At 62.8% G+C, this 44,489-nt stretch carries 38 protein-coding genes and 1 pseudogene; 29 read left to right on the top strand and 10 right to left on the bottom strand.

All coding sequences use genetic code 11. From position 1 onward, the window contains the following. Positions 1 to 412: 412 nt before the first annotated feature. From BM70_RS0125975 to BM70_RS33405, 5 genes are all read right to left on the bottom strand, one after another. A complete protein-coding gene (locus BM70_RS0125975) occupies positions 413 to 1,249 on the bottom strand; it encodes a 23S rRNA (adenine(2030)-N(6))-methyltransferase RlmJ (RefSeq protein ID WP_025858738.1) in 837 nt (278 codons plus the stop codon). Positions 1,250 to 1,346: 97 nt separating this feature from the next. Next, entirely contained in the window at positions 1,347 to 2,030 is a 684-nt protein-coding gene (locus BM70_RS0125970; protein ID WP_025858737.1) for a DUF4123 domain-containing protein, read from the bottom strand. Positions 2,031 to 2,051: 21 nt separating this feature from the next. Next, complete coding sequence (locus BM70_RS0125965; RefSeq protein ID WP_025858736.1) at positions 2,052 to 4,025, bottom strand: type VI secretion system tip protein VgrG; 1,974 nt, start codon at positions 4,023 to 4,025, stop codon at positions 2,052 to 2,054. Between the two features lie 204 nt (positions 4,026 to 4,229). Next, positions 4,230 to 5,714 carry a sodium/proline symporter PutP gene (gene putP / locus BM70_RS0125960; RefSeq protein ID WP_025858735.1) on the bottom strand — a complete coding sequence of 495 codons (1,485 nt, stop codon included), beginning with the start codon at positions 5,712 to 5,714 and terminating at the stop codon, positions 4,230 to 4,232. After that, positions 5,704 to 6,093, bottom strand: a complete 390-nt coding sequence (locus BM70_RS33405) for a hypothetical protein (protein ID WP_177326586.1) — start codon at positions 6,091 to 6,093, stop codon at positions 5,704 to 5,706. Before BM70_RS33405 ends, putP begins: the two co-directional genes overlap by 11 nt. 81 nt (positions 6,094 to 6,174) lie before the next feature. On the opposite strand from BM70_RS33405, the gene putA reads away from it, so the two are divergent. Continuing rightward, on the top strand, positions 6,175 to 10,128 hold the full coding sequence (gene putA, locus BM70_RS0125955) for a trifunctional transcriptional regulator/proline dehydrogenase/L-glutamate gamma-semialdehyde dehydrogenase (protein ID WP_025858734.1): 3,954 nt from the start codon (positions 6,175 to 6,177) through the stop codon (positions 10,126 to 10,128). Positions 10,129 to 10,355: 227 nt separating this feature from the next. Continuing rightward, the gene (locus BM70_RS0125950) at positions 10,356 to 12,158 is read left to right on the top strand and encodes an acyl-CoA dehydrogenase (RefSeq protein WP_025858733.1); all 1,803 of its coding nucleotides are present in this window, start codon (positions 10,356 to 10,358) and stop codon (positions 12,156 to 12,158) included. Between the two features lie 7 nt (positions 12,159 to 12,165). Here BM70_RS0125950 and BM70_RS0125945 read toward each other — a convergent pair whose 3' ends face one another. Beyond that, the gene (locus BM70_RS0125945) at positions 12,166 to 12,459 is read right to left on the bottom strand and encodes a cell division protein ZapA (RefSeq protein WP_016977202.1); all 294 of its coding nucleotides are present in this window, start codon (positions 12,457 to 12,459) and stop codon (positions 12,166 to 12,168) included. After that, positions 12,456 to 12,686, bottom strand: coding sequence for a hypothetical protein (locus BM70_RS0125940; RefSeq protein WP_003187970.1), 231 nt, complete (start codon positions 12,684 to 12,686; stop codon positions 12,456 to 12,458). Before BM70_RS0125940 ends, BM70_RS0125945 begins: the two co-directional genes overlap by 4 nt. Positions 12,687 to 12,964: 278 nt before the next feature. Here BM70_RS0125940 and BM70_RS34035 point away from each other — a divergent pair. The 6 genes and pseudogenes from BM70_RS34035 to trxC form a co-directional block, all read left to right on the top strand. After that, positions 12,965 to 13,687 (top strand): annotated as a pseudogene (locus BM70_RS34035) (MCP four helix bundle domain-containing protein); the annotation flags it as partial. Between the two features lie 30 nt (positions 13,688 to 13,717). Further along, positions 13,718 to 14,590, top strand: a complete 873-nt coding sequence (locus BM70_RS34030) for a methyl-accepting chemotaxis protein (protein ID WP_370694346.1) — start codon at positions 13,718 to 13,720, stop codon at positions 14,588 to 14,590. A gap of 227 nt (positions 14,591 to 14,817) precedes the next feature. Continuing rightward, on the top strand, positions 14,818 to 16,560 hold the full coding sequence (locus BM70_RS0125930; protein WP_025858731.1) for a potassium/proton antiporter: 1,743 nt from the start codon (positions 14,818 to 14,820) through the stop codon (positions 16,558 to 16,560). Positions 16,561 to 16,610: 50 nt separating this feature from the next. Next, complete coding sequence (gene mscK / locus BM70_RS0125925; protein ID WP_025858730.1) at positions 16,611 to 19,949, top strand: mechanosensitive channel MscK; 3,339 nt, start codon at positions 16,611 to 16,613, stop codon at positions 19,947 to 19,949. Positions 19,950 to 19,997: 48 nt separating this feature from the next. Beyond that, the gene (gene selO / locus BM70_RS0125920; protein WP_025858729.1) at positions 19,998 to 21,461 is read left to right on the top strand and encodes a protein adenylyltransferase SelO; all 1,464 of its coding nucleotides are present in this window, start codon (positions 19,998 to 20,000) and stop codon (positions 21,459 to 21,461) included. 205 nt (positions 21,462 to 21,666) lie between these two features. Further along, complete coding sequence (trxC, locus tag BM70_RS0125915; protein WP_025858728.1) at positions 21,667 to 22,101, top strand: thioredoxin TrxC; 435 nt, start codon at positions 21,667 to 21,669, stop codon at positions 22,099 to 22,101. Between the two features lie 94 nt (positions 22,102 to 22,195). Here trxC and BM70_RS0125910 read toward each other — a convergent pair whose 3' ends face one another. Then, positions 22,196 to 22,966, bottom strand: a complete 771-nt coding sequence (locus BM70_RS0125910; protein WP_025858727.1) for a ParA family protein — start codon at positions 22,964 to 22,966, stop codon at positions 22,196 to 22,198. A gap of 348 nt (positions 22,967 to 23,314) precedes the next feature. On the opposite strand from BM70_RS0125910, the gene BM70_RS0125905 reads away from it, so the two are divergent. Genes BM70_RS0125905 through BM70_RS0125810 form a run of 20 tightly spaced genes read left to right on the top strand, consistent with a single transcriptional unit; the run spans position 23,315 to position 40,686 of the window. Then, the gene (locus BM70_RS0125905) at positions 23,315 to 24,034 is read left to right on the top strand and encodes a beta-ketoacyl synthase chain length factor (RefSeq protein ID WP_025858726.1); all 720 of its coding nucleotides are present in this window, start codon (positions 23,315 to 23,317) and stop codon (positions 24,032 to 24,034) included. Continuing rightward, positions 24,010 to 24,822, top strand: a complete 813-nt coding sequence (locus BM70_RS0125900; RefSeq protein WP_025858725.1) for a 1-acyl-sn-glycerol-3-phosphate acyltransferase — start codon at positions 24,010 to 24,012, stop codon at positions 24,820 to 24,822. The genes BM70_RS0125905 and BM70_RS0125900 overlap by 25 nt, the downstream gene beginning before the upstream one ends. Then, positions 24,800 to 25,069, top strand: a complete 270-nt coding sequence (locus BM70_RS0125895; RefSeq protein WP_014716603.1) for a phosphopantetheine-binding protein — start codon at positions 24,800 to 24,802, stop codon at positions 25,067 to 25,069. The genes BM70_RS0125900 and BM70_RS0125895 overlap by 23 nt, the downstream gene beginning before the upstream one ends. A gap of 9 nt (positions 25,070 to 25,078) precedes the next feature. After that, positions 25,079 to 25,333 (top strand): acyl carrier protein, encoded by a 255-nt coding sequence (locus BM70_RS0125890; RefSeq protein WP_003187949.1) that lies wholly within the window; start codon positions 25,079 to 25,081, stop codon positions 25,331 to 25,333. After that, positions 25,330 to 25,875 carry a membrane protein gene (locus BM70_RS0125885; RefSeq protein ID WP_025858724.1) on the top strand — a complete coding sequence of 182 codons (546 nt, stop codon included), beginning with the start codon at positions 25,330 to 25,332 and terminating at the stop codon, positions 25,873 to 25,875. The genes BM70_RS0125890 and BM70_RS0125885 overlap by 4 nt, the downstream gene beginning before the upstream one ends. Further along, positions 25,872 to 27,542, top strand: a complete 1,671-nt coding sequence (locus BM70_RS0125880; RefSeq protein WP_025858723.1) for an acyl-CoA synthetase family protein — start codon at positions 25,872 to 25,874, stop codon at positions 27,540 to 27,542. The genes BM70_RS0125885 and BM70_RS0125880 overlap by 4 nt, the downstream gene beginning before the upstream one ends. Continuing rightward, positions 27,535 to 28,269 carry a glycosyltransferase family 2 protein gene (locus BM70_RS0125875; RefSeq protein WP_025858722.1) on the top strand — a complete coding sequence of 245 codons (735 nt, stop codon included), beginning with the start codon at positions 27,535 to 27,537 and terminating at the stop codon, positions 28,267 to 28,269. Before BM70_RS0125880 ends, BM70_RS0125875 begins: the two co-directional genes overlap by 8 nt. Further along, positions 28,266 to 29,201, top strand: coding sequence for a glycosyl transferase (locus BM70_RS0125870; RefSeq protein ID WP_025858721.1), 936 nt, complete (start codon positions 28,266 to 28,268; stop codon positions 29,199 to 29,201). Before BM70_RS0125875 ends, BM70_RS0125870 begins: the two co-directional genes overlap by 4 nt. Then, the gene (gene hutH / locus BM70_RS0125865) at positions 29,185 to 30,726 is read left to right on the top strand and encodes a histidine ammonia-lyase (protein ID WP_025858720.1); all 1,542 of its coding nucleotides are present in this window, start codon (positions 29,185 to 29,187) and stop codon (positions 30,724 to 30,726) included. The genes BM70_RS0125870 and hutH overlap by 17 nt, the downstream gene beginning before the upstream one ends. Beyond that, positions 30,719 to 31,144, top strand: coding sequence for a thioesterase family protein (locus BM70_RS0125860; RefSeq protein ID WP_025858719.1), 426 nt, complete (start codon positions 30,719 to 30,721; stop codon positions 31,142 to 31,144). The genes hutH and BM70_RS0125860 overlap by 8 nt, the downstream gene beginning before the upstream one ends. Then, positions 31,141 to 31,851, top strand: a complete 711-nt coding sequence (locus BM70_RS0125855; RefSeq protein ID WP_081782122.1) for an outer membrane lipoprotein carrier protein LolA — start codon at positions 31,141 to 31,143, stop codon at positions 31,849 to 31,851. Before BM70_RS0125860 ends, BM70_RS0125855 begins: the two co-directional genes overlap by 4 nt. Next, positions 31,841 to 34,153, top strand: coding sequence for an MMPL family transporter (locus BM70_RS0125850; RefSeq protein WP_025858717.1), 2,313 nt, complete (start codon positions 31,841 to 31,843; stop codon positions 34,151 to 34,153). The genes BM70_RS0125855 and BM70_RS0125850 overlap by 11 nt, the downstream gene beginning before the upstream one ends. A gap of 33 nt (positions 34,154 to 34,186) precedes the next feature. Further along, the gene (locus BM70_RS0125845) at positions 34,187 to 35,434 is read left to right on the top strand and encodes an NAD(P)/FAD-dependent oxidoreductase (RefSeq protein ID WP_025858716.1); all 1,248 of its coding nucleotides are present in this window, start codon (positions 34,187 to 34,189) and stop codon (positions 35,432 to 35,434) included. Next, on the top strand, positions 35,431 to 36,165 hold the full coding sequence (locus BM70_RS0125840) for a class I SAM-dependent methyltransferase (RefSeq protein ID WP_025858715.1): 735 nt from the start codon (positions 35,431 to 35,433) through the stop codon (positions 36,163 to 36,165). The genes BM70_RS0125845 and BM70_RS0125840 overlap by 4 nt, the downstream gene beginning before the upstream one ends. Beyond that, positions 36,162 to 36,644: a hypothetical protein gene (locus BM70_RS0125835; protein ID WP_025858714.1), complete on the top strand. Its 483-nt coding sequence runs from the start codon at positions 36,162 to 36,164 to the stop codon at positions 36,642 to 36,644. The genes BM70_RS0125840 and BM70_RS0125835 overlap by 4 nt, the downstream gene beginning before the upstream one ends. Further along, a complete protein-coding gene (locus BM70_RS0125830) occupies positions 36,641 to 37,807 on the top strand; it encodes a beta-ketoacyl-[acyl-carrier-protein] synthase family protein (RefSeq protein ID WP_025858713.1) in 1,167 nt (388 codons plus the stop codon). Before BM70_RS0125835 ends, BM70_RS0125830 begins: the two co-directional genes overlap by 4 nt. Continuing rightward, the gene (locus BM70_RS0125825; protein ID WP_025858712.1) at positions 37,804 to 38,265 is read left to right on the top strand and encodes a hotdog family protein; all 462 of its coding nucleotides are present in this window, start codon (positions 37,804 to 37,806) and stop codon (positions 38,263 to 38,265) included. The genes BM70_RS0125830 and BM70_RS0125825 overlap by 4 nt, the downstream gene beginning before the upstream one ends. Next, positions 38,262 to 38,990 carry a 3-oxoacyl-ACP reductase FabG gene (fabG, locus tag BM70_RS0125820; RefSeq protein WP_025858711.1) on the top strand — a complete coding sequence of 243 codons (729 nt, stop codon included), beginning with the start codon at positions 38,262 to 38,264 and terminating at the stop codon, positions 38,988 to 38,990. Before BM70_RS0125825 ends, fabG begins: the two co-directional genes overlap by 4 nt. Next, positions 38,990 to 40,216 (top strand): beta-ketoacyl-ACP synthase, encoded by a 1,227-nt coding sequence (locus tag BM70_RS0125815; RefSeq protein WP_025858710.1) that lies wholly within the window; start codon positions 38,990 to 38,992, stop codon positions 40,214 to 40,216. The genes fabG and BM70_RS0125815 overlap by 1 nt, the downstream gene beginning before the upstream one ends. Positions 40,217 to 40,242: 26 nt before the next feature. Next, entirely contained in the window at positions 40,243 to 40,686 is a 444-nt protein-coding gene (locus BM70_RS0125810) for a hypothetical protein (protein WP_025858709.1), read from the top strand. A gap of 160 nt (positions 40,687 to 40,846) precedes the next feature. Here the strand turns inward: BM70_RS0125810 and BM70_RS0125805 are convergent, their stop codons facing one another. Next, entirely contained in the window at positions 40,847 to 41,740 is an 894-nt protein-coding gene (locus BM70_RS0125805) for a LysR family transcriptional regulator (RefSeq protein ID WP_025858708.1), read from the bottom strand. Between the two features lie 124 nt (positions 41,741 to 41,864). Here BM70_RS0125805 and BM70_RS0125800 point away from each other — a divergent pair, with 124 nt between their 5' ends. After that, entirely contained in the window at positions 41,865 to 43,139 is a 1,275-nt protein-coding gene (locus BM70_RS0125800) for an MFS transporter (RefSeq protein WP_025858707.1), read from the top strand. A 141-nt stretch (positions 43,140 to 43,280) separates the two neighbouring features. On the opposite strand, the gene hemE is transcribed toward BM70_RS0125800, so the two are convergent. Then, positions 43,281 to 44,348: a uroporphyrinogen decarboxylase gene (hemE, locus tag BM70_RS0125795; RefSeq protein WP_025858706.1), complete on the bottom strand. Its 1,068-nt coding sequence runs from the start codon at positions 44,346 to 44,348 to the stop codon at positions 43,281 to 43,283. Between the last annotated feature and the right edge of the window lie 141 nt (positions 44,349 to 44,489).

Genomic DNA, 44,489 nt, shown 5'->3' with positions numbered 1-44,489 from the left:
CAGATAGACCGTGGTGACGGGTTTTGGGGCTGCCGTGCAGCCCAGCGCGAGCAAGCTCGCTCACCACAACAGCCCGGTCGGCACTGTTTATTCAGCGATCAGCCAATGCATCTGCCACCCACCCGGGGTCTGCCCAAGCTTCCTGGACAGCCACGGCAGCAGCTCACGCAGCTGCTTTGCTGAAAATGTTCTGGGAACTGGATTGGCGGCACGGGCGTGACCTGCCCGATCTGAAGCCATCTTGTGGTGACACAAATCCCCTGTGGTGAGCGAGCTTGCTCGGGCTGGGGCGCGCAGCGGCCCCTACAAGGCCGCTGCGGTTTTTCAAGTAGACCGTGGCGACGGGTTTTGGGGCTGCCGTGCAGCCCAGCGCGAGCAAGCTCGCTCACCACAACAGCCCGCTCGTCGCTGTTTATTCAGCGATCAGCCAATCCATCTGCCATCCACCCTGGGTCTGCCCAAGCTTCCTGGACAGCCACGGCAGCAGCTCACGCAGTTCCTCTTCCAAACCCCATGGCGGGTTGGCGATCGCCAGGCCCGAGCCAGTCAGGGTGTTGGGGGTGTCCAGCGGGTGCACCAGCAATTCCACACGCAGCAACTTCGGCGCACCGGTGCCGGCCAGGTCCTGATAGAAACGGCGCAACATGCGTTGATCCTTCACCGGATACCAGATCGCCGCGACGGTCTGGCGCATGCGTCCCACCGCCTCTTTGAGGGATGCCGCGCAGCGTTGCATCTCGTCGAGCTTCTCGAATGGCGGGTCGATGAGCATCAAGGCACGTTTTTCCGGCACCGGCAGCAGGGCTCGCGGCACATGCCAGCCTTCGCCCAGGTGCACCTTCACACGACGATCACCTTTCATGTTGTCCTTGAGCAACACGCCGTCTTCCGGGTGCTTTTCATTGAGCAGCACACGGTCCTGCGCGCGGGTGAGGCGTCGCGCCAGCTCCGGCGAACCGGGGTAGTAGCGCAACTCACCATCCGGGTTCATCTCATGCAGCACGCGCATGTAGTCGGCGGTCAGCGGCGGCAGGTCGCTTTCGCCCCACAGGCGGGCGATGCCTTCCAGGTACTCACCGGTGCGGTTGGCCTGGTCGCCCTGCAGGTCGTACAGACCGATCCCGGCGTGAGTATCGAGGTACGCGAACGGCTGCTCCTTGCGCGACATCAGGGCGATGAGGCGGGTCAAGGTCAGGTGTTTGAAGACATCGGCATGGTTGCCGGCGTGAAAGGCGTGACGATAATTCATGGTTGCTCCTGCGCAGGGGGCGAAGTTTACCTTTTACGCGGGCGTTGGTGCAGTGCGGCGTGCCGGGCGGTGCTTATGCCGAAACGGCGCGCTGGCTTCAACTCAGCTCTGAAGCCAGGTAGTCGGCCAAACCCTGATGGCTGAGAGCCTGGCGGCGCGCGAAGTAAGCGACCTTGTGCTGCAAGGTCGTCGGCATGAACGCGGTGTAGAGGTCGGGGCGTTGTTCTTCGAGCCATTGCAGGAGGTTATCGATCAGGGTTTGCGGCGATTGCTCGGCCAGGTGTTGCAGTAACGGCGCAGGTACTCGCCACCACGGACTCGCTTTGGCGGCAGGGACCGGGCCAGTGGCGACCGCCAGCGACTGCCCATTGATCAAGTAGCGCTGGAACACCGGCAGTATCTCATCGCCCGACTGCTGAAGGATCGGCAGCAATTGAGCGCCATCCCAGAACCGCAAAAACACCTCAATGTCATCCGGCAGGTACACCTTGGTCAGGCCTTGCAGGTGTGCAGTCACCGTTTCCAGCGAGTGGGACGATATGGCCAGCCAACCCCAATCCGTGGAATCAGTGGACGCGGCCCAATCGATAAAAGGGCTGCCCGGCGCGACGATGCCCACATAGGGCATGACCTCATCCCATGTCGCATAGGCCGTTCCGGCCCAGATGGGCTGCAGCGGGGCTCCGGTGGCGAGCGCCCGCCAAGCGTCAAGGGGCTGGGCGTCACTGGCAGTGCTCATGACTGCAAAGATCTGTTCACCAGGAAGCAAAGATTCAAACATTGTCGTAAATCCTTTTAAACATCAGATGAGGCCACACTGGCCGTTCTTGCAGCGCTCGCACTCTTCGCAAAACGGCGCGCTGCGCTTCAGGCTGGCGACTTGCGCCCGACTCAGGGGGGCCGGAATGACGGCCAGCAACGTGTCCTTCAGACCCGGCATCAACGGCGCCACCGCCGGCACAGGCGAGCCACCAAGCTGGATCGGGACGCTGCTGAAAATCCCGCCGGCTGACAGCGTGATCGATTGCCCACCCGCCTGGATCGTGACCGTCGCGCCCGCATCAATGACGATGCTTTGCCCGGCCCCCATCTGGATGGTCTGCCCGGCGCGCACTTGCTGCGAGCCACTCACCACCAGGTGGTCGTCCTGCTTGAGGTCGGTCAAGCGGTTGCCATGGGTGATGCGCTGTTCTTCGCCTTGCAGTTCGTGGTGCGATTCGCCACCCACTTTCACCCTGTGGTCATGCAGCACATGCTGGGTCCAATCCCGTTGGGCGCGCAGGTAGATTTCCTCGGCCCCCTTGCGATCCTCGATGCGCAGCTCGTTGTAGCCACCGCCGCCAGGGGTGCTCTGGCTGCGCAAGATACTGCGGGTCTTGTCCGCTGGCAGGTCGAGAGGTACTTGGGTTGCTGCGTTGGGCAGGCAACCCATCACCAGCGGCATGTCCATGTCGCCATCGACGAAGCCCACCAGCACTTCCATGCCGACGCGCGGGATCAGCACCGAACCATAGCGATCATGTGCCCAACCACTGGCAACCCTCAGCCAGCAGCTGGAATGGTCGTTATGCTCACCGACGCGGTCCCAAGCCAGCTGCACCTTGACCCGACCGTATTCGTCGCAATGGATTTCACTGTCGGCGGGCCCGGTCACCACTGCGTTCTGATAGCCCGATATTTGCGGCCGCGACATGATCAAGGGTGTTCGAAACGGCACGTCCCAAGGCGTTACGACAAATTCATTGCTGTAACCTTGAGGCGACTCATCGCCATACCCTTCAGGAGCGGACTCCTCGAGCACCTGAGACTGATGCCCTGCATGGTGCAACTGGGTGACCAGCCATAAATCATTCCACGCCTGACGAGGATGCCCGGTCATCTTCAGGAACTGCCCGGTGACCAACGCCGGCTGGTCGCTATAGCCACTGGCCTGACGGTAATCGCTGCGGTGACGCTCCAACAGGCGTTGCGCCAGGTACTTGCCGTGCGCACGATCCGTAAAGCGCCCTGGGTAGTATTGTTCGTCCAGAGCGGGGCGCTGCCCACTGGCTGCTGCGCTTTCCAGGGTCAGGTTCGGTTTATTGAAATCGTAGTTCCGAAGGTTCACACCAGTGGTACGGGTCTTTAGCCGCAGGATAAAGCGCTTGATCGCCGGCGCGTCGGCAACCATTCCTGAACCGGGGGAATACGGTGTGCTTTGATCAGGCCGTGCAAACACGCTTTGATCGTCGCCAAACACCAGCAGGTGGCGTTCGGGGCTGTGCTGGAAGTGATAGTGAATGCCCGACTCGACACACAGGCGCTGAATAAACGCCAGATCGGTTTCGCCGAACTGAACACAGTACTCACGCTCGGGATACTTGCCGCTCAGTTGGAACGCAAAAGCATCACTCTGGATAGCCTGGGCCTCCAATACCTGCGCAATGATCTCGGGCACGGCTTTTTTCTGGAAGATCCGCTGATGCGTGCTGTGCTCCAGATAGGCCAACTGCGGTACGAGGGTGATCTGATAACGGGTAAGGCGCCTGCCCGAATCACCTTGCGCCACTCGATATACCTGGCCATGAATACCATGACCATGAGCGTCGAACCCCAGGTACGCCTGGCGGTGTAGCAGGCTCTCAAGGTCCAGATCGCATTGCTCGCTGACCAACTCAAGATCAAAGCGAAAAGGCAGGCTGATAAACTCGTCCCCCCTGAACCCATGGACCTTGAAATCACTGGGCTCCCCATCGAGGGTCAGGGTGAAGGCACTTTGATTGGCAGGAGCGAACATCCGGTGTTTCTCTGCGAGGGGTGGGGGGCCGATTTTGCATCACTGTTCCACCCTGCTGAGCACGGCCAGGATAAATCAGTAAAACCCTACACAGACACGTCAGAATCCTCTTCGGAGCGGCGTAAAACACACGCAAAAAAAGGCCCGCTATCCGTAGGACGCGGGCCTTTCTTTTAACTCATCAGACGCTTAACGTCCGGCGAATTACTTGTTGAGGTTGTAGTCTTTTTCCGCGGCATCAAAACGCTCGACCATACCGGCAGTCGGTGCGCCCATCTTGCTCACGAAGTAGATCGCCAGGCTGGCGAAGATGAAGCCTGGGATGATTTCGTACAGGCCCAGCAATTCGAAGTGCTTCCACACGATCACGGTGATCGCGCCGACCAGGATACCGGCCAGTGCGCCATTGCGCGTCATGTTCTTCCAGATCACCGAGATCAGCACCACAGGACCGAACGCGGCGCCGAAACCTGCCCAGGCGTAGCTCACCAGGCCCAGTACACGGTTGTTCGGGTTGGCGGCCAGGGCGATGGCGACCAGGGCCACCAGCAGCACCATGGCACGGCCGACCCATACCAGTTCCACCTGGGAGGCGGTCTTGCGCAGGAAGGTCTTGTAGAAGTCTTCGGTCAGGGCACTGGAGCACACCAGCAATTGGCAGCTCAGGGTGCTCATCACCGCAGCCAGAATGGCCGACAGCAGCACGCCAGCAATCCATGGGTTGAACAGCAGCTTGGCCAGTTCGATGAACACACGCTCGTGGTTCTCGGTCACCGGACCGGCTACTTCAGGGTGTGCCGAGAAGTAAGCGATACCGAAGAAGCCCACCGCCACGGTGCCGCCCAGGCACAGGATCATCCAGGTCATGGAAATGCGACGCGCCTTGGCAATCGATTTCACCGAGTCCGCCGCCATGAAGCGCGCGAGGATATGCGGTTGGCCGAAGTAACCCAGGCCCCAGCCCATCAGCGAGATGATGCCGATGAAGGTGGTGTTTTTCAGCATGTTGAAGTTGTCAGGGTTCTTGGCTTCGATCGCCAGGAAGGTGGTGTCGACACCACCGGTGGCCAGCAGCACGATGATCGGCGTGAGGATCAGCGCGAAGATCATCAGCGTGGCTTGTACGGTGTCGGTCCAGCTCACCGCCAGGAAACCACCCACGAAGGTGTAGGCAATAGTCGCTGCAGCGCCGGCCCACAGGGCGGTCTCGTAGGACATGCCGAAGGTGCTTTCGAACAGACGTGCGCCAGCGACGATGCCGGACGCGCAGTAGATGGTGAAGAACACCAGGATCACGACGGCGGAGATGATCCGCAGCAGGCCGCTTTTATCTTCGAAACGGCTGGAGAAGTAATCCGGCAGGGTCAGGGCGTCACCGTTGTGCTCGGTCTGTACCCGCAGGCGACCGGCGACGAACAGCCAGTTGAGGTAGGCACCGACGATCAGGCCAATGGCGATCCAGCTTTCCGACAGACCAGACATGTAGATCGCGCCCGGCAGGCCCATCAACAACCAGCCGCTCATATCGGAAGCGCCGGCCGACAAGGCAGTCACCACGCTACCGAGGCTTCGACCGCCCAGGATGTAATCGGAAAGGTTGTTGGTGGAGCGATAGGCCATGAAGCCGATCAGCACCATTGCTGCGATGTAGATCACGAATGTGATCAGGGTTGGATTACTAACGCTCATATGAGTGACGCCCTGGCTTTGTTTTTATGTAGCGGCGGTCTGTCAGACGGCCACCCACTGGAAGTAGGTAGACGTAGCTGCGTGCCGCGCATTTATGACTGACGTTTCCCCAGGAAAGCCGCCAGCCGATGAACCGACCCGTCGAGACGGTTGCACCTTGGGCGCGAATGCTATTCAACAAAGCAAATAAGGTGCAACCAGTTTCTTGAGAATAAGTTGCACCTGGGTGATTTTTGCGGAAAACGCCTCGTTTTTGCTCCTTTTCGGAGCAAGAACAGCCGATCTCAGAAGCAAACGCACCAAGGCAGCGCGGATTCGGTCGAGGGCCGGATTTTTTCCCGATCACGATCGAAAAATTCATGAAGAAAATGGGTTGCACCCGGTTGCACCCCAGCAAGCGCAAAGCTAATCTTGCCGCCAGCTGATGCCACTCGGTAGTGGCACCCATGAGGATAAGAAAATGGCTACGACCACCCTTGGGGTCAAACTTGACGACCCGACCCGCGAGCGCCTCAAGGCTGCCGCGACCTCCATTGATCGCACGCCGCACTGGCTGATCAAGCAGGCGATTTTCAATTACCTGGAGAAACTGGAGGGTGGTGCAACCCTGACCGAACTCAATGGTTTGAGCACTAAGGACGCTGACGACGCTGGCGAAGTCCAGACCGATCACGCCCACCAATGCTTCCTCGAATTCGCCGAGAGCATCCTGCCGCAATCCGTATTGCGCGCCTCGATCACCGCCGCTTACCGCCGCCCGGAGCCGGAAGTGGTACCGATGCTGATCGAGCAGGCCCGCCTGCCGGCGCCGATGGCCGAAGCCACCAACAAGCTGGCGGCCTCGATTGCCGAAAAACTGCGCAATCAGAAAAGCGCTGGCGGCCGTGCCGGGATTGTTCAGGGCCTGCTGCAAGAGTTTTCCCTGTCGTCCCAGGAAGGCGTGGCCCTGATGTGCCTGGCCGAAGCGTTGCTGCGCATCCCGGACAAAGGCACCCGCGACGCGCTGATCCGCGACAAGATCAGCACCGGCAACTGGCAGCCGCACCTGGGCAACAGCCCGTCGCTGTTCGTCAACGCCGCGACCTGGGGCCTGCTGCTGACCGGCAAACTGGTCGCCACCCACAACGAAGCCGGCCTGACCTCGTCCTTGAGCCGCATCATCGGCAAGAGCGGCGAGCCGATGATCCGCAAGGGCGTCGACATGGCCATGCGCCTGATGGGCGAGCAGTTCGTCACCGGCGAAACCATCGCCGAAGCCCTGGCCAACGCGAGCAAGTTCGAAGCCAAGGGGTTCCGCTACTCGTACGACATGCTGGGTGAAGCCGCGCTGACTGAACACGATGCGCAGAAGTACCTGGCCTCGTACGAACAAGCCATTCACTCCATCGGCAAAGCCTCCCACGGTCGTGGGATTTATGAAGGCCCCGGCATTTCCATCAAGCTGTCGGCGCTGCACCCGCGCTACAGCCGCGCGCAGTACGAGCGTGTGATGGACGAGTTGTACCCGCGCCTGTTGTCCCTGACCCTGCTGGCCAAGCAATACGACATCGGCCTGAACATCGACGCCGAAGAAGCCGATCGCCTGGAACTGTCCCTGGACCTGCTCGAACGCCTGTGCTTCGAGCCACAACTGACTGGCTGGAACGGCATCGGTTTCGTGATCCAGGCCTACCAGAAGCGTTGCCCGTATGTGATCGACTACGTCATCGACCTGGCGCGCCGCAGCCGCCACCGCCTGATGATCCGCCTGGTCAAAGGCGCGTACTGGGACAGCGAGATCAAGCGCGCCCAGGTCGAAGGCCTGGAAGGCTACCCGGTGTACACCCGCAAGGTTTACACCGACGTTTCCTACATTGCCTGCGCACGCAAACTGCTGTCGGTGCCGGAAGTCATCTACCCGCAGTTCGCCACGCACAACGCCCACACCCTGTCGGCCATCTACCATATCGCCGGTCAGAACTATTACCCCGGCCAGTACGAGTTCCAATGCCTGCACGGCATGGGTGAACCGCTGTACGAGCAGGTTGTGGGCAAGGTTGCCGATGGCAAGCTGAACCGTCCGTGCCGCGTGTACGCACCGGTCGGTACCCACGAAACACTGCTGGCCTACCTGGTTCGTCGCCTGTTGGAAAACGGCGCCAACACCTCGTTCGTCAACCGCATCGCCGACCAGTCCATCTCGATCCAGGAGCTGGTGGCCGATCCAGTGGCCAGCATCGAGCAAATGGCCACGCTGGAAGGCGGCTTCGGCCTGCCGCACCCGCGCATCCCATTGCCACGCGACCTGTATGGCAGCGACCGCGCCAACTCGGCCGGTATCGACCTGGCCAACGAACACCGCCTGGCCTCGCTGTCCTGCGCCCTGCTGGCCACCGCTCACAACAACTGGAAAGCTGCGCCGATGCTCGGTTGCGCCACCAGCGAGCAACCCGCAACACCGGTACTGAACCCGTCCGACCTGCGTGATGTGGTCGGTCACGTGCAGGAAGCCACCGTCGAAGACGTCGACAACGCCATCCAGTGCGCCATCAGCGCCGGCCCGATCTGGCAGGCCACTCCGCCCGCCGAGCGTGCTGCGATCCTGGAACGTGCCGCCGACCTGATGGAAGGCGAGATCCAGCCGCTGATGGGCCTGCTGGCTCGCGAAGCCGGCAAGACCTTCGCCAACGCCATCGCCGAAGTGCGCGAAGCCGTGGATTTCTTGCGCTACTACGCGGTGCAGGCACGCAACGATTTCACCAATGACGCCCACCGCCCACTGGGCCCGGTCGTCTGCATCAGCCCATGGAACTTCCCGCTGGCGATTTTCAGCGGTCAAGTGGCTGCCGCACTGGCCGCCGGCAACCCAGTATTGGCCAAGCCGGCCGAACAGACTCCACTGGTCGCCGCCCAAGCCGTGCGCATCCTGCTCGAAGCTGGCATTCCCGAAGGCGTGCTGCAACTGCTGCCGGGCCGGGGCGAAACCGTCGGTGCCCGCCTGGTGGGTGATGATCGCGTCAAGGGCGTGATGTTCACCGGCTCCACCGAAGTGGCGCGCCTGCTGCAACGCAATGTCGCCGGCCGCCTGGATGCCCAGGGCCGTCCGATCCCGCTGATCGCCGAAACCGGTGGCCAGAACGCGATGATCGTCGACTCCTCGGCACTCACCGAACAAGTGGTCATCGACGTAGTGTCCTCGGCCTTCGACAGTGCCGGCCAACGCTGCTCGGCCCTGCGTGTACTGTGCCTGCAGGAAGATTCGGCAGACCGTGTCATCGAAATGCTCAAGGGCGCCATGGCGGAATGCCGTCTGGGCAACCCTGAGCGCCTGTCCGTCGACATCGGCCCGGTGATCGACGCCGAAGCCAAGGCCGGCATCGAGAAACACATCCAGGCCATGCGCGACAAAGGCCGCAACGTGTATCAGGTGGCGATTGCCGACGGTGAAGAGATCAAGCGCGGCACCTTCGTGATGCCAACCCTGATCGAGCTGGAAAGCTTCGACGAACTGCAACGCGAAATCTTCGGCCCGGTACTGCACGTGGTGCGCTACAAGCGCAAAGAGATCGACCAGCTCATCGGCCAGATCAACGCCTCCGGCTACGGCCTGACCCTGGGCGTGCACACCCGCATCGACGAGACGATCGCCAAGGTGATCGACAACGTCAACGCCGGTAACGTCTATGTGAACCGCAACATCGTCGGTGCCGTGGTTGGCGTACAACCGTTCGGCGGCGAAGGCCTGTCGGGCACTGGCCCGAAAGCCGGTGGCCCGCTGTACCTGTACCGCCTGCTGTCGACTCGTCCTACGGATGCCATCGAGCAATCCTTCGTACGTGGCGACGCGTTGGCGGCACCGGACGTGCGCCTGCGCGATGCCATGAGCCAACCGCTGACAGCCCTGAAAGCCTGGGCCGACAGCAATCAGTTCAGTGACCTGAGTGCCCTGTGCAGCCAGTTCGCCGCGCAATCGCAAAGCGGTATCACCCGCCAACTGGCCGGCCCGACCGGCGAGCGCAACAGCTACGCCATCTTGCCCCGCGAGCACGTGCTGTGCCTGGCGGACGTAGAAGGCGATCTGCTGACTCAACTGGCGGCAGTACTGGCCGTCGGCGGCTCGGCGGTATGGCCGGAAACTGACCTGACCAAGGCCTTGTTCCCACGCCTGCCGAAGGACATTCAGGCGAAGATCAAGCGCGTGGCCGACTGGACCAAGGACGAGGTGGTATTCGACGCCGTCCTGCACCACGGTGATTCCGATCAATTGCGTGCGGTGTGCCAGCAAGTGGCGCAGCGTGGTGGTGCGATTGTCGGGGTGCACGGCTTGTCCCAAGGCGAGACGGCTATTGCACTGGAGCGTTTGGTGATCGAGCGTGCGTTGAGCGTCAACACCGCGGCGGCAGGTGGTAACGCCAGCCTGATGACCATCGGCTAATTGTAGAAACGCGGTAAACCCTGTGGGAGCTGGCTTGCCTGCGATAGCGGTGGGCCAGCGACAGAGATGTCGACTGGCACTGCCTCATCGCAGGCAAGCCAACTCCCACATTTACTGCTCCCTGCCTCCCATCCGCGTTTTGCCCCTCCATCACCCAGATCAATCTTGCTATCCAGCCTCTATTCGCGCACTTAGACTCAGGCCAATTCCTCCAAAGGTAAGCCGCCATGTCCGAGACGCTGCTCAGTTCCCGCAATCTGGCTTTCGAGCTGTACGAAGTCCTCGATGCCGAGGGCCTGACCCAGCGCGAGCGGTTTGCCGAGCACAATCGCGAAACCTTCGACGCGGCCATCAGCACCGCCCGCAGCATTGCAGAAAAATACTTCGCACCCCACAACCGCAAGAACGACGAAAACGAACCGCGCTATGAAGACGGCAAGGCCATCCTGATTCCGGAAGTGAAACCGGCGGTGGATGCGTTCCTCGAAGCCGGCTTCCTCAACGCGGCACGCAGTTTCGAGGCTGGCGGCATGCAATTGCCCACCCTGCTGTCGCAGGCCTGTTTCGCGCACTTCCAGTCGGCCAACGCCGCGTCCACGTCCTACCCGTTCCTGACCATGGGCGCCGCCAACCTGATCGAAAGCTTCGGTACCGACGATCAGAAACAACGCTTCCTGCAGCCGATGATCGATGGCCGTTTCTTCGGCACCATGGCCCTCACCGAACCCCACGCCGGCTCATCGCTGTCGGATATTCGTACCCGCGCCGAGCCTGCGGCTGACGGCACATATCGGCTCAAGGGCAACAAGATCTTCATTTCCGGCGGCGATCACCCACTGTCGGAAAACATCGTGCACATGGTGTTGGCCAAGCTGCCGGATGCGCCGCCCGGAGTGAAGGGCATTTCGCTGTTTATCGTGCCCAAGTTCCTGGTCAACGACGACGGCAGCCTGGGCGAGCGCAACGACGTGCTGCTGGCGGGGCTGTTCCACAAGATGGGCTGGCGCGGCACCACGTCCACGGCACTGAATTTCGGCGATAACGGCAACTGTGTCGGCTATCTGGTGGGCAAGCCGCACCAAGGCTTGAGCTGCATGTTCCAGATGATGAACGAAGCACGCATCGGCGTCGGCATGGGCGCGGTGATGCTCGGCTACGCCGGCTACCTCTACTCCCTGGAGTACGCCCGCGAACGTCCGCAAGGCCGCCTGCCCGATGGCAAGGACCCTACGACCGCGCCGGTCTCGATCATCCAGCACGCCGACATCAAGCGCATGCTGCTGACGCAAAAAGCCTACGTGGAGGGCGCCTTCGACCTCGGTCTCTACGCCGCACGCCTGTTCGACGACACCACCACCCTGGAAACCGAAGCCGAGCGCAAGCACGCCCACGAACTGCTGGACTTGCTGACGCCCATCGTCAAGTCCTGGCCGTCGGAGTTCTGCCTCAAGGCCAACGAACTGGCGATCCAGATCCTCGGCGGCCACGGTTACACCCGTGAATACCCGGTGGAACAGTACTACCGCGATAACCGCCTGAACCCGATCCATGAAGGCACCCACGGCATTCAGTCCCTGGATCTGCTCGGGCGCAAGCTCGCACAGAATGGCGGCGCGGGCTTGAAGCAACTCATAAGACTGATCGCCGAAACCGGTGCCCGTGCGCAGCAATACCCCAGCCTCACTGCGTTAAGGGAACCGTTGGAACAGTTGGTCAACCGCCTGCAAAGCGTGACGATCGGCCTGCTGACGGATCTCGCCCAAGGCAAGGTCAACAGCAGCCTGGCGAACTCGGCGCTGTACTTGAAGGTGTTCGGGCATACGGTGATTGGCTGGCGCTGGCTGGAACAGGCGATTCGCGCCGAAGAAGGGCTGGCCAAGGGCAATGCGGCCGATGTGGCCTTTTACAATGGCAAGCTCCAGGCGGCCCGGTACTTCCTGACCTGGGAAGTACCGAGCTGCCATCATGAACTGGCGATCCTGGAGGCACGCGATGATACGTGCCTCGGTATGCAGGATGAGTGGTTCTAAGCCCTGATCAAGGCGTTCCGATCGCCTTGGAAATCACATCGACCGTGGCGCTGACTTGCTCTTGGTAACGGTCGAGTTCCTGCTGGTGAGCCTGTTGCATTTCGATCTGCTCGGCGCACAGGTTCAGCGCCGCCAGCACCAGTAATTTGTCACCGATCAGGGTCGGGTACTTTTTCTTGGTGGTGGCAAGGGACGCCTTGAGCAGGGTCACGGCGTGCATCAGGGTTTTTTCTTCCCCGGCCGGTGCCTTGATCGAGTAATCCTCTCCGAGAATCGAAACGACCTTTATCCCTTCACTCATGCGCTGACAGGCCCTGCGCTCACACGCTCAACCAGCGCCTGGATACGGGCGGCGGTGGCGCCGTGCTTCTCTTCCTGCTCCATCAGGTTCAGTTGCAGGCTGTCGTTCTCATCCTTGGCACGCGCCAGTTCGGCCTTGAGGGATTCGTTGCTGCCCAGCAGTTCCTGATTCTGCTGTACCAAGTCGCTGACCAGTTGTTCCAGTTGGCTGAGGGATGCTTCTAACATTTTGATTTCTCGGGCTTTTTCAAAGGGCGGTGACGATAAAGAAAAATCACCTCGGATGCCAGGGTTATCCCTGGCGCGCAGCCCGATATTCAAGGGCCGGGCCGCACTGTCGAGCCTTAGTGACTGCATTTACCCGATCTGGTTCCTGAATCGGCCAACCCCCCTCGTCAGATGCGACAAAAACGCACAGCCCCCTTTAGACTTTAGTCGTACGTCCGATAGAGAGGGACACCCCGTCTCATGGCCGCACGGATCGCGCTCTCCCCCAGGATTCCCGCATGTCGCTTCGTAATATGAATATCGCTCCGAGGGCCTTCCTCGGCTTTGCGTTGATTGGCGCGTTGATGCTGTTTCTCGGCGTGTTCGCCCTGAACCAAATGAGCAAGATCCGTGGTGCCACCGAAGACATCACCTTGTCCAGTGTGCCGAGCATTCGCGCCCTCGATGAATTCACCCAACTGACCCTGCGTCTGCGGGTGCTGTCGTACCGCCTGCTGACCAACCGTGAACCGGAGGTCCAGCAAAAAACCCTGGAAGCCTTTGAACTGCGCAACCAGCAGATCCGCACCGCCCAGGGCATTTACGAAAAGCTGATCGACAGCAGCGAAGAGCGTGCGGCCTACGACGACTACGTGCGCCTGCTCGGCCAGTACCATCAGATCGAAGAGCGCATGAAGAGCCTCTCGCGCGACAACCAGATCGAAGCGCTGCGCACCCTGCTCAACACCGAGCTGCTGAGCAACTCCGATCAGGTCAACGCGGTACTCAACCGCCTGCTGGACATCAACAACAAGATGGCCCTGGCCACCAACCAGCAAGCCGAAGACCAGTACAACCTGGCCTTTGACCTGGTGGTGGGCCTGCTGGTGATCGCCACGGCGCTGACCATGCTGTTCGCCTGGCTGCTGACCCGCAGCATCACCCTGCCCATCGCCCAGGCGCTGGAAGCCGCCGAAGAAGTGGCCGAGGGCAACCTGACCCGCCCGATCAAGGTCGACGGCAACGACGAAGCCGGACGCCTGCTGGCGGCCATGGCCAAGATGCAGGACAAACTGCGCGACACCCTGCAACGTATCGCCGGCTCGGCGACCCAGTTGGCGTCGGCGGCGGAGGAACTGAACGCCGTGACTGACGAAAGCGCCCGCGGCCTGACCCAGCAAAACAACGAAATCGAACAAGCCGCCACCGCGGTGAACGAGATGACCAGCGCCGTCGAAGAAGTCGCGCGCAATGCGGTCAGCACCTCCGAAGCTTCGCGCAACGCCACCACTTCCGCCGGTGATGGCCGGGATCTGGTGCAGGAAACCGTCAGCGCCATCGAACGCATGAGCGGCGACGTGCAAGCCACCGCCACCCTGATCGGCGACCTGGCCAATGAATCGCGTGATATCGGCAAGGTGCTCGACGTGATCCGCGGCCTGGCCGACCAGACCAACCTGCTGGCCCTGAACGCCGCCATCGAAGCGGCGCGCGCCGGTGAGGCCGGCCGCGGCTTTGCGGTGGTGGCCGATGAAGTGCGGGCCCTGGCCCATCGTACCCAGCAGTCGACCAGCGAGATCGAGCGGATGATCGGCAGCATCCAGGCCGGCACCGAGCATGCAGTGGATTCGATGCGTAACAGTACGGAACGCGCCGAATCGACGCTGAACATCGCCAAAGGTGCCGGGATGTCGTTGGATACCATCAACACCGCGATCGTCGAGATCAACGAACGCAACCTGGTGATCGCCAGCGCGGCGGAAGAGCAGGCCCAAGTGGCACGGGAAGTTGACCGCAACCTGGTGAACATTCGCGACCTGTCGGTGCAATCGGCCACGGGCGCCAGCCAGACCAGTGCGGCGAGCAGCGAGCTGTCGCGCCTGGCGGTGGACTTGAATGGGATGGTGGGCCGCTTCCGCCTCTAACTGACACGCCCCACCCGGTAGGAGCCGGCTTGCCGGCGATGGCTGCATACCTGACACACCGCGCCGCCTGAATCGCCGGCAAGCCGGCTCCTACAGGATTTCCCCAACACAGGGCGTCCCCCACAAAAGCTTTTTGACAGCGCAGCAATTCAACAGGTTAGAATCGCTGGCACGCAGACTGCATGGTCAGTTTGCGCCCCGTCTTGTTTGCTCATGGAGTACTGCCTTTGAATGCGACGACCATCAACAGCCTGTTCTTGATCGGCGCGTTGCTGGTGAGTGCGAGCATTCTGGTGAGTTCTCTTTCGTCCCGCCTGGGCATCCCGATCCTGGTGATCATCCTGGCCGTGGGCATGGTCGCCGGCGTCGACGGCGGTGGCATCATCTTCGACAACTACCCGACCGCCTACCTGGTGGGCAACCTCGCCCTGGCCGTGATCCTGCTCGATGGTGGCTTGCGCACCCGGGTGGCGAGTTTCCGCGTGGCACTCTGGCCGGCGTTGTCGCTGGCCACGGTGGGGGTGTTGATTACCACCGGCCTCACCGGCATGGCGGCGGCCTGGCTGTTTGACCTCAACATCGTCCAGGGCCTGTTGATCGGCGCCATCGTCGGCTCGACGGACGCCGCGGCAGTATTCTCGCTGCTCGGCGGCAAGGGCCTGAACGAACGGGTCACCGCCAGCCTGGAAATCGAATCCGGCAGCAACGACCCGATGGCGGTGTTCCTCACCGTCACCTTGATCGACATGCTCGCCAGCGGCCAGACCGGCCTGCACTGGAGCCTGCTGACGCACCTGGTGCGCGAATTCGGCATCGGCGGCGTGGTTGGCCTGGGCGGCGGCTGGTTGATGCTGCAGATGGTCAACCGCATCAACCTGGCCACCGGCCTGTACCCGATCCTGGTGATCGCCGGCGGTCTGTTCGTGTTTGCCCTGACCAACGCCCTGCACGGCAGCGGCTTCCTCGCCGTGTACCTGTGCGGCCTGGTGATCGGCAACCGCCCGGTGCGCAGCCGTCATGGCATTTTGCATATGCTCGACGGCATGGCCTGGCTGGCACAGATCGGCATGTTCCTGGTGCTGGGCCTGCTGGTCACGCCCCATGACTTGCTGCCCATCGCCCTGCCGGCCCTGGGCCTGGCGCTGTGGATGATCCTGTTTGCGCGGCCGTTGTCGGTAATGGTCGGCCTGCTGCCGTTCAAGGCATTCCACGGCCGCGAAAAAGCCTTTATCGCCTGGGTCGGCCTGCGGGGCGCGGTGCCGATCATCCTGGCGGTGTTCCCGCTGATGGCCGGACTGCCCCATGCGCAGCTGTACTTCAACCTGGCGTTCTTTATCGTGCTGGTGTCGCTGCTGGTGCAGGGCACGAGCCTGCCGTGGGTGGCCAAGCTGCTCAAGGTCACCGTACCACCGGACCCGGCGCCGATTTCCCGTGCGGCCCTGGAAGTCCACGTCACCAGCGAGTGGGAGCTGTTCGTCTACCGCCTGGGCGCGGAAAAATGGTGCATCGGTGCCGCCCTGCGCGAGCTGAAAATGCCCGAAGGTACGCGGATTGCCGCGCTGTTCCGTGGCCAGCAACTGCTCCATCCGTCGGGTAGTACGGTGCTGGAAGTCGGCGATTTGCTCTGCGTGATCGGCCATGAACACAACCTGCCGGCGCTGGGCAAACTGTTCAGCCAGGCGCCGCAACGCGGCCTCGACCTGCGCTTCTTCGGCGACTTCGTGCTGGAAGGCGACGCCCAGCTGGGTGCGGTTTCCGCCCTGTACGGCCTGAAGCTGGAGGGCATCGACCCGGACATGCCACTGAGCAGCTTCATCACTCAGAAAGTCGGCGGCGCCCCCATCGTCGGCGACCAGGTGGAGTGGAACAACACCATCTGGACCGTCGCGGTCATGGACGGGAACAAGATCGGCAAAGTGGGCGTCAGATTCCCCGAAGGAAGTCGCCCGGGTCCCGGACTCTTCCTCTAAACTGCGGGGCGACGACGCCCCCGATTCTTCACCTTGCAAGACCGGTCTCTATGCCTACCCTGCGCACGTTCCTCGCCACTGCCCTGCTGGGCCTGACCCTTTGTGTCGGCACCGTTCACGCGGCCGACCCGCCCAGCGCCGACGCCATCCAGCAAACCCTGGACAAGCTGCCCGACCGCAAGCTGCCCGACGCCGACATGAAGGCGCTGCAGACCATCCTGCAACAGACCCTGACGTACCTGGGCAACAAGCAGGATTACGAGCAGCGCCTGGTCGACCTCAAGCGCCAGTTGGAAGACGCGCCGCGCCAGACCGGCGACAACCAGCGCGAGCTGACCCGGCTCAAGGCCACCAAAATCATCCCGGTCGCCCAGCGCTACGCCACCCTGCCGGTGCCGCAGCTTGAGCAGTTGCTGGTGCAGCGCACCACCCAGCAAGGTGACCTGCAAAAAGAACTGGCCGACGCCAACAGCCTGTCCATCGCCGCCCAGACCCGCCCCGAGCGCGCCCAGACCGAAATCAGCAGCAGCCAGACGCGCATCCTGCAGATCAATTCGATCCTCAAGGCCGGCAAGGACAACGGTAAAACCCTCAGCGGCGACCAGCGCAACCAGCTCAACGCCGAGCTCGCGGCCCTCAACGCGCTGATCCCCCTGCGCCGCCAGGAACTGGCCGGCAACAGCCAACTGCAAGACCTGGGCAACAGCCAGCACGACCTGGTGATGGAAAAAACCGCGCGCCTGGAACAAGAGATCCAGGACCTGCAGACCCTGATCAATCAGAAGCGCCTGGCCCAGTCCCAGCAGACCGTGACCCAACAGTCCATCGAAGCGCAAAAGGCCGGCGGCAGCAGCCTGCTGGCCACGGAAAGCGCGGCGAACCTGAAGCTGTCCGACTACCTGCTCAAAAGTACCGACCGCCTCAACGACCTGACCCAGAAAAACCTGCAGACCAAGCAGCAGCTCGACACCGTGACCCAGAGCGATTCGGCCCTGGACGAGCAAATCAACGTGCTCAAAGGCAGCCTGCTGCTGTCCAAGATTCTCTACAAACAGAAGCAGGCCCTGCCGCGCCTGACAGTGGACCGCGACCTGGCGGACGATATCGCCAACATTCGCCTGTACCAGTTCGAGGTCAACCAGCAGCGCGAGCTGATCAGTTCGCCAAGCACTTATGTGGATAACTTGCTGGCGAACCAGTCGCCGGAAGATGTCACCCCGCAACTGCGCCGCACCCTGCTGGAACTGGCGATCACCCGCAGCGACCTGCTGGAACGCCTGAGCCGCGAGCTGAGCGCGCTGCTCAACGAATCCATCACCCTGCAACTGAACCAGAAACAACTGCTCAGCACCGCCACGACCCTGCGGGCGACGCTGGACGAGCAGATGTTCTGGATCCCCAGCAACAAACCGCTGGATACCGAGTGGCTGGAAACGGTGCCGGCGCACCTGAGCAAGCAAGTCGCCACCCTGCCCTGGGCCTCCAGCGTCAGCGAACTGTATGACGGCCTGACCCAGCGCCCACTGCTGTTCCTGCCACTGCTGCTGTTGATCGGTGCACTGCTGTGGCGCCGCAAGAACCTGTACCAGCGCCTGAACAAGGTCCACCTGGACATCGGCCACTTCAAGCGCGACAGCCAGTGGCACACGCCGCAGGCCATCCTGATCAATATCCTGCTGGCGATGCCGGTATCCCTGGGCCTGGCACTGTGCGGCTACGCGCTGCAAATCGACGCCCGTGGGCAAAACGCCAACCTGGGCGCTGCGCTCTTGCAGATCGCCCAGGCGTGGCTGGTGTTCTACACCGCCTACCGCATCCTGGCGCCGGGCGGCGTGGCCGAACTGCACTTCCGTTGGGAAAAGCCCCAGGTCGAATTCCTGCAAGGCTGGGTGCGCAAGCTCGGGCTGGTGGTGCTCGCGCTGGTGGCCGTGGTAGCGATTGCCGAGCACCAACCGGCAGCACTCGCCGACGACGTGCTGGGCATCGGCGTGGTACTGACCTGCTACGCGCTGATGGCCTGGCTGCTGGGCCGCTTGCTGTTGCACAGCCCCACCCATGAAAAAGCCTCGCTGTTCCGCAAGGCCGTGGGCCTGCTGTTCACCGCGCTGCCCATTGCGTTGTTTATCGCCGTGTGCTTCGGCTACTACTACACCGCGCTCAAGCTCAGCGACCGGTTGATCAATACCCTGTACCTGCTGATGTTCTGGCTGGTGATCGAAGCCACCTTCGTTCGCGGCCTGGGCGTTGCCGCCCGGCGCCTGGCCTATGCGCGCGCCCTGGCCAAACGCCAGGCCGCCAAGGAAGCCGGCGACGGTGAAGCGGTGATCGAAGAACCGACCCTGGACATCGAACAGGTCAACGAACAGTCCATGCGCCTGATTCGCCTGGCTCTGCTTGGCGGCTTTATCGCCGCACTGTACTGGGTGTGGTCGGACCTGATCTCGGTGTTTTCCTACCTGGACAACGTCACGCTGTACGAATACACCAGCGGCACCGGCGCCAATATCAGCATGGTGCCCATCAGCATCGGCGACTTGCTCGGCGCGCTGATCATCATCGGCATTACCTTCGCGCTGGCGCGCAACCTGCCGGGCTTGCTCGAAGTGCTGGTGCTGTCCAAGCTGGACCTGGCACAAGGCAGCGCCTATGCCACCACTACGTTGCTGTCCTACATCATTGCCGGTGTCGGCTTCGTGTCGACCCTGTCCACGCTGGGCGTGAGCTGGGACAAGTTGCAATGGCTGGTGGCGGCGCTGTCGGTGGGCCTGGGCTTCGGCATGCAGGAGATCTTCGCCAACTTCATCTCCGGCATCATGATCCTGTTCGAGCGTCCAGTGCGCATCGGTGACACCATCACCATCGGCAACCTGTCGGGTACAGTGAGCAAGATCCGCATCCGCGCCACCACGATCACCGACTTTGATCGCAAGGACATCATTGTCCCGAACAAGACCTTCATCACCGGGCAACTGATCAACTGGTCGCTGACCGACACCATCACCCGCGTCACGCTGAAGCTGGGTGTGGACTACGGCTCCGACCTGGACCGCGTGAAGGAATTGCTGCTCAAGGCCGCCCGCGACAACCCACGTGTGCTCAAGGAGCCAGAGCCGCATGTGTACTTCCTCAACTTCGGCGAAAGCACCCTCGACCATGAGTTGCGCATGCACGTGCGCGACCTCGGCGACCGCAACCCGGTAATCGACGAAGTGAACCGCTTTATCAATCGCGAGTTCAAGAAAGAGCACATCAACATCTCGTTCCGCCAGATGGAGGTCTACCTCAAGAACCTTCACGGCCAGGAATACAAATTGGTGGAGGTCGACACCCCGGCCAAGCCCGCCAACGACGGCGGTGTGCAGGAACCGCCGCCGAGCAAACTCGACTAACCGCGCTATCCCCAGCAGAATGCTCGGACATTCTGCTGGAGATGGCCGGTGAAAGCCCTCGACGAACTGACCTTCGACAACCGCTTCGCACGCCTGGGCGACGCGTTCTCGACCCACGTATTGCCTGAGCCCCTCGACGCACCGCGCCTGGTCGTGGCGAGCACGGCCGCCATGGCCCTGCTCGACCTTGACCCTGCCGTTGCCGAAACACCGGTGTTCGCCGAGCTGTTCGGCGGCCACAAGCTGTGGGCCGAGGCGGAACCCCGGGCGATGGTCTATTCCGGGCATCAGTTCGGCGGCTACACCCCGCAACTGGGTGACGGCCGTGGCTTGTTGCTGGGCGAGGTGTACAACGAAGCGGGCGAGCATTGGGACCTGCACCTCAAGGGCGCCGGGATGACGCCTTACTCACGCATGGGCGATGGGCGGGCCGTGCTGCGCTCCTCAATCCGCGAGTTTCTGGCCTCCGAAGCGTTGCACGCGCTGGGCATTCCGAGCAGCCGTGCCTTGTGCGTGATCGGCTCCGACACCCCGGTGTGGCGTGAGAAGCAGGAACGTGGCGCGATGGTGTTGCGCATGGCGCACAGCCATATCCGCTTCGGCCATTTCGAGTACTTCTACTACACCAAGAAACCCGAGCAGCAGGCCGAGCTGGCCGAGCACGTGCTGAACCTGCACTACCCCGAGTGCCGCGAACAGCCGGAACCCTACCTGGCGATGTTCCGCGAAATCGTCGAGCGCAATGCCGAACTGATCGCCAAGTGGCAGGCTTATGGCTTCTGCCACGGCGTGATGAACACCGACAATATGTCGATCCTGGGCATCACCTTCGACTTCGGACCGTTCGCGTTCCTGGATGACTTTGACGCGCACTTCATCTGCAACCACTCGGACCATGAAGGGCGTTACTCCTTCAGTAATCAGGTGCCAATCGGCCAGTGGAACCTCAGCGCCCTGGCGCAGGCGTTGACGCCGTTCATCAGCGTCGATGCCTTGAAGGAAGCACTCGGCCTGTACTTGCCGCTGTACCAGGCCAATTACCTGGACCTGATGCGCCGCCGCCTCGGGCTGACCACCGCCGAAGACGATGACCAGAAGCTGGTGGAGCGGCTATTGAAGCTGATGCAGAACAGCGGCGTGGATTACACCCTGTTCTTCCGCCGCCTGGGGGATGAGTCGGCGGCGCTGGCGGTGACGCGGCTGCGGGATGACTTCGTCGACCTGGCCGGGTTTGATGCCTGGGCCGAGCAGTACAAGGCGCGTGTTGCACGGGATGGTGACTACAGCGAGGAACAGCGCCGTGCGCGGATGCATGCGGTGAACCCGCTGTATATCCTGCGCAACTACCTGGCGCAGAACGCCATCGTTGCCGCCGAATCCGGGGATTACAGCGAGGTGCGGCGGTTGCATGAGGTGCTTTCCAAACCGTTTGAGGAGCAAGCGGGGATGGAGCAATACGCACAGCGGCCGCCGGATTGGGGGAAGCATCTGGAGATTAGTTGTTCGTCGTAGGCGCTACGTTTGTAGTGAGCGGGCTTGTCCCGCGCTGGGGGGCGAAGCCGACCTAAATCCAGGCAACTCGGTCTTTCTGAAACACCGCGGCGTCCTTGTTGGGCCGGCTTCGCCACCCAGCGCGGGACAAGCCCGCTCACCACAACCTTGATAACTATCCGCCCTAGCTCCACATAGAACCTATTGGTCATTCCAGGAGCCCACCATGTCCGAACCTCTCGTAATCCCCTGCCCCCACTGCAACGGCCTCAACCGCATCCCCGGCGAACGCCTGGGTGATGCGCCCAAATGCGGGCGCTGCAAGCAGCCGGTTTTGTTGAACACGCCGTTTGAGCTGAAGCAAGGCGACTACGCCAGCCAGATCAAAGGCGACCTGCCGTTGCTGGTGGATGTGTGGGCCGACTGGTGTGGGCCGTGTAAATCATTCGCGCCGGTGTTTGAGCAGGCGGCCGGACAGTTGGAGGGCAAGTGCCGGTTGGCCAAGCTGGACAGCGAGGCCAATCAGCAGTTGTCGGCACAGTTGGGGATTCGTTCGATTCCCAGTTTGATTCTGTTCAAGAACGGCCGCGAAGTGGCTCGCCAGAGTGGGGCGTTTCCGTTGCCGCAGTTGATGGCGTGGCTCCGCAGCCAGGGCATTTGACACCCGACCTGTAGGAGCCGGCTTGCCGGCGATGGCGTTCTTGAGGGCACCATCGCCGGCAAGCCGGCTCCTACATACAGTGAAATGATGTAGGTCAGGCGTTTTCCAGCAGGTTATGCAAGTCCACAAACTGCTGCGTCAGCTTGTGCCGTGGGTCCAGGTGGATCAGTGGCTTGCTCTCCTGGTGCGACTCGCGCATGCGCACCGAGCTGGCCAGGTACACCGGTAATACCGGCAGGCCCTCGGCAATCAACTCATCGAGCATCTGCTGTGGCAGGCTCGCCCGGGCCTGGAACTGGTTGACCACGATGCCTTCCACCTCAAGGCCTTCGTTGTGGTCTTCCTTCAATTCTTCGATCTCAGCCAGCAGGCCATACAACGCCTGGCGCGAGAAGCTGTCGCAATCGAAAGGAATCAGCACGCGATCAGCGGCAATCAGCGCCGAAACCGCGTAGAAATTCAACGCCGGCGGCGTATCCAGGTAAATCCGGTCGTAATCCTCACTCAGCTCATCCAGCAGCTTTCGCAGCTTGTTGATCTTGTGCTTGGCCTCGAGCTTGGGCTGCAAGTCCGCCAATTCCGCGGTGGCGGTGATCACGTGCAGGTTGTCGAAGGGCGTTTCGTAGATATCCACCCGGTTTTTCTTCGAGAACGGCCCGGAAGACAGGGTCTGCTTGAAGAACTCGGCAATGCCCATCGGTATATCGTCGCCGGTCAACCCGGTGAGGTATTGGGTTGAGTTGGCTTGCGCATCGAGGTCCACCAACAGGGTTCGATAGCCTTCGCTGGCGCTGACTGCCGCCAGGTTGCAGGCGATGCTGGACTTGCCCACGCCGCCTTTCTGATTGAACACCACGCGCCGCATGGAAAAACCTCCGTGTATCAATGAATGTCCGAGTGTAGAGGGCAAAAGCGCCTGTTAGCTACCTCGTTCATCCATGCATTGCTGCATCAGGCGTCATCGGTGGCCTGGCGGCCATGGGCAGCCGACAGATTAAAAAGAAGGGTCCGACAATCCATCCGAGCCCCCAGTAAAGGACAATCTGTAAATTCTTCCGACTAATTTGTAATCGCCCGTGCACAATTCTTTACCAAAGTTTGCTAGAACCCCACGGCACCGGGATAATGCGCGCCATTCGGCTGTTGCTCCCCGTCCCGGTATTCGGGACCAAACACCGCACATGGAAGCCCGCAGGGGCGGGATAACTTCTCAGTGATCAACTTCAACATCGCCAAATGGCGCGCCTGGGCCCCTGGGCTGGAAAGTGCGGACGACTGGCACGCCTGGTGCCAGGCCCCGGTGTTGCTGCCCGCAAGCGAAGCCTCTCCCGACGTGTCATTCCTGCCGGCCATGCAGCGTCGCCGCCTGAGCCGCCTGGCGCGCATGGCGTTCAGCGTCGGCTGGCCACTGGCCGAGGGCCTGCAGGACCTGCCGCTGGTGTTCATTTCCCGGCATGGCGAGACCCCGCGCACCCTCGACATCCTCAGCGACCTGGCCAACGACCAGCCGCTGTCGCCGACCCAGTTCAGCCTGTCGGTGCACAATGCGGTGATTGGCCTGTGGTCGATCCTGCGCAATGAAACCAGCGAAATGACCGCCCTCGCCGCCGCCGGCGACGGCCTGGAACACGGCATGCTCGAAGCCGCCGCGCTGCTCGACGAAGGCGCCCCGGCGGTGCTGCTGGTGATTACCGAGGAGCAGCCGCCCGAGGCCTACGCCAGCTGGATCGTTGATGTGCCGTTCCCCTACGCCCTCGGCCTGTTGCTGACACCCGGAGACGAGTGGCAACTGGAACTGGACAGCGGAGCTGTCCAACCCACTCAAACCCAGTGGCCCCACGCCCTGAACCTGCTGCGCACCCTGCTCACCGAACAGGTCGCCTGCCAACATGCCTGGAAGAACCGCGTATGGAACTGGCAACGCAAGCCGTGAACGACAAGCCACGGGACGCCTACTACTGGCGCCTGTTCGCCACCGCCGCCAGCTTCTTCCTGTTCGGCATCGGCGGGCTGTGCCTGCGTTTGCTGGTATTTCCACTGCTCAGTTGCCTGCCAGGCAGCGCAGAAAAACACCAGCGCCGTGTCCGCCACACCATCAGCAGACTGTTCTGGTTCTTTATCCGCCTGATGCAGCGCGGCGGCGTGCTGACCTACAGCGTGGAGGGCGCCGAAAACCTCGGGCGCCCGGGCCAGATGATCATCGCCAACCACCCGTCGCTGATCGACGTGGTGTTCCTGATCGGCCTGATGCGCCAGACCAACTGCGTGGTCAAGCAGAGCCTGTTCCAGAACCCGTTCATGCGTGGACCGGTGCGCGACGCCGGCTACATCAGCAATGACGGCAGCGCGGACATGCTCGATGCCGCTGCCGACGCCCTGCGCGCAGGCCAGACCCTGATCATTTTCCCCGAAGGCACCCGCACCACACCCGGCGCAGCACCTGCCTTTCATCGCGGTGGCGCCGCCATTGCGCTGCGGGGTGCGACAATCATCACCCCGGTGGTGATCAAAGTGAGCCCCACCACGCTGACCAAGGCCGAACCCTGGTATCGCATCCCGAACTGCCGCTTTCACTTCAGTTTGCGCGTGGGTGCCGATATAGAACCACAGGCGTTCGCAACACTGGGCCCCGCGCCCCAGGCCTCACGCAAGCTCAACGATCACCTGCATCACTATTTCATTAAGGAGCTCGCCGAAGATGAGCGACCAACACCGCCTTGAGCACGACATAAAGACGCTGATCATCGAGGCCCTGGGCCTGGAAGACATCAGCGTCGACGACATCGGCAGCGAGCAAACCCTGTTCGGCGAAGGCCTCGGCCTGGATTCGGTAGACGCCCTGGAACTGGGCCTGGCGATCCAGAAAAAGTACGGCATCAAGATCGATGCCGACGCCAAGGACACCCGCAATCACTTCACCAACGTGGCCAGCCTTGCGGCGTTCGTCACGGCCAGACAGGCAGCTTGAGACCGGACCATGCAAACTCGTGACGATATTTTCAACACCCTGCGCGACGCCTTGGTGGAACTGTTTGAACTGCCGCCGGAACGCGTCACCCTTGACGCCAACCTGTACCAGGACCTGGAAATCGACAGCATCGATGCCGTCGACTTGATCGACCATATCAAGCGCCAGACCGGCAAGAAGATCGCCGCCGAAGAATTCAAGGCGGTGCGCACTGTGAATGACGTGGTTGAGGCGGTGTACCGTCTGGTCCAGCCGGCCGCATGAGCCGACTGATCGGCCTCGGCCTGCTGTTGGCGGGGCTGCTGTACCCCTTTGCGGTGTATTACGGCACCGAACACTTTGCGCCATGGCAATTCGGCCTGCTGCTGGGCAGCCTGTGGTTGCTGCGTGCACTGACCGGTGCACGCCGCCCCGGCAGCCGCTGGATGGCGCTGGCGGTCATCGTGTTCTGCCTGTTGCTGGCCTGGTTCGATAACCCCCGCTTGCTGCGCTGGTACCCGAGCCTGGTCAGTGCGTTCATGTTGGCGTTGTTCGGTCTGAGCCTGAAATACGGCCCGCCGATGGTCGAGCGTCTGGCGCGCATGACCGATCCCGTATTGCCGCCTCATGCCATCGTGTATACCCGCCGGGTGACCGTGGTGTGGAGTGTGTTTTTTCTGTGTAATGGCCTGCTCGCTGCCGCCCTCACCCTGTGGGCGCCGCTGAGCTGGTGGACGTTGTACAACGGCCTGATCGCCTACGGGTTGATGGGGCTGTTGTTTGCCGTGGAATGGCTGGTACGACAAAGGGTTCGAGGCCGCGTATGAATGGGTTGAAACTTGAGCACTTGCTGCTCGAGCCGCTGGAACAGCGTTGGGTCACCACCGAACCTGCAATGAATCACGCGCAGCTGTGGGAGCAATCCCTGAGTCTGGCGGCGGGCCTGCAAGCCCGGGGCATCCAGCGCCTCGCCGTGTACCTGGAAGACGCAGGCCTGCTGGCGGTTGCCCTGCTGGGCGCCTGGCGGGCCGGGGTCAGCGTGCTGCTGCCCGCCGATTTGCAGCCTCAGACCCGCCAGCGCTGGGATGATGCCGTCGATGCCTGGCTGACCGAAGCCGCTGACCTGGATGCGCTGTATCAGGCACCGCTGAGCGCTGCCGCACTCGATCTGGACGTTTGCCAACTGAGCCTGTGCACCTCCGGCTCCAGCGGCGAACCCAAGCGCATCGACAAGACCCTGCGCCAACTGGCCAACGAGGTCGAGGCCCTGGAGACCCTGTGGGGGCCGGACCTCAAGGACGCCTGCATCATCGGCAGCGTCGCCACGCAGCATATCTACGGTTTGCTGTTCCGCGTGCTGTGGCCGCTGTGTGCTGGCCGCACCTTTGTGCGCAAGCAGCTGGCCTTCCCCGAAGACATGCAGCGCGCGAGCCGCGAGCACGCGCACTTTGCCTGGGTCGCCAGCCCGGCGTTGCTCAAGCGCATGGGCGACAACCTCGACTGGCCCGCGCTGAGCCAGGTGTCGAGGGTGTTTTCATCCGGTGGCGCATTGCCTGTGGAGGCGGCCGGCAGCCTTTATGACCGCTTGCAGCAATGGCCGACCGAGATCCTCGGCAGCTCGGAAACCGGTGGCATCGCCTGGCGCCAAGGTGCCCAGCCGTGGCAACCGTTCGCCGACGTGCAACTGAGCCAGGATGCCGACGGCGCCCTGCGCATCGCATCGCCTTACCTGCCTGATGGGCATGTCGAGCACACCGCCGACGCGGCACGCATCCATGCCGATGGCCGTTTCGAGCTGCTGGGCCGCCTGGACCGCATCGTCAAGCTGGAAGAAAAACGCATCTCCCTGCCCATGCTGGAACAGGCGCTGATGGCGCACCCATGGGTCGCAGAAACGCGCCTGGGCGTGGTGCAGGAAAACCGTGCTTCCCTTGGCGCCCTGGTGGTGCTGAGTGCCGATGGCCTGCATGCGTTGCGCAATCAGGGCCGACGCACGCTCACCCAAACCCTGCGCCAGCATTTGAGTCAACATTGCGAAGCCCTGGCGTTGCCGCGCCGCTGGCGTTTGCTGAGACAGTTGCCCCTCAACAGCCAAGGCAAACTGCCCCAGGCCGATGTCGAGGCGTTGCTGCTGGCAGCCCGCCCGAAGGCGCCGGAAGTGCTGGAGCAGGTGGAAGCCGACGGCGAATGGACCTTGCAACTGAGCGTGCCGGCAGACCTGGCCTATTTCAGCGGGCACTTCCCGGTCACGCCGGTGCTGCCGGGGGTGGTACAGGTGGAATGGGCGTTCAACCTGGGCCAGCAACTGCTCGATTTGCCGCCGGCTTTTGCCGGCATGGAAGTGCTCAAGTTCCAGCAACTGGTGCGCCCGGGCGATGCGATCGAACTGCATCTGCGATTTGATGCTGAGCGCGGCAAGTTGTATTTCGCCTATCGCAATGGGGTCTCAGCCTGCTCCAGTGGTCGTCTACTGCTGGAGGCCGTTGATGCATAACCCTTGCGCCCTGATCCCGGTCTACAACCACGAAGCCGCCGTACCGGCCGTGGTCCGCAGCCTGCTGGACAGCGGCCTGCCCTGCCTGCTGGTCGACGACGGCAGCAGCCCCGCCTGCGCGGCCGTGCTGGCGCAATTGGCGACCCTGGATAACGTCACCCTGCTGACCTTGCCCAGCAACCAGGGCAAGGGCGGCGCAGTGATGGCCGGCTTCCACGAAGCCGCACGCCAGGGCTTCAGCCATGCCTTGCAAGTCGACGCCGACGGCCAGCACGACCTGCGCGAAGTCGAGACTTTTATCGACACCTCGCGCCGGCACCCCGACGCGATCATCTGCGGCTACCCGGAATACGACGACAGCGTGCCTAAAGGCCGCCTGTACGCGCGCTACCTGACCCACGTGTGGGTGTGGATCAACACCCTGTCGCTACAGATCCGCGATTCGATGTGCGGCTTTCGCGTGTACCCGCTGATACCGGTGCTGGCGCTGATGAACTCGGCCTACATCGGCACCCGCATGGATTTCGACTCCGATATCCTGGTACGCCTGGCCTGGCGCAACCAGCCAATGCGCTGGTTGCCGACCCAAGTGCATTACCCTGCCGACGGCCTGTCCCACTTCCGCCTGTTCCGCGACAACGTACGCATCTCGGCCATGCACACCCGGTTGTTCTTCGGCATGCTGGTGCGCGCGCCGATGATCCTGTGGCGCCGGTGGCAGGCATGAGCGACAGCACCAGGCACTGGGCCGACCGGGAAGAGCGCGGCAGCTACTGGCTGATGAAGCTCACCGCCTTCGCCGCCAAGGTCCTCGGCCGCCGCGTGTTGAGCCCGGTGTTGTACGGCATCGTGTTGTACTTTTTCCTGTTCGGCCGCACCGCGCGACAGAGCGCCTGGCAATACCAGCAGCGCCTGGCCGACTGGAGCGGGCGCGAGGAACTGCGCCCCACCCACTGGAAAGTCTTCGGCCAGTTCATGGCGTTTGCCGACTCGTTGCTCGACAAACTCGACGTGTGGAACGGCAAGCTGCGCCTGGAGCAGATCGAGATCAACGACCCGGCCCACTTGCGCGGGCAACTGCGCGGCGAGCGCGGGCAGATGCTGGTGGGCGCACACCTGGGCAACCTTGAAGTGTGCCGCGCCCTCGCCGAGATCGGTGAACAAGTCACCATGAACGTGCTGGTGCACACCAAGCACGCCGAACAATTCAACCGCCTGCTGGGCGAAGCCGGTGCGACTCACCTGCGCCTGATCCAGGTCAGCGAGCTGGATCCGGCCACCATGCTGCTGCTCAGCCAGCGCCTGGACGACGGCGAGTGGCTGGCCATCGCCGGCGACCGCGTGCCGCTGCATGGCGGGCGCACCGTGTGCGTGGATTTCCTCGGCCACGACGCCGCCTTCCCCCAGGGTCCGTGGCTGCTGGCCGGCTTGCTCAAATGCCCGGTGAACCTGCTGATGTGCCTCAAGCACAAACGCCGCTATCGCCTGAGCATCGAGCCTTTCGCCGAATTGATCGAATGGAAACGCAACACCCGCGAGCAGGTCATAGCCCTGTGGACCGCGCGCTACGCCGCACGCCTGGGCCAGTTCTGCCTGGAAGCGCCCCAACAATGGTTCAACTTTTACCCTTTCTGGAAGACCGATGACGACGCATCTTGAGCCGGTAACCTTTGGCGAACGCGCCCTGCGCATCGAAGACGTGCTGGCCCTGGCCAACCGTCAGGCGCCGACCCGATTGCAGGGCGATGCCGCCTATCGCCAGCGCATTGCCAAGGGCGCGCAGTTCCTCGACTCGCTGCTGGACAAGGAAGGCGTGATCTACGGCGTGACCACCGGCTACGGCGATTCGTGCGTGGTGGCGGTGCCCTTGCAGCACGTCGAAGCGTTGCCGCGTCACCTCTACACCTTCCACGGTTGCGGCCTGGGCAAGCTGTTCGACGCCCAGGCCACCCGCGCGGTGCTGGCTGCGCGTTTGCAGTCGCTGTGCCACGGCGTTTCCGGTGTGCGCGTGGAGTTGCTGGAGCGTCTGCATGCGTTTCTTGAACACGACGTACTGCCGCTGATCCCGGAAGAAGGTTCGGTGGGCGCCAGCGGTGACCTGACGCCCCTGTCCTACGTGGCCGCAACCCTGTCCGGTGAACGCGAGGTGATGTTCCGTGGCGAACGTCGTCAGGCGGCCGATGTGCACCGTGAGCTGGGCTGGACCCCGCTGGTGCTGCGCCCCAAGGAAGCGCTGGCGCTGATGAACGGCACTGCGGTGATGACCGGCCTGGCCTGCCTGGCGTTCGCCCGCGCCGATTACCTGCTGCAACTGGCCACGCGCATCACCGCGCTGAACGTGGTGGCACTGCAAGGCAACCCGGAACACTTCGACGAGCGCCTGTTCGCCGCCAAGCCACACCCGGGGCAGATGCAGGTCGCCGCCTGGCTGCGCAAGGACCTGGCCATCGACGCGCCGACCGCGCCGTTGCATCGCCTGCAGGACCGTTATTCGCTGCGTTGCGCGCCCCACGTCCTAGGCGTATTGGCCGACAGCCTGAACTGGCTGCGTTCGTTCATCGAGATCGAACTGAACAGCGCCAACGACAACCCGATCATCGACGCCGAAGCAGAACGCGTGTTGCATGGCGGGCATTTCTACGGCGGGCATATCGCCTTTGCCATGGACAGCCTAAAGACCCTGGTCGCCAACGTCGCCGACCTGCTGGACCGCCAACTCGCACTGCTGGTGGACGTGCGTTACAACCATGGCCTGCCGAGCAACCTGTCCGGCGCCCCGGCTGATCGCGCAATGATCAACCACGGTTTCAAGGCCGTGCAGATCGGCACCAGCGCCTGGACCGCCGAAGCCCTGAAAAACACCATGCCGGCCAGCGTGTTCTCGCGCTCCACCGAGTGCCATAACCAGGACAAGGTGAGCATGGGCACCATCGCCGCCCGCGATGCGATCCGTGTGCTGGAGCTGACCGAACAGGTCGCCGCCGCGACCTTGCTCGCCGCCAACCAGGGTGTGTGGCTGCGCGCCCAGGCCGAGGACGCCCGCCCATTGCCGCCGGCCTTGGCGGCGATGCATGAAGTACTGGCCAAGGACTTCCCGCCGGTCATCGAAGACCGCGCCCTGGAAGGCGAACTGCGCCTGTGCCTGCAACGCATTGCCGAGCAACACTGGAGGCTGTATGCGTAGCCAGGGCGTACTGCATTGCGACACTGAAATCCTCGTGCCGTTTTTTGACGTCGACACCATGAACGTGGTGTGGCACGGGCATTACGTGAAGTACCTGGAAGTGGCGCGCTGCGCGCTGCTGGACAAGATCGGGCATAACTACACGGCGATGCTCGAATCCGGCTACGCCTGGCCGGTGATCGACATGCAACTGCGCTACGTACGCGGCGCCGTGTTCGGCCAGACCCTCAACGTGCGCGCCAGCCTGGTGGAGTGGGAGAACCGCTTGAAGGTCAATTACCTGATCACCGACCTCGCCAGTGGCGAGCGCTTGACCCGTGCCAGCACCGTGCAGGTGGCGGTGGAAATCGCCAGTCGCGAGATGCAACTGGCCTCCCCCAAAATATTCACCGACGCCGTAGAGAGAGCCTTGAAATGAGATCCCCTGTGGGAGCGGGCTTGCCCGCGATGGACGTCAACGATAACGCGAGCCGCCTGACACTGCGCGGTGCCCTCGGGTTCTTCGCGGGCAAGTCGAATCGTCGCACCGCCGCTCCCACATGGATTGCGCTGATCTTGTTGTTCAGCATTCCAAGCCTGGCTCACGCTTTTGACTTGCAACAACTCAGCGAGCAGCTCGCCAAACCCTCAGTGATCCACGGCAGCTTCACCCAGGAAAAACACCTGCGTGCCCTGCCCCAGCCGTTGGTCAGCAAAGGCACCTTCGTGCTCGCCAAGGACCACGGCCTGTTGTGGCTGCTGAAAACCCCGCTGCAACAGGACTACCGCATCAGCGCCCAGGGCATTGCCCGACGCGACGCCAACGGCTGGCAACTGCTGCCGAACAAGAGCGCCGGCGCCGAACAGAACCGGTTGTTCCTGGCGGTGCTGCAAGGCGACAGCAGCGGCTTGCAGCGTGATTTCGAGTTGCAACTGCAAGGCGAGGCCAAGCAGTGGAAATTGACGCTGATCCCACGCTCGTTGCTGCTCAAGCAAGTCTTCACCCAGATCAATATCGACGGTGGCGACCTGGTGCAGAACATCCAACTGCTGGAAACACAAGGCGACAGCACTGTGCTGCGCATGCAGGACAGCACGGCCGGCCTGCCGTTGAGCGAAGCGGAGCAACACGACTTTGCCCAGTGAACGCCTGCTGCCGCGCCTGTTCCTGATCCTGCTGGTGGCCGTGCTGGCCCTGGCCGGCTGGCAGTGGCGCCACGGCGCGCCCTTGTCGGCCAACCTGATGGAACTGGTGCCGGGCAACACGCCGGACGCCTTGGAGCAGCAAGCCGAACAACGCATGCAGGAGCCACTGAACCGAGAAATGCTGGTGCTGGTGGGGCATGCCGACCGCCAGCAAGCGGTCGCTGTGGCGCAACAGCTGGGTGAGCGCTGGCAGGCCAGCGGGCTGTTTGAACAGGTGCAGTGGAACCTGCAAGCCGACTTGCCGGCGCTGCGCGAGCAATTGCTGCGCGGCCGCCTGGCGATGCTCTCGACCAGGGACCGCGAGCAACTGATCGAACAGCCCGACGCGTTTATCCAACAGCGCGTGCAAGCGCTGTTCGACCCCTTCACCGGGTTCAGCCTGGTGCCGAGCCAGGACGACTGGCTGGGCCTGACCGGACGCATCCAGAACAGCCAGCCGCAACACGGTTCGGTGCAACTGGACATCGGCAGCGGCGCGCTGATCGCCGATGCCGACGGCAAAAGCTGGGTGCTGCTGCGCGCGCGCACCACCGGCAATGCGTTCGACATGAAACTGCCGCTGCAGGTGGCGGACCTGCTCCAGGCCAGCCGCGAGCAGGTCAGCGGGCAAGGCGCGCAATTGCTCGCCGCCAGCGGCTTGCTCTACGCCGCCAATGGTCAGCAACAGGCCACGCGGGAAATCACCTGGGTGGGTGGCGGCGCTACCGTCGGCATCCTGCTGTTGCTGTTGCTGGCATTCCGGCGCTGGCGCGTGCTGCTGGCGTTTGTGCCGGTGCTGGTAGGCATGCTGTTTGGCGCGGTGGCTTGCGTGGCACTGTTCGGCCATATGCATGTGATGACGCTGGTGCTGGGCTCCAGCCTGATCGGCGTGGCGGTGGATTACCCGCTGCACTACCTGTCGAAAAGCTGGAGCATGCAGCCGTGGCGCAGTTGGCCGGCGTTGCGCATCACCTTGCCGGGGTTGAGCCTGAGCCTGGCCACCAGTTGCATCGGCTACCTGGCGCTGGCCTGGACACCGTTCCCGGCCCTTACCCAAATCGCGGTGTTCTCCGCCGCCGGCCTGGTCGGTGCTTACCTGTCCGCGGTGTGCCTGTTGCCGGCGTTGCTCAAGGGCGTCGAACTGCGCCCGGCGCAATGGCCGCTGCGCATCGCCGAAAGCCTGTGGCAGGTGCGTGCGTCGTTGCTCATGCGCGTGCCGAGCCCGGCGTTGCTGGTGCTGGTGCTGCTGTTTTGCGCCGGTGGCCTGTGGCACTTGAACAGCAAGAACGATATCCGCCAATGGATCGGTGCGCCGCCGCAATTGCTGCAAGAAGCGCAAGCCGTGGCACGGATTACCGGGTTTCAACCCACCAGCCAGTTCTTCCTGGTGCGCGCGGAAAATCAGCAGCAGTTGCTGGAGCGCCAGAGCGCGCTGGCGCAGCGCCTGGATCAACTGGTGAACATGGACAAGCTCCAGGGTTACCTGGCGCTCAATCAACTGGTCAGCCTGCCTGCCGAACAGCAACAACTGCGTGATGCGCTGAATAAACTCCCGCAACACTGGCAGCCGCTGCTGGACCTCGGCGTCCCCGCCAATGCCCTGCAAGCCGAAGTGGCGCAACTGCAAGCCTTGCCCACCGAAGACATCGATGCCGCCCTGGCAGGCCCGTTGGCCGAACCCTGGCGCACTCTCTGGCTTGGCCCGGTGGACGGCGGCGTGGCGGCGATGGTCAGCCTGCAAGGCTTGAACAATCCGGCGCTGTTGCGGGTGCAGGCGCTGGATTTACCGGGCGTACAACTGGTGGATCGCCTGGGCGACTTGAACCGGGTATTTGCCGACACGCAGATCAGCGCCGCCGAATTGAAGTTGCTGTCCTGTGTGCTGATCGTGCTGCTGCTGATCCTGCCGTTCGGCTTTGGCGGGGCCTTGCGTATCGTCGCCCTGCCACTGCTGGCGGCCCTGTGCAGCCTGGCCAGCCTCGGGTGGCTGGGCCAGCCGCTGACGTTGTTCAGCCTGTTCGGCCTGCTGTTGGTCACGGCCATCAGCGTCGACTACGCGATCCTGATGCGCGAGCAGATCGGCGGCCCTGCGGTGAGCCTGCTGGGGACATTGCTGGCGGCGCTGACCACCTGGTTGTCGTTTGGCCTGCTGGCGGTGTCCAGCACGCCGGCGGTGAGCAATTTCGGCTTATCGGTCAGCCTGGGCCTGGCATTCAGCTTTATGCTGGCACCCTGGGCCGGCCAACAGAAACACGCCTCATGAATGTGATTATCGCCAATGTGGCAAGGAGCCCTCGTGCCCACAGTTGAAATGGAACGTCGCCAAGTGGTGGTAATCGGTGCCGGTCCGTCCGGGGCCATCGCCGCCGCGCTGTTAAAGCGCAAAGGGCATGATGTATTGATTATCGAGCGCCAGCACTTCCCGCGGTTCTCGATTGGCGAAAGCCTGCTGTCCCACTGCATCGACTTTATCGAAGAAGCCGGCATGCTCGACGCCGTGCAGGCGGCGGGCTTTCAAGTGAAAACCGGTGCCGCGTTCGCCTGGGGCGAGCGCTACAGTGCGTTTGATTTCGGTGACACCTTCAGCAACGGCAAGCCCACCACCTTCCAGGTTCAGCGCGGCGACTTCGACAAGTTGCTGGCCGATCAGGCGGCGTTGCAAGGCGTGGACATCCGTTACGGCGAAACCATCGTCGGCGTGGATTTCAAAGGCGAATCCCGTTACCTGCACGTACGCCGCGAAAACGGCAGCGAGTACCACCTCAAGGCCACGTTCGTGCTCGACGCCAGCGGATACGGTCGCGTGCTGCCGCGCCTGCTGGAGCTGGACATGCCGTCGGACTTTCCGGTGCGCCAGGCGGTGTTCACCCACGTTGAAGACCGCATCGAACACCCAGGCTTCGACCGCACCAAGATTCTGGTCACCACCCACCCGACCAAGCGCGATATCTGGTTCTGGACCATCCCGTTCAGCAATGGCCGCTGCTCGGTAGGCGTAGTCGCGGCCAAAGCGCATTTCGATGGCCGCGACAGCGACCTCGATGCCTGCCTGCGCGGCTTTATCGATGAAACCCCAAGCCTGGCCGGCGTGCTGCAAAACGCCGCGTGGGACACACCGGCGCGGACCATCGGCGGCTATGCGGCCAACGTCAAGAGCCTGCATGGGCCGGGCTTTGCGTTGCTGGGCAACGCGGCGGAATTCCTCGACCCGGTGTTTTCCTCGGGGGTCACCATCGCCATGCGTTCGGCGAGCATGGCCGCCGGTGTGTTGCATCGTCAGCTCAACGGCGAAACCGTGGACTGGCAAACCGAATTCGCCGAGCCGTTGAAGCGCGGTGTCGATACCTTCCGCTGCTACGTCGAAGGCTGGTACGCCGGGACTTTCCAGGATGTGATCTTCCATCCGGGCAGCTCGCCGGAGATTCGCCGGATGATCAGTTCGATCCTCGCCGGTTATGCGTGGGATGAACGCAACCCGTTTGTGAGTGAACCCAAGCGCCGGTTGCGGATGTTGTCGGAAATTTGTGCAGGGGATGCAGCGTGAGCAGTCAGTACTTGAGTAAGAACTACGTCGAAGAAACCAAGTTCGGCTTCTGGTTCCTGCGCAGCCATACCTGGCAGCACCACGTGTTGCGCGTGGCGATCAACGACCTGCGCAGCCTGTTCACCGAGCCCTTGCCGGAAGCGCCGGTGCTGCTGGACGCCGGCTGCGGCCAGGGCAAGTCCTTCAAGCTGTTGCAGCAGGTGTTCGCCCCTGGGCGCCTGATTGGCCTGGACGCCGACCCTCACAGCCTGGAACTGAGCCGTGCAGAAGCGGCGCGCCAGGGCTTGGCCATCGAGCTGATCGGCAGCGACTGCGCCACCCTGCAAGTGCCGGACGAAAGCGTCGATATCCTGTTCTGCCACCAGACCTTTCACCATCTGGTCGAACAGCATCGCGCGCTCAAGGAGTTCTACCGTGTGCTCAAGCCGGGCGGCTATTTGCTGTTTGCCGAATCCACCGAAGCCTATATCGACACCTGGGTGATCCGCTGGCTGTTCCGCCACCCGATGCATGTGCAGAAAAGCGCCGAAGAATACCTGGAGATGCTCCGCGAGCAGGGCTTTGAATTCGGCCAGCAGAACGTCTCGTACCCGTACTTGTGGTGGAGCCGTTCCAGCGACTTCGGCCTGCTCGAACGCTGGGGCCTGCGCAAGGCGCCGCCGATAGGCCAGCGTGAAGAAACCCTGGTCAACTGCGTGGCACGCAAACCCTTGGCGAGTGCGGCCCCATGATGCGCAGTCTGTTGATGGGCTGCCTGTTGCTGCTGAGCGCCTGCGCCAGCCAGCCACCGCTGCCCGAGAAAACCCCGGCCCTGGCCTTGCCGCTGCAACTGCATGTGCAGCGCCTGGTCGACGGCCAGAGCCAGGACTGGTTGCTGGTGATCCAACGCGAAGGCGGTGGCATTCGCTGGTCGATGATGGACCCGCTGGGCATCCCCCAGGCGCGGCAAAAGCTGATCAATGGCGAATGGCAGGCCGATGGCTTGCTGCCGCCCAATCCCCAGGCGCGTGAGTTGTTTGCGGCGTTGCTGTTTGCGCTGACCGCGCCGGATGACGTGCGTGCGCTGTACCCCAGCGCGCAGGCGATGGACTTGACGCGCACCCTGCCGGGCCATTGGCAGATCGTGTATCAATCGTCCGAAGTCTTCAGTGTGAACATCACCGGGCAGCCGCTGAGCTACCGCATCACACCGCTCGGAGTCGCACGATGAGCGCCTACCTCAACGCCCTGGGCGTGATCTGCGCCCTCGGCCGTGGCCAGGCCGAGGTCAGCCGCAGCCTGTTTGCCGGTGACTGCTCCGGCATGCGCGCCGAAAGCGGTTGGGTGCCGGAGCGCGTGTTGCCGGTGGCCGGTGTGCCGGGTGAACTGGCAACCATCCCCGTCGAGTTGGGTCAGCAAAGCAGCCGCAATAACCAGTTGCTGCTGGAGGCGGCGCTGCAGATCGAAGGCGAGATCCGCCAGGCGATCCACACCTACGGCGCGTCACGAGTGGGCATCGTGCTCGGCACCAGCACCTCGGGTATCGACGAAGCCAGCCGGGGCATCGCCCACTACCTGCGGGAAAACCAGTTCCCCGGCGACTACGACTACCAGCAGCAGGAGCTCAGCGCCCCGGCGAACTTCCTCGCCGACTGGCTGCAACTGAGCGGCCCCGCCTATGTGATCTCCACCGCCTGCACCTCCAGCGCCCGTGCGCTGATGAGCGCCCAGCGCCTGCTGGACCTCGGCGTGTGCGATGCCGTGATCTGCGGCGGCGTCGACAGCCTGTGCAAGCTGACGCTTAACGGTTTCAGCTCGTTGGAAGCGGTATCAAACGAGCGTTGCAACCCGTTTTCAGTGAACCGCAACGGCATCAACATCGGCGAAGCGGCCGTGCTGTTCCTGATGAGCAAGGCACACGCGCCCATCGCCCTGCTGGGCAGTGGCGCCAGTTGCGATGCGCACCATATCTCCGCGCCCGAACCCACCGGCAAAGGCGCGCTGCAATCCATGCAAAAGGCCTTGGCCAGCGCCGGATTGCAGCCAGGGCAGATCGGTTACCTGAACCTGCACGGCACCGCCACCCAGCATAACGACGCCATGGAAAGCCTGGCCGTCGCCAGCCTGTTCCCGCAAGGCGTGGCCTGCTCGTCGACCAAACCCATGAGCGGCCATACCCTGGGCGCAGCCGGCGCGCTGGAAGCGGCGTTCTGCTGGTTGAGCCTGGTTCATAACCGGCTGCCACCACATGTGTGGGACGGCCAGGCCGACCCGGCGCTGCCCGCCTTGCAATGGGCCACCGCCGACGCCACCCTGGAAAAACGCTGCCTGATGAGCAATTCGTTTGCCTTCGGCGGCAACAATGTCAGCCTCATAATCGGAGAGGCCCCATGATCGATTGGCCACTCGCCGAACTGCTGCCCCATGCGGGCGACATGATCCTGATCGACCAGGTGCTGTCGTTCGATGAAGAGCACGTTCACACCCGCACCACCGTCAAGCCTGGTGGCCTGTTCAACCGCCCGGACGGCAGCCTGCCGGCCTGGGTCGGCATCGAGCTGATGGCGCAAAGCGTCGCCGCCTACGCCGGTTGCCGCGCACGCCAGAAAGGTGAAGCCGTGGAACTCGGTTTCCTGCTCGGCACACGCAAGTTCGAGTGCAACGTGGAGTACTTCCCGGCAGGCGCCGAGCTAAGCATCCACGGACTGCGCTCCCTGGAAGACGACAATGGCATGGGTGTGTTCGAATGCCACCTGACCGGTGACGGTATCCAGGCCAGCGCCCGCTTGAATGTATTTCGACCGCCCCAGGCGGCCAACTATTTAGAAGAATCGAAGGACGTAACGCCATGACTGAATCCGTACTGGTCACCGGCTCCAGCCGTGGCATTGGCCGCGCCATTGCGCTGCGCCTGGCCCAGGCCGGGCATGACATCGTGCTGCATTGCCGCAGTGGCCGTAGCGACGCCGATGCGGTGCAGGCCGAGGTTGAAGCCCTGGGCCGCAAGGCGCGGGTGCTGCAATTCGACGTGGCGGATCGTGCGCTGTGCAAGCAAATACTCGAGGCGGATGTGGAGCAACATGGCGCCTATTACGGCGTGGTGCTCAACGCCGGCCTGACCCGTGACGGTGCGTTCCCGGCCCTGTCGGAAGACGATTGGGACGTGGTGATGCGCACCAACCTCGACGGCTTCTACAACGTGCTGCACCCGGTGATGATGCCGATGATTCGTCGTCGCGCGGCCGGGCGTATCGTCTGCATCACCTCGGTGTCCGGGTTGATCGGCAACCGCGGCCAGGTCAATTACAGCGCCTCGAAAGCCGGCCTGATCGGCGCGGCCAAGGCCCTGGCCATCGAGCTGGGCAAGCGCAAGATCACCGTCAACTGCGTGGCCCCCGGCTTGATCGACACGGCGATGCTGGATGAACACGTGCCGGTGGAAGAATTGATGAAGATGATCCCGGCGCAGCGCATGGGCACGCCGGAAGAGGTGGCCGGTGCGGTGAATTTCCTGATGTCGGCCGAGGCTGGCTACATCACGCGCCAGGTCCTGGCCGTGAATGGAGGCCTGTGCTGATGAAACGCGTCGTCGTCACCGGCATGGCCGGCATGACCTCCCTGGGCAGTGATTGGGACACCATCGCCGCCAACTTCCGCGCCAACCGCAGCGGCATCCGGCGCATGGACGAGTGGGACCGCTTTACCGAACTGAACACGCGCCTGGCCGGGCCGATCGACGATTTTGTCGTGCCCGCCCACTGGACGCGCAAACAACTGCGCAGCATGGGCCGGGTGTCGCGCCTTGCAGTGTGGGCGGCAGAGCAAGCGTTGCAGGACGCCGGCTTGCTCGGCGACGAGTCGATCAAGGACGGGCGCATGGGCGTGGCCTGCGGCTCGTCCACCGGCAGCACCGACGAGATCAAGGCGTTCGGCAACATGCTGCTGAACTCGGTCGCGGAAGGGCTGAACGCCAACTCCTATGTGCGCATGATGCCGCACACCACGGCGGCGAATATCAGCATCTTCTTTGGCCTCACCGGGCGGCTGATCCCCACCTCCAGCGCTTGCACCAGCGGCAGCCAGGGCATCGGCTATGCCTATGAGGCGATCAAGTTCGGCCGCCTGCCATTGATGCTCGCCGGTGGCGCCGAAGAGCTGTGCCCCACGGAAGCGATGGTGTTCGACGCGCTGTACGCCACCAGCCTGAAAAACGACGCCCCGCAAACCAGTCCACGCCCCTACGACAGCGGCCGCGATGGCTTGGTGATCGGTGAAGGCGGCGGCATGCTGGTGCTCGAAGAGCTGGAACATGCGTTGGCGCGCGGTGCGCATATCCACGCCGAGATCGTCGGCTTTGGCAGCAACGCCGACGGCCAGCACACCACCCGCCCGGAGCAGAAAACCATGCGCCGCGCCATGGAGCTGGCCCTGGAGGATGCCGGGCTTGAGCCTTCGGCGATCGGCTACGTGAACGGTCATGGCACCGCCACCGACCAGGGCGACATCGCCGAAACGCTGGCGACCAGCAGCCTGTTCGGCAGCCGCATGCCCATCAGCTCGCAGAAGAGCTTTCTCGGCCACACCCTGGGCGCCTGCGGCGCGCTGGAATCATGGTTCAGCATCGAGATGATGAACCGCGACCAGTACGTGCACACCTTCAACCTGGATGCGGTAGACCCGCAATGCGGCGAGCTGGATTACCTGCAAGGTGAATTCCGCGAGATGCACCACGACTACGTGATGAACAACAACTTTGCCTTTGGCGGCGTCAACACCTCGCTGATCTTCCGCCGCTGGTCCTGACTTTTTAATCGATTGGAGAATACGGAATGTCTTCCTTGCTACGCGTCACCCTGATCACCCTGGCCCTGTTGGTCACCGCCGGTTGCACCAGCAAGCCGATCCTCAACACCCAGCACGACCTGCCAGCCGACGCCCAGGTCAGCGAAGAAAAAATGAAAACGGTGATCGTCAACGCCCTGCAAAAGCGCGAGTGGACGGTACAACGCCTGAGCCCGCAGCTGGTACAGGCCGAGATCAACGTGCGTAACCAGTATTACGCAGCCATCGACATCCGCTACACCCGCAACAGCTACGCCATCACCTACCGCGACAGCCGCGACCTGGGCTACAAGGACGGCAAGATCCATCGCAACTACAACCGCTGGGTGAACAATCTGGACAGCGACATCATGGCGGGGTTGCGCAGCAATGGCGTGAATGAGGCGGGGACGGCGGCGCAGTTGTTCGAACAGACGGGGACGTCGAAGTAAGACCAGCGTCCGGCACACCCCCTCTGTGGTGAGCGGGCTGTTGTGGTGAGCGAGCTTGCTCGCGCTGGGCTGCGTAGCGGCCCCAAAGATCTTGGGAGCGCTTCGCACTCCAGCGCGCGGCAAGCCCGCTCACCACAACAAGCGCGCTCACCACCAAGCGTTATTGGGCAGCCTTGCGCGTCAACAACTCCACAAACGCCTCTGCCATCGGCGTCTGCGCGCCCTTGCGTTGCACCAGCCACACGGCCGTCACCGCCTCCTGGTCCAGCAGCGTGCGATACACCACGCCATCGATGCGTATCCGCTGATATGACGCCGGCAACACCGATACGCCCAAGCCCGCCGCCACCAGGCCGATGATGGTCATTGCCTCCCCCGCTTCCTGGGCGAAGTGCGGGCTGAAGCCGGCGTCACGTGCCAGGTTGAGCAACTGGGCATAGAGACCGCTGCCGTAGGTGCGCGGGAAAAACACGAACGGTTCCTGCGCCAATTGCGCCAAGTGCAAACCGCGCTCGCTGCCCTCCACCAACGGGTGGCCGGCATTCAACACAGCCACCAGCGGCTCGCGCATCAGTTCGACCACACTCAGCGAGTCCGGCAACGGCAGCGGGCGCATCAGCCCGACCTGGATCGACTCATCCACCAGCGACTCCGCCACTTCGGTGCTGCTCATCTCCTGCAGGTTCAGATGCACCGCCGGAAACGCCTGACGGAACGCAAAAATCGCCTGGGGAATACTGGAATTGAACGGTGCCGACGAGGTGAAGCCGATCTTCAATTCGCCCAGTTCGCCCAACTGCGCCCGCCGCGCCACATCCGCAGCCTTGTCGACCTGTGCCAACACCAGCCGCGCTTCTTGCAGGAACAACCGTCCCGCTTCGCTCAGCTCGACCCGACGATTGGTGCGCTCAAACAACCGCGCGCCCACCTCGTGTTCCAGTGCCTGGATCTGCTGGCTCAGCGGCGGCTGCGAAATGCCCAGCACCTGCGCGGCCCGGCCGAAATGCAGCTCTTCGGCGACAGCGATGAAGTACCGCAAGTGACGCAATTCCATGCAAGCCTCATTAGGTCGTTAAAGCTATCAAACAGGTCGAACAATATATTGGAAAGAATCATTAGGGAGCTATATTCTTTTTTGCATTGCCGGTCCTGGCACGCTCTTCCTCCCCGAGGTCCCTGTGAAAGCTGCTGTTGCTCCACTCGCTCAAGAAGTCCCGCCCACTGCTCTCGATGAGGTCGTGGCCCAGCTCAATGACGAGTACATCGAAAAAGGCACGCCGATGTTCATGCGCACAGTGCTGGCGCTGTTCTCCGGCGGTTTCGCCACCTTTGCGCTGTTGTATTGCGTGCAGCCGATGATGCCGGCGCTGTCCCACGAATTTTCCATCAATGCGGCGCAAAGCAGCCTGATCCTGTCGGTGGCCACGGCGATGCTGGCGTGCGGCTTGCTGATCACGGGGCCGATCTCCGACCGGCTGGGGCGCAAGCCAGTGATGGTGTCCGCGTTGTTCTGCGCCGCACTGGCGACCATCGCCAGCGGCCTGATGCCGACCTGGGAAGGCATCCTGCTGATGCGCGCGCTGGTGGGCCTGTCGCTGAGCGGCCTGGCTGCCGTGGCCATGACCTACCTGAGCGAAGAAATCCACCCGCAGCACATCGGCCTGGCCATGGGCCTGTACATCGGCGGCAACGCGATCGGCGGCATGAGCGGGCGCCTGATCATCGGCGTGTTGATCGACTTCGTCAGTTGGCACACCGCAATGTTGATCATCGGCGCCCTGGCGCTGATCGCGGCCACGGTGTTCTGGAAAATCCTCCCCGAATCGCGCAACTTCCGCGCCAGCAGCCTCAAGCCTCGCAGCCTGGTGGATGGCTTTGTCATGCACTTCAAGGACGCGGGCCTGCCGTGGCTGTTCCTTGAAGCATTCCTGCTGATGGGCGCGTTCGTGACGATGTTCAACTACATCGGCTATCGCCTGCTGGCCGATCCCTACGACCTCAGCCAGGCCGTCGTCGGCCTGCTGTCGCTGGTGTACCTCTCGGGTATCTACAGCTCGGCAAAAATCGGCTCCCTGGCCGACCGCCTCGGCCGCCGCCGTGTGCTGTGGGGCACCATCGTACTGATGCTCGCCGGCATGGCGCTGACCCTGTTCACCCCGCTGTGGCTGGTGGTGCCGGGCATGCTGATCTTCACCTTCGGCTTCTTCGGCGCCCACTCGGTGGCCAGCAGCTGGATCGGCCGCCGCGCGGTAAAGGCCAAGGGGCAGGCATCGTCGCTGTACCTGTTCTGCTACTACGTGGGGTCGAGTATTGCCGGGACGGCGGGTGGGTTCTTCTGGCACTTTGCCGGGTGGAACGGCATCGGCGCGTTTATCGTGGCGCTGCTGATTGGCGCGTTGCTGGTGGCGTTGAAGTTGGCGAAGTTACCGCCGTTGGGAGACGTGAAGGTCTAAGGCTATTTTGCTTTTATGTGGGAGCTGGCTTGCCTGCGATAGCAATAGTGAATTCACTACTGCTATCGCAGGCAAGCCAGCTCCCACATTTTGATTTGTGTTCAGCCATGAAAAAGCCCGGCATTTGCCGGGCTTTTTCATTTACTCGTGGTACTGCGCGGACAGTTCGTGCACCGCTTGCAGGAATGCACCAGCGTGCTCCGGGTTCACTTCCGGAGTAATGCCATGGCCGAGGTTGAACACATGCCCGGTGCCTTTGCCGTAGCTGGCGAGGATGCGGCCGACTTCGGTGCGGATCGCTTCCGGCTTGGCGTACAGCACGGTCGGGTCCATGTTGCCTTGCAGCGCGACGCGGTTGCCCACGCGCTGGCGAGCTTCGCCAATGTCGCAGGTCCAGTCCAGGCCCAGTGCATCGGCACCGGCATCGGCGATGCTTTCCAACCACAGGCCGCCGTTCTTGGTGAACAGGATCACCGGCACCTTGCGGCCTTCGTGCTCACGGATCAGGCCGCTGACGATCTTGCGCATGTAGGCCAGCGAGAACTCCTGGTACGCCGCCGCCGACAGGTTGCCGCCCCAGGTGTCGAAGATCTGCACGGCTTGCGCGCCGGCCATGATCTGGCCGTTGAGGTAGGACGTGACCGACTGCGCCAGCTTGTCCAGCAGCAGGTGCATGGCGTGCGGGTTGTCGTAGAGCATGGCCTTGGTCTTGCGGAAGTCTTTCGACGAGCCGCCCTCGACCATGTAGGTGGCCAGGGTCCACGGGCTGCCGGAGAAGCCGATCAGCGGCACGCGGCCGTTAAGCTCGCGGCGGATGGTGCTGACGGCGTCCATCACGTAGCCGAGGTCTTTGTGCGGATCGGGAATCGGCAGGGCTTCGATATCGGCCAGGGTGCTGACGACCTTCTTGAAACGCGGGCCTTCGCCAGTCTCGAAGTACAAGCCTTGGCCCATGGCGTCAGGGATGGTGAGGATATCGGAGAAGAGGATGGCCGCGTCCAGTTGTGGGTAGCGGTCCAGCGGCTGCATCGTGACTTCGCAGGCGAACTCCGGGTTCATGCACAGGCTCATGAAGTCGCCGGCGTTGGCGCGACTGGCGCGGTATTCCGGCAGGTAGCGACCGGCCTGGCGCATCATCCACACAGGGGTGACGTCCACAGGTTGCTTGAGCAGGGCACGAAGGAAACGGTCGTTCTTGAGGGCAGTCATGTCGGCATCCGCAAAAAAAGTGCGGGCATTTTCTCAGAGCGCGACGCAAAAGGCACGGGATGAGCCGTGCCTTTTGTCTATCGGGTCAATTTGTCGCGGAGAACGGAGTAATCCCGACCTGTAGGAGCCGGCTTGCCGGCG

It is taken from the genome of Pseudomonas sp. CHM02 (assembly GCF_000612585.1).
Classification (GTDB): domain Bacteria; phylum Pseudomonadota; class Gammaproteobacteria; order Pseudomonadales; family Pseudomonadaceae; genus Aquipseudomonas.
This window is presented reverse-complemented; position numbering and strand designations above follow the sequence as displayed.

Coding starts and splice junctions, on each gene's coding strand:
- BM70_RS0125890 (WP_003187949.1), top strand. CDS start 25,079: ATGCAAACTCGTGACGATATTTTCAACACCCTGCGCGACGCCTTGGTG.
- putA (WP_025858734.1), top strand. CDS start 6,175: ATGGCTACGACCACCCTTGGGGTCAAACTTGACGACCCGACCCGCGAG.
- BM70_RS0125855 (WP_081782122.1), top strand. CDS start 31,141: ATGAGATCCCCTGTGGGAGCGGGCTTGCCCGCGATGGACGTCAACGAT.
- putP (WP_025858735.1), bottom strand. CDS start 5,714: ATGAGCGTTAGTAATCCAACCCTGATCACATTCGTGATCTACATCGCA.
- BM70_RS0125950 (WP_025858733.1), top strand. CDS start 10,356: ATGTCCGAGACGCTGCTCAGTTCCCGCAATCTGGCTTTCGAGCTGTAC.
- BM70_RS0125970 (WP_025858737.1), bottom strand. CDS start 2,030: ATGTTTGAATCTTTGCTTCCTGGTGAACAGATCTTTGCAGTCATGAGC.
- hutH (WP_025858720.1), top strand. CDS start 29,185: ATGACGACGCATCTTGAGCCGGTAACCTTTGGCGAACGCGCCCTGCGC.
- BM70_RS0125825 (WP_025858712.1), top strand. CDS start 37,804: ATGATCGATTGGCCACTCGCCGAACTGCTGCCCCATGCGGGCGACATG.
- BM70_RS0125945 (WP_016977202.1), bottom strand. CDS start 12,459: ATGAGTGAAGGGATAAAGGTCGTTTCGATTCTCGGAGAGGATTACTCG.
- BM70_RS0125860 (WP_025858719.1), top strand. CDS start 30,719: ATGCGTAGCCAGGGCGTACTGCATTGCGACACTGAAATCCTCGTGCCG.
- BM70_RS0125805 (WP_025858708.1), bottom strand. CDS start 41,740: ATGGAATTGCGTCACTTGCGGTACTTCATCGCTGTCGCCGAAGAGCTG.
- hemE (WP_025858706.1), bottom strand. CDS start 44,348: ATGACTGCCCTCAAGAACGACCGTTTCCTTCGTGCCCTGCTCAAGCAA.
- BM70_RS0125910 (WP_025858727.1), bottom strand. CDS start 22,966: ATGCGGCGCGTGGTGTTCAATCAGAAAGGCGGCGTGGGCAAGTCCAGC.
- BM70_RS0125975 (WP_025858738.1), bottom strand. CDS start 1,249: ATGAATTATCGTCACGCCTTTCACGCCGGCAACCATGCCGATGTCTTC.
- BM70_RS0125885 (WP_025858724.1), top strand. CDS start 25,330: ATGAGCCGACTGATCGGCCTCGGCCTGCTGTTGGCGGGGCTGCTGTAC.
- fabG (WP_025858711.1), top strand. CDS start 38,262: ATGACTGAATCCGTACTGGTCACCGGCTCCAGCCGTGGCATTGGCCGC.
- trxC (WP_025858728.1), top strand. CDS start 21,667: ATGTCCGAACCTCTCGTAATCCCCTGCCCCCACTGCAACGGCCTCAAC.
- BM70_RS0125900 (WP_025858725.1), top strand. CDS start 24,010: ATGGAACTGGCAACGCAAGCCGTGAACGACAAGCCACGGGACGCCTAC.
- BM70_RS0125940 (WP_003187970.1), bottom strand. CDS start 12,686: ATGTTAGAAGCATCCCTCAGCCAACTGGAACAACTGGTCAGCGACTTG.
- BM70_RS0125875 (WP_025858722.1), top strand. CDS start 27,535: ATGCATAACCCTTGCGCCCTGATCCCGGTCTACAACCACGAAGCCGCC.
- BM70_RS0125965 (WP_025858736.1), bottom strand. CDS start 4,025: ATGTTCGCTCCTGCCAATCAAAGTGCCTTCACCCTGACCCTCGATGGG.
- BM70_RS0125870 (WP_025858721.1), top strand. CDS start 28,266: ATGAGCGACAGCACCAGGCACTGGGCCGACCGGGAAGAGCGCGGCAGC.
- BM70_RS34030 (WP_370694346.1), top strand. CDS start 13,718: ATGGCCAAGATGCAGGACAAACTGCGCGACACCCTGCAACGTATCGCC.
- BM70_RS0125880 (WP_025858723.1), top strand. CDS start 25,872: ATGAATGGGTTGAAACTTGAGCACTTGCTGCTCGAGCCGCTGGAACAG.
- mscK (WP_025858730.1), top strand. CDS start 16,611: ATGCCTACCCTGCGCACGTTCCTCGCCACTGCCCTGCTGGGCCTGACC.
- BM70_RS0125815 (WP_025858710.1), top strand. CDS start 38,990: ATGAAACGCGTCGTCGTCACCGGCATGGCCGGCATGACCTCCCTGGGC.
- BM70_RS0125810 (WP_025858709.1), top strand. CDS start 40,243: ATGTCTTCCTTGCTACGCGTCACCCTGATCACCCTGGCCCTGTTGGTC.
- BM70_RS0125895 (WP_014716603.1), top strand. CDS start 24,800: ATGAGCGACCAACACCGCCTTGAGCACGACATAAAGACGCTGATCATC.
- BM70_RS0125830 (WP_025858713.1), top strand. CDS start 36,641: ATGAGCGCCTACCTCAACGCCCTGGGCGTGATCTGCGCCCTCGGCCGT.
- BM70_RS0125835 (WP_025858714.1), top strand. CDS start 36,162: ATGATGCGCAGTCTGTTGATGGGCTGCCTGTTGCTGCTGAGCGCCTGC.